General features: G+C 59.1%; 55 protein-coding genes and 2 pseudogenes (2 of these 57 only partly in view). 36 read left to right on the forward strand and 21 right to left on the reverse strand.

The annotated features are described in order from the left end of the window. The 3 genes from JFT63_RS11610 to JFT63_RS11620 all read left to right on the forward strand — a co-directional run. Positions 1-3036, forward strand: partial view of a YopT-type cysteine protease domain-containing protein gene (locus JFT63_RS11610; RefSeq protein WP_198843986.1) — the 3' portion only. 549 nt of this gene lie to the left of the window's left edge; the window shows 3036 of its 3585 coding nt (coding positions 550-3585); its start codon lies beyond the left edge, outside the window; its stop codon occupies positions 3034-3036. Positions 3037-3278: 242 nt separating this feature from the next. Next, positions 3279-3638 (forward strand): response regulator, encoded by a 360-nt coding sequence (locus JFT63_RS11615; protein WP_198843987.1) that lies wholly within the window; start codon positions 3279-3281, stop codon positions 3636-3638. Between the two features lie 137 nt (positions 3639-3775). After that, positions 3776-5176 carry a DUF1254 domain-containing protein gene (locus tag JFT63_RS11620; protein WP_186560008.1) on the forward strand — a complete coding sequence of 467 codons (1401 nt, stop codon included), beginning with the start codon at positions 3776-3778 and terminating at the stop codon, positions 5174-5176. A 20-nt stretch (positions 5177-5196) separates the two neighbouring features. Here the strand turns inward: JFT63_RS11620 and JFT63_RS11625 are convergent, their stop codons facing one another. The 3 genes from JFT63_RS11625 to JFT63_RS11635 form a co-directional block, all read right to left on the reverse strand. Next, complete coding sequence (locus JFT63_RS11625) at positions 5197-5868, reverse strand: DUF3313 domain-containing protein (protein WP_198843988.1); 672 nt, start codon at positions 5866-5868, stop codon at positions 5197-5199. 145 nt (positions 5869-6013) lie between these two features. Next, entirely contained in the window at positions 6014-7372 is a 1359-nt protein-coding gene (locus tag JFT63_RS11630) for a M10 family metallopeptidase C-terminal domain-containing protein (protein ID WP_198843989.1), read from the reverse strand. Positions 7373-7623: 251 nt separating this feature from the next. Then, positions 7624-8136: a GNAT family N-acetyltransferase gene (locus JFT63_RS11635; RefSeq protein WP_186560011.1), complete on the reverse strand. Its 513-nt coding sequence runs from the start codon at positions 8134-8136 to the stop codon at positions 7624-7626. Positions 8137-8362: 226 nt separating this feature from the next. On the opposite strand from JFT63_RS11635, the gene JFT63_RS11640 reads away from it, so the two are divergent. From JFT63_RS11640 to JFT63_RS11655, 4 genes are all read left to right on the forward strand, one after another. Beyond that, positions 8363-9334, forward strand: coding sequence for a helix-turn-helix transcriptional regulator (locus tag JFT63_RS11640; protein ID WP_057703069.1), 972 nt, complete (start codon positions 8363-8365; stop codon positions 9332-9334). A 99-nt stretch (positions 9335-9433) separates the two neighbouring features. Further along, the gene (locus tag JFT63_RS11645; protein WP_057703070.1) at positions 9434-10309 is read left to right on the forward strand and encodes a transporter; all 876 of its coding nucleotides are present in this window, start codon (positions 9434-9436) and stop codon (positions 10307-10309) included. Between the two features lie 22 nt (positions 10310-10331). After that, positions 10332-11486 carry an MFS transporter gene (locus tag JFT63_RS11650; RefSeq protein WP_198843990.1) on the forward strand — a complete coding sequence of 385 codons (1155 nt, stop codon included), beginning with the start codon at positions 10332-10334 and terminating at the stop codon, positions 11484-11486. Then, positions 11483-12595 carry a class II histone deacetylase gene (locus JFT63_RS11655; RefSeq protein WP_186560013.1) on the forward strand — a complete coding sequence of 371 codons (1113 nt, stop codon included), beginning with the start codon at positions 11483-11485 and terminating at the stop codon, positions 12593-12595. The genes JFT63_RS11650 and JFT63_RS11655 overlap by 4 nt, the downstream gene beginning before the upstream one ends. Here the strand turns inward: JFT63_RS11655 and JFT63_RS11660 are convergent. Continuing rightward, on the reverse strand, positions 12585-13724 hold the full coding sequence (locus JFT63_RS11660; RefSeq protein WP_057703073.1) for a glycerate kinase: 1140 nt from the start codon (positions 13722-13724) through the stop codon (positions 12585-12587). The genes JFT63_RS11655 and JFT63_RS11660 overlap by 11 nt on opposite strands. A gap of 219 nt (positions 13725-13943) precedes the next feature. Beyond that, on the reverse strand, positions 13944-15044 hold the full coding sequence (locus JFT63_RS11665) for a sugar diacid recognition domain-containing protein (protein WP_198707856.1): 1101 nt from the start codon (positions 15042-15044) through the stop codon (positions 13944-13946). A gap of 161 nt (positions 15045-15205) precedes the next feature. On the opposite strand from JFT63_RS11665, the gene JFT63_RS11670 reads away from it, so the two are divergent. The 4 genes from JFT63_RS11670 (at position 15206) to rarD (ending at position 20397) form a co-directional block, all read left to right on the forward strand. Continuing rightward, complete coding sequence (locus JFT63_RS11670) at positions 15206-16516, forward strand: MFS transporter (RefSeq protein WP_057703356.1); 1311 nt, start codon at positions 15206-15208, stop codon at positions 16514-16516. A 177-nt stretch (positions 16517-16693) separates the two neighbouring features. After that, positions 16694-17554: a hypothetical protein gene (locus tag JFT63_RS11675; RefSeq protein WP_198843991.1), complete on the forward strand. Its 861-nt coding sequence runs from the start codon at positions 16694-16696 to the stop codon at positions 17552-17554. A gap of 768 nt (positions 17555-18322) precedes the next feature. After that, positions 18323-19339 (forward strand): aldo/keto reductase, encoded by a 1017-nt coding sequence (locus JFT63_RS11680; protein WP_198707854.1) that lies wholly within the window; start codon positions 18323-18325, stop codon positions 19337-19339. Positions 19340-19515: 176 nt separating this feature from the next. Further along, a complete protein-coding gene (gene rarD / locus JFT63_RS11685) occupies positions 19516-20397 on the forward strand; it encodes an EamA family transporter RarD (protein WP_057703359.1) in 882 nt (293 codons plus the stop codon). Between the two features lie 51 nt (positions 20398-20448). Here rarD and JFT63_RS11690 read toward each other — a convergent pair whose 3' ends face one another. The 3 genes and pseudogenes from JFT63_RS11690 to JFT63_RS11700 all read right to left on the reverse strand — a co-directional run. Then, the gene (locus JFT63_RS11690; RefSeq protein ID WP_198843992.1) at positions 20449-21651 is read right to left on the reverse strand and encodes a dermonecrotic toxin domain-containing protein; all 1203 of its coding nucleotides are present in this window, start codon (positions 21649-21651) and stop codon (positions 20449-20451) included. A gap of 166 nt (positions 21652-21817) precedes the next feature. After that, on the reverse strand, positions 21818-22894 hold the full coding sequence (gene hppD / locus JFT63_RS11695; protein WP_057703361.1) for a 4-hydroxyphenylpyruvate dioxygenase: 1077 nt from the start codon (positions 22892-22894) through the stop codon (positions 21818-21820). A gap of 245 nt (positions 22895-23139) precedes the next feature. After that, positions 23140-23316: pseudogene (locus tag JFT63_RS11700) on the reverse strand (EamA family transporter); the annotation flags it as partial. A 71-nt stretch (positions 23317-23387) separates the two neighbouring features. Between JFT63_RS11700 and JFT63_RS11705 the strand changes: the two are divergent. Then, positions 23388-24929, forward strand: a complete 1542-nt coding sequence (locus JFT63_RS11705; RefSeq protein WP_198843993.1) for an EAL domain-containing protein — start codon at positions 23388-23390, stop codon at positions 24927-24929. A gap of 174 nt (positions 24930-25103) precedes the next feature. Then, a complete protein-coding gene (locus JFT63_RS11710) occupies positions 25104-25469 on the forward strand; it encodes a histone-like nucleoid-structuring protein, MvaT/MvaU family (RefSeq protein WP_032875443.1) in 366 nt (121 codons plus the stop codon). A gap of 113 nt (positions 25470-25582) precedes the next feature. Here the strand turns inward: JFT63_RS11710 and JFT63_RS11715 are convergent, their stop codons facing one another. Further along, on the reverse strand, positions 25583-26119 hold the full coding sequence (locus tag JFT63_RS11715; protein WP_057703621.1) for a DUF4946 domain-containing protein: 537 nt from the start codon (positions 26117-26119) through the stop codon (positions 25583-25585). 178 nt (positions 26120-26297) lie between these two features. Here JFT63_RS11715 and gloA point away from each other — a divergent pair, with 178 nt between their 5' ends. After that, positions 26298-26819, forward strand: a complete 522-nt coding sequence (gene gloA / locus JFT63_RS11720; protein ID WP_057703363.1) for a lactoylglutathione lyase — start codon at positions 26298-26300, stop codon at positions 26817-26819. A gap of 82 nt (positions 26820-26901) precedes the next feature. Here the strand turns inward: gloA and ahpF are convergent, their stop codons facing one another. From ahpF to JFT63_RS11735, 3 genes are all read right to left on the reverse strand, one after another. Beyond that, positions 26902-28467: an alkyl hydroperoxide reductase subunit F gene (gene ahpF / locus JFT63_RS11725; RefSeq protein ID WP_057703364.1), complete on the reverse strand. Its 1566-nt coding sequence runs from the start codon at positions 28465-28467 to the stop codon at positions 26902-26904. Between the two features lie 130 nt (positions 28468-28597). Beyond that, entirely contained in the window at positions 28598-29161 is a 564-nt protein-coding gene (ahpC, locus tag JFT63_RS11730) for an alkyl hydroperoxide reductase subunit C (protein ID WP_003191303.1), read from the reverse strand. A gap of 133 nt (positions 29162-29294) precedes the next feature. Beyond that, positions 29295-30227: a site-specific integrase gene (locus JFT63_RS11735; protein WP_198843994.1), complete on the reverse strand. Its 933-nt coding sequence runs from the start codon at positions 30225-30227 to the stop codon at positions 29295-29297. Positions 30228-30396: 169 nt separating this feature from the next. Here JFT63_RS11735 and JFT63_RS11740 point away from each other — a divergent pair, with 169 nt between their 5' ends. After that, entirely contained in the window at positions 30397-31404 is a 1008-nt protein-coding gene (locus tag JFT63_RS11740; protein WP_198843995.1) for a DNA-binding protein, read from the forward strand. Here JFT63_RS11740 and gorA read toward each other — a convergent pair whose 3' ends face one another. Continuing rightward, positions 31405-32763 (reverse strand): glutathione-disulfide reductase, encoded by a 1359-nt coding sequence (gorA, locus tag JFT63_RS11745; RefSeq protein ID WP_198843996.1) that lies wholly within the window; start codon positions 32761-32763, stop codon positions 31405-31407. Positions 32764-32868: 105 nt separating this feature from the next. Continuing rightward, the gene (galU, locus tag JFT63_RS11750; protein ID WP_003173830.1) at positions 32869-33708 is read right to left on the reverse strand and encodes a UTP--glucose-1-phosphate uridylyltransferase GalU; all 840 of its coding nucleotides are present in this window, start codon (positions 33706-33708) and stop codon (positions 32869-32871) included. Positions 33709-34017: 309 nt separating this feature from the next. Between galU and JFT63_RS11755 the strand changes: the two genes are divergently transcribed. From JFT63_RS11755 to JFT63_RS11760, 3 genes and pseudogenes are all read left to right on the forward strand, one after another. Beyond that, the gene (locus JFT63_RS11755) at positions 34018-34203 is read left to right on the forward strand and encodes a hypothetical protein (protein ID WP_057703368.1); all 186 of its coding nucleotides are present in this window, start codon (positions 34018-34020) and stop codon (positions 34201-34203) included. 161 nt (positions 34204-34364) lie between these two features. Then, a pseudogene (locus JFT63_RS30085) lies at positions 34365-34469 on the forward strand (fimbrial protein); the annotation flags it as partial. Positions 34470-34621: 152 nt separating this feature from the next. Further along, positions 34622-34903 carry a hypothetical protein gene (locus tag JFT63_RS11760; RefSeq protein WP_057703369.1) on the forward strand — a complete coding sequence of 94 codons (282 nt, stop codon included), beginning with the start codon at positions 34622-34624 and terminating at the stop codon, positions 34901-34903. Between the two features lie 8 nt (positions 34904-34911). Here the strand turns inward: JFT63_RS11760 and JFT63_RS11765 are convergent, their stop codons facing one another. Together JFT63_RS11765 and JFT63_RS11770 are read right to left on the reverse strand one after the other, a co-directional pair. Then, positions 34912-35142 (reverse strand): hypothetical protein, encoded by a 231-nt coding sequence (locus JFT63_RS11765; protein ID WP_057703370.1) that lies wholly within the window; start codon positions 35140-35142, stop codon positions 34912-34914. 200 nt (positions 35143-35342) lie between these two features. Further along, complete coding sequence (locus JFT63_RS11770) at positions 35343-35693, reverse strand: hypothetical protein (protein WP_005788197.1); 351 nt, start codon at positions 35691-35693, stop codon at positions 35343-35345. 212 nt (positions 35694-35905) lie between these two features. On the opposite strand from JFT63_RS11770, the gene JFT63_RS11775 reads away from it, so the two are divergent. The 11 genes from JFT63_RS11775 to JFT63_RS11825 all read left to right on the forward strand — a co-directional run bounded on the left by JFT63_RS11775 (position 35906) and on the right by JFT63_RS11825 (position 45642). Next, positions 35906-36208, forward strand: a complete 303-nt coding sequence (locus JFT63_RS11775) for a DUF1883 domain-containing protein (protein WP_003173824.1) — start codon at positions 35906-35908, stop codon at positions 36206-36208. 25 nt (positions 36209-36233) lie between these two features. Next, positions 36234-36401 carry a hypothetical protein gene (locus JFT63_RS11780; protein ID WP_198843997.1) on the forward strand — a complete coding sequence of 56 codons (168 nt, stop codon included), beginning with the start codon at positions 36234-36236 and terminating at the stop codon, positions 36399-36401. Between the two features lie 3 nt (positions 36402-36404). Next, on the forward strand, positions 36405-37070 hold the full coding sequence (gene alkB, locus JFT63_RS11785) for a DNA oxidative demethylase AlkB (RefSeq protein WP_198843998.1): 666 nt from the start codon (positions 36405-36407) through the stop codon (positions 37068-37070). A 75-nt stretch (positions 37071-37145) separates the two neighbouring features. Further along, positions 37146-38195 (forward strand): bifunctional DNA-binding transcriptional regulator/O6-methylguanine-DNA methyltransferase Ada, encoded by a 1050-nt coding sequence (ada, locus tag JFT63_RS11790; RefSeq protein WP_198843999.1) that lies wholly within the window; start codon positions 37146-37148, stop codon positions 38193-38195. Between the two features lie 96 nt (positions 38196-38291). Continuing rightward, positions 38292-39356: an NAD(P)H-dependent flavin oxidoreductase gene (locus JFT63_RS11795; RefSeq protein WP_198844000.1), complete on the forward strand. Its 1065-nt coding sequence runs from the start codon at positions 38292-38294 to the stop codon at positions 39354-39356. Between the two features lie 113 nt (positions 39357-39469). Beyond that, positions 39470-40219, forward strand: a complete 750-nt coding sequence (modA, locus tag JFT63_RS11800) for a molybdate ABC transporter substrate-binding protein (RefSeq protein WP_198844001.1) — start codon at positions 39470-39472, stop codon at positions 40217-40219. Further along, on the forward strand, positions 40220-40900 hold the full coding sequence (modB, locus tag JFT63_RS11805) for a molybdate ABC transporter permease subunit (RefSeq protein WP_198844002.1): 681 nt from the start codon (positions 40220-40222) through the stop codon (positions 40898-40900). Positions 40901-40905: 5 nt separating this feature from the next. Next, the gene (gene modC / locus JFT63_RS11810) at positions 40906-41985 is read left to right on the forward strand and encodes a molybdenum ABC transporter ATP-binding protein (protein ID WP_198844003.1); all 1080 of its coding nucleotides are present in this window, start codon (positions 40906-40908) and stop codon (positions 41983-41985) included. 74 nt (positions 41986-42059) lie between these two features. Beyond that, a complete protein-coding gene (locus tag JFT63_RS11815; protein ID WP_198844004.1) occupies positions 42060-43109 on the forward strand; it encodes a DNA topoisomerase IB in 1050 nt (349 codons plus the stop codon). A 124-nt stretch (positions 43110-43233) separates the two neighbouring features. Further along, complete coding sequence (locus tag JFT63_RS11820) at positions 43234-44868, forward strand: ABC-F family ATP-binding cassette domain-containing protein (protein ID WP_198844005.1); 1635 nt, start codon at positions 43234-43236, stop codon at positions 44866-44868. Between the two features lie 69 nt (positions 44869-44937). Continuing rightward, positions 44938-45642, forward strand: a complete 705-nt coding sequence (locus JFT63_RS11825) for a YoaK family protein (RefSeq protein ID WP_057703379.1) — start codon at positions 44938-44940, stop codon at positions 45640-45642. A gap of 148 nt (positions 45643-45790) precedes the next feature. Here the strand turns inward: JFT63_RS11825 and JFT63_RS11830 are convergent, their stop codons facing one another. The 4 genes from JFT63_RS11830 to JFT63_RS11845 form a co-directional block, all read right to left on the reverse strand. Further along, on the reverse strand, positions 45791-46144 hold the full coding sequence (locus JFT63_RS11830) for a hypothetical protein (RefSeq protein WP_057703380.1): 354 nt from the start codon (positions 46142-46144) through the stop codon (positions 45791-45793). Between the two features lie 172 nt (positions 46145-46316). Continuing rightward, a complete protein-coding gene (locus tag JFT63_RS11835; RefSeq protein WP_057703381.1) occupies positions 46317-46628 on the reverse strand; it encodes an AzlD domain-containing protein in 312 nt (103 codons plus the stop codon). After that, positions 46625-47320, reverse strand: coding sequence for an AzlC family ABC transporter permease (locus tag JFT63_RS11840; RefSeq protein WP_057703382.1), 696 nt, complete (start codon positions 47318-47320; stop codon positions 46625-46627). The genes JFT63_RS11835 and JFT63_RS11840 overlap by 4 nt, the downstream gene beginning before the upstream one ends. A 71-nt stretch (positions 47321-47391) precedes the next feature. Continuing rightward, entirely contained in the window at positions 47392-47607 is a 216-nt protein-coding gene (locus JFT63_RS11845) for a hypothetical protein (RefSeq protein ID WP_057703383.1), read from the reverse strand. A 222-nt stretch (positions 47608-47829) separates the two neighbouring features. On the opposite strand from JFT63_RS11845, the gene JFT63_RS11850 reads away from it, so the two are divergent. From JFT63_RS11850 to JFT63_RS11875, 6 genes are all read left to right on the forward strand, one after another. Then, a complete protein-coding gene (locus tag JFT63_RS11850) occupies positions 47830-49113 on the forward strand; it encodes an arsenic transporter (protein WP_057703384.1) in 1284 nt (427 codons plus the stop codon). A 204-nt stretch (positions 49114-49317) separates the two neighbouring features. Further along, positions 49318-49929, forward strand: coding sequence for a LysE family transporter (locus JFT63_RS11855; RefSeq protein WP_198844006.1), 612 nt, complete (start codon positions 49318-49320; stop codon positions 49927-49929). Between the two features lie 319 nt (positions 49930-50248). Beyond that, complete coding sequence (locus JFT63_RS11860) at positions 50249-50542, forward strand: hypothetical protein (RefSeq protein WP_198707837.1); 294 nt, start codon at positions 50249-50251, stop codon at positions 50540-50542. A 234-nt stretch (positions 50543-50776) separates the two neighbouring features. Then, the gene (gene mgtA / locus JFT63_RS11865) at positions 50777-53491 is read left to right on the forward strand and encodes a magnesium-translocating P-type ATPase (RefSeq protein WP_198844007.1); all 2715 of its coding nucleotides are present in this window, start codon (positions 50777-50779) and stop codon (positions 53489-53491) included. Between the two features lie 64 nt (positions 53492-53555). Continuing rightward, entirely contained in the window at positions 53556-53903 is a 348-nt protein-coding gene (locus tag JFT63_RS11870; RefSeq protein WP_005788155.1) for a DUF2493 domain-containing protein, read from the forward strand. A gap of 18 nt (positions 53904-53921) precedes the next feature. Next, positions 53922-54743, forward strand: coding sequence for a hypothetical protein (locus JFT63_RS11875; protein WP_198844008.1), 822 nt, complete (start codon positions 53922-53924; stop codon positions 54741-54743). Here JFT63_RS11875 and JFT63_RS11880 read toward each other — a convergent pair. Further along, positions 54740-55432 carry a tellurite resistance TerB family protein gene (locus JFT63_RS11880; RefSeq protein ID WP_057703622.1) on the reverse strand — a complete coding sequence of 231 codons (693 nt, stop codon included), beginning with the start codon at positions 55430-55432 and terminating at the stop codon, positions 54740-54742. The two genes, JFT63_RS11875 and JFT63_RS11880, sit on opposite strands and share 4 nt — an antisense overlap. A gap of 125 nt (positions 55433-55557) precedes the next feature. Here JFT63_RS11880 and JFT63_RS11885 point away from each other — a divergent pair, with 125 nt between their 5' ends. Then, a protein-coding gene (locus JFT63_RS11885; RefSeq protein ID WP_057703388.1) for a DinB family protein crosses the window boundary here: on the forward strand, positions 55558-56025 show its 5' portion. Its footprint extends 60 nt past the window's final position; the window shows 468 of its 528 coding nt (coding positions 1-468); the start codon lies at positions 55558-55560; its stop codon lies off the right edge, out of view.

The raw sequence follows: 56025 nt of genomic DNA on the forward strand, positions 1-56025 counted from the left end.
TTGGTGGCGCAAACCAAAGGCGGAGTACTGGAGTTCCTGCGCTATCAGCAATCCATTGCGACGGGGCCTCGGGATGAACCAGCCAAAATCCTGCAGGCATTGATCAGTACCCCGCAAGGACAGCTGATGGGTAAAGACCTGCAAGAGCGAATGCAAGGCATTTTGAGCGACACCAGCGGGACGGACTATCTGCTGGCGGGCATCGCATTGCAGCTGGATCCGGAGTCGATCACTGCCCCACACCGCAATCAAATCGCCGGCTTCGATTTGGCCAGTCGCGACCATTGGGGCAAACCCGCGTCCGTGGTCATAGATGGCCTGACCCAATGGTTGATCGATAAAGGCAAAACCACCGCGGAATTGGCCAAGGTGGGTGCCTACCTGCTATTGGCGGGCCGCGCCCCGGTGTACCTGATCAAAGACATCCCCGCCAGCATCAAATATGGCAGCCATGCCTGGGTCGACCTGGCGGTCGCTGCCGCAACCATCGAAGCCCGCACGCCAGGTAAAATCCTCAACATGACTTTTGCGCAGGTCATGCTTGAGGCAGAGAGCGCAAGCTTGATGGACCCGAACGTGACCCGAATCGCTCAGCGTGAAGCGTTGATCGATTGGGGCAAAGTCAATGGTCTACCCAGCGACAGCGCTCATCAAAAAGATGATCACCTGTATACCGCCGACGAATTGGCCACGTTGGTCACTGCCTTCAACGCGCGCAGAACCGAGATGGCTGTAGCGGCAGAGGCCTTCGAGATGGACATCCCGTCGCGCAAAGAAATGGCGCGGGCCGTACTTAAAGAGCGCTTCCCCGAGCTGGAAACACTATTTGAAGAGCGGCTGATTCACGTAAGCCGTAAAGAGACGGACTCGGTTGGGCGAGTTCGGTATTCCACCGTAGAAGTAGGCCCTCATTCTCTGTTGGACATCGCCATGATGGACCTCTGCGCTCCCAACCTGGTGTTTACCTCGGATGATCAGCGCATTCCGGTGACACAGTTGAACGCTAATCATCGCTTTGGCGTGCGCGATGCGTTCGAATCAGAATTCAAGACCATCATTGAGAAAAAAAAACAGGGAACCCAGATCTATATAAAACACCTGATCTCCCAATTGCCCGTAGAGGACCGAAAAAACTTCCAATTTGGCGCCATCACTTTTTATCAACAACACTCCAGCACGCTGGGTACCGGCTTCATCGGTTCGACAAATCACGGCAGAAATGAGTCGCTGCTCGTCAAGATTGAACGCGACGGCGTGACGAGCGCATATAAAATCGACTTCAACGCTGGGCTTATCCAAGCGGTTTCTGCAGGGAAAGCGGCACCTAGACATGACCGGCAAGCGAATCTCCTCCACGAAACCAAAGTGTTTCAACCGGCGGGCGCAGACACATTACTCGAACCTGAGCGGGCACCTGCTAGTGGAGCGCCTGGCGATACCTTCGCATCAAGCCGTGTTCAGCTCATCGCAGACGCATTCGTTGAACATATCAATTTCGAAGATAAGGCGCTCAAGCAACAGGCACTGGGCCAGACGACAGCGGACAAAAATCAAACCCGCGCCGATGCCGTGAACGAGTTCTTGCTGGACCTGATCCCGTTTCGTTCCGCGATCAACAATTTCCGTGCAGGTAATATTGGGGCCGGCGCTCTGGATCTTGGGCTGGACCTGTTCGGCTTTCTTACCGCCGGGGTGGGAACCGCAGGAAAGGTCTTCAAGATCGCAGGCACCACGGCATCCCGTTTGGTTAAAGGTGCGCGGGCGGCAAAAGCCATTGGCATGGCGACGATCAGCACACTCAATCCGTTGGGAGGGCTGGGTGACTTGTCGATAGGTACCTGGAACCTCGCAGTACGAGGAAAAAAAGCCGCAATCGCCGGCCTGAAGCGCCTGGGAGCCATAAAAGCGAGCCCCGATTTGGTCGAAGCGAGTAAACGATTCGACGCCACCTCGATAGGCACGTTTAAACATAACAACGTTGTTTTTGAAGACCAAGCGGTTCTCATCAGTGATAAATGGTATGCCTACAACCCCGCCACCCGCCAACCTTATGGCTCGCCTCTGGAGAACTTTGTACCCTCCGCGCACATGCATACGGACGATTTCGGCAAATGGGCGACAGCGAAGGACAACACCAAAAAAATTGACGACGCCACTATCAATAACTGGAAAGCAACCGTTGCCCGTCATCGGAAAGGCCCCGGAGCGCAGGCTTTTGCGGCAGGGTACGAACATGGAAATATCCAACGTATCAACGGACTTTCCAAATCTTCAAAAATTGAAGATTTGATGAAGCTGGCCAATGACAAGACCCTGACTGCGGAGCAGGTAGGCATTCTAACCAGGCGATATGATGACATTGCTTATGAAGTGGGGCGTGCAGGCAGTGCTCGTTTTATCGATACCATAGAACCACGCTTTGGTACTGTGACGCCGATGCCACAAGTCATTTACCTGACCATGACAAAGCAACTGTCTGATGGCCAATGCGCGGCACTGTCGCGCGTGATGGCAACCGCGGTAGAGCATGGAAAGGAACAGGAGCTGATTCGCAATATGTATAAGGCTGCTGCGTTTCCCAAGGACCCCGCTTCGATCGGATTCATGGAGAGGCTGAAAAAACTTCAGAACCAAGTGGGCAATCAAACTTCCTTCTATGCCGGCAAACCCCACCGTCAAGTCACCTATCAGACGATGGTGAAGGAATTGGGCGACGCCACCGCTTCAAAGTCATTGATGATTGATTCGCCAGGCCATGCCATGGCTGCTGGGGTCAAAGTAAACGGCGACGAAAAGGTGTTTTATTTTTATGATCCTAACTATGGGCATGCATCGTTCTCAAGCGCAGACGCGATGGAGAGTGGCCTGGCACGACTATTTAATGACAAAAAGCTGGGGCCTAAATATAAAACCCATGCCGTCGATCGCAACGCTCTGGAGTTCAAGGTCTTTGATCATGATAGCGAATGGCCGATCAAGAACAGTGTTCTACCCGCAGACGTCGAAGCACTATACAACGCCCCCATCTCGTCATAAGGGTCAAGGAAATACTCGTCGCCGGTAATCAGAAAACCACCCACGCCGCGCCGATGCTCATTGGCGCGTCTTTTTTTTCAGCGAGCGCCTTCCGCAATTTTGCTCGCACAAGAGACTTTACCTAGCACAATGATCACAATACTCACGCCTTGTGGGAACTTGCCAGGAAGCACAACACTCACTAGTAAGCAGTCAGTCAATCCCGCAGCCCCGTATGCTCTCTATTTTCAGGAATATCCCCTATGCTCGTACCCCCTACCTCCACCATCCTTGTAGTCGAAGACGACGCCATCGTGCGTATGCTGATCGTCGATGTACTCGAAGAGTTGGAGTTCGAGGTAATCGAGGCGGCTGACGCCGAACAGGCACTCACTCAGGTGCAGAACACCAGCCAGGTGATCGACCTGATGATGACCGATGTCGGCCTGCCGGACATGGATGGCAAGGCGCTGGCGACCAGGGTCCGCGAACTGCGCCCCACCCTGCCGATCCTGTTTGCCAGTGGCTATGCCGAAAATATAGACGTGCCGGAGGGTATGCAGGTGATCGGCAAGCCATTTTCCATCGACCAGCTACGTGACAAAGTCAAATCCATGTTGTGAGCCCGCTTGGTCCTCAGCAGTTATCTGTCGGCACCGGTGAGCGGTGAAGGGATTAACGTGACGTTCAGCAAATAAAGCTGGAAACTCTGCGCCTTCACTCCACGCTCTTAGACAGAACTCAGGAAGGACGCAACAACATGATTGGAAAACCGACGCGCCTGCTGTTGGCGAGCCTCTCGATACTTATGAGTACCGGCGCCTGGGCTGACTTCACCGCCAGCCCCAGTGAAGCCCGGGCGATCGCCAAGGAAGCGTACCTATACGGCTTCCCGGTGGTGCAAATGTACAAGACGCTCTACACCCAGGCCGTCGACAAGGGCGGCGCCCACTTCAAGGCGCCGTTCAACCATATCGCTCATACCGCGCAGGTATTGACTCCCAAGGACACCGCACTTCCTAGCCCGAACGCAGACACGCCCTACTCGTTCGTATGGATGGACCTGCGCAAAGAGCCCCTGATACTGACCCTGCCCCGGATAGAAGACGAGCGCTACTACTCGGTACAGTTGATCGACCTCTACGCCCAGAACATTGCTTACCTGGGCACCCGCAGCACGGGCAACAACGGTGGTCACTACATGATCGCCGGGCCTGACTGGAAAGGTCAGCAACCGGTGGACATCGACCGCGTGGTCTACAGCGAAAGCAACATTGCCTACGCCCTGTACCGCACGCAGCTGTTCGATGAAAAGGATTTGGGCAAGGTCAAGCAGATCCAGAGCGGCTACACAGTGCAGCCCCTGAGCAGCTATGTGAAGCAGCCTGCCCCGGCCAAGGTGCCGAAGATCGAATGGCCCAAGCCGACGGCGACCATGACCGAAGGTCCGCAGCTGTTTCGCTACCTGAACTTCATGCTGGCCTTCGCTGCGCCCCAGGACAGCGAAAAAGACCTGCTGGCGCGCTTCGCCAAAATCGGTATCGCCCCCGGTGCGCCGTTCAAGGTCAACCAATTGACAGTAGAGCAGCGCAAGGCCCTGGAAGAAGGCATTGCCGATGGCCGGGCCGAATTTGCCGCGTTCAAGAAGGACAAGCTCGATACTCATCAAGTTGCCCAGGGTGACCTGTTCGGTAGCCGCGACCGCCTGCAAAACAACTACCTGTATCGCTACGCCGGTGCCGCGCAGGGCATTTTCGGCCAGTCCAGTGACGAAGCGGCGCACTTGACCTACCTCGTCGACAGCGAGGGTAAGCCGGCCAACGGCGCACGCCACAGCTACGCCGTGCATTTTGCCAAGGACCAGTTGCCACCGGCCGATGCGTTCTGGTCGCTGACCCTGTACGACGCCAAGACCAAAATGCTGGTGCCCAACCACAAGAAGCGCTACCTGATCAACTCGCGGATGTTACCGGCCCTCCAGCGTGACGCCGACGGTGGCATTACCCTGGCGCTGCAACACCACGAGCCACCAAAGGCCGAGCAGAGCAATTGGCTGCCGGCTCCGCCCGGTCCGTTCTACGCGGTCCTGCGTATTTACCTGCCCAAGCCCGAAGTGGGTAACGGTCAATGGAAGTTGCCCCCGCTCACACCGCTGAAGTAGCACCACGGGCCTGCCGAGGCTCAGTGTTTTTTGAGCTTCATGTAGGATTGATGCAGGTCCGATGCCCAGCCATCAATCACGATTTTCACATCGTCGGCCTTGAGCACCTGTGAGTCATTGGCCAATGGCTTGCCGGTGCCTTTGCGCACCACCTGGGCCACCACTTTGTTCGTGCCTCCATCGAGGAACTGCGCCTCAGTGCCCAGCGTGGTCTCCTGGTCGCGGATACCCGTGCCGGTGCTGACTGCCGCGGCCACCAGCGCTACAGGGATAAACTCATAGGGTTTGAGGCCTTCCGTCTTGCTGCTCACGGCGGTAATCGCCGCACGAACCACGATCACCCCAGGGCCGGGCGCGTTGGCCAGGGGCAGTGACTTGGCCAGCTCACGCCTGAGGGCCTGATTGTAATACTCGTTGATGCCCCGCAGCGTGCTGTCAGGGATCCTGGTGGTGGCCTGGGGCTTGGGGTAGAACTGGGTTGGCTCGATGTACACCGTGGTGTAGCGGCTCAGGTCCAACTGTGGATCGACCCAACGCATCACCTCGGCTCCCGACGGTGACTTGGCTTCCTTGAGCTGGCTGTAGTTGGAAAGAAACCCTGAATACTCATCCGGTTGCGGTACCTTGCTGGCGCAACCAGCCATGCCGAGCGAGGCGACGCACAGCGCGCTGACCATTAGCCTTAGCTTCATCATTGAACTCCCTGGCGACCATTATCGTAAGAATGAGTTGTAGGTATAGCCAATACTTGGGCAGTGCACCTCATTTCGCTCGGCGCCAGCTAGCGTATGCGATGAATAAAGGGGCAAATAACGCATACGGATGGGGCGATCGAGGTCAAGCGCCGAAGTCGGAACGCGAGAACCGCCCACTTATGCTCATCATGAAATCTTCTTTTCCGTCGCCGTCGAAATCGAAACGCAACAAGGTGAGATTATGGCTGCGATGATATTCGCGGGTAACGGTGAGCCGGGGGTGGGCTGCGCGCAGGGCCGAGATATCCAACTTATCCTTGCCGCTGACAAAGTCCGTTATTGCTGTGTTTTGAAAGCTGGCGGATGAGTCGTTCGCACCGATAACGAAGGTATTTTTACCCGGCCCGCCTGTCAGCCGGTTAAAGCCCGAGTTCGCCTTGACATACAAAATGTCATCGCCCTCGCCGCCCTCCAGTTCGTTACCGACGTCATTGCCAATTAAAATGTCGTTGCCAGCACCGCCAATAGCCCGTTCGATGGTGACGCCATTGGCGATCGAAACGTTACCCAGGCCTCCCCCAACATTAGAGAAGCTACCCGATTTCAAGTTGATAACCTGATCTTGCTTGAAGGCGGAGAAATCGAAGGTGTCATTACCATCGGCGTCCCACACACAAAACACCGGCAAGTCGTCGCTCGACTCCAGTTTGAACACGTCACGATCGGCATTGGAGTTAAAGCCATACGTCGTATCTCCGGTACGCGTTTGGAGGTTCGCACCGAATTTATCTTGCGCGACTGCAATATCATCCATCATCGGTGCACTTGAATACTGAGTGTCCTCACCATGGGATTTACTGAAGCGATGGTCTGAGCGGTTTTCCAGATAAGGACTCCTTATCGTGTAAGCCTGCGTGTTTTCCGCGTAGTTGCTTCTTGATACTGCAGACGCTGGGTCAGGAAGACCTAATTTAAAGGCCACGGCCTTTGCAATGATGTGACGCGCAAAACTATTGGGTTTTTCCAGGTCATCGGCATGGCGCTGGTTCAGCGATACCTGCACCCTGCCCGGCTCGTCATCGGACACGGGCGTATACCAGGGGGCCTGCCACTTGAAGCTACTGCCATCAATCTTAAACTGCATATGATGGGATTGTGCCTTGACCGACTCTTTGAACCGAATATTTGCGGCATCGCTGAAATTATTCAGGGTCTCGCGGATCACGCCTTTTTGTGCTTCTGTGAACTGGCTGGCCGTGCCACCCGTCTCGGGATGATTGGCGAACTCATACGTCACCTCCGCAGGGTCCCCGGAACCCAGTGAACCGGCAAATCCGTCTGCCCCTTTTGACCCTTCTAATACTTGGTCAATGGACACTGAAACCTGGCGATATTTATTCTTATTGCCGCGCTCGTCTGCATGAGCAATTTCGACGACAGCCCTGTGTGCCTCGCTGGTGGCGTTTGCCCTTGCCAACGCAATGTTCGGATCAATATTCATGACGTAGTCCTATGGGAACTTGGAATTTGTCTACTCGCCTGACGGCAGACCAGTGACCTGCGTATCAGTGGTATTCCTACGCATAACAGTTCCCAAATCTGACCTGGCAATCAAGGCGCAGTCTCGCCCTCTGTAGGAGCGAGCTTGCTCGCGAAGAACGTCAACGATAACGTGTGTTTCCTGATTGAACGCGGCGCTTGTGAGTTTTTCGCGAGCAAGCTCGCTCCTACAACAGGACTTCCTCAATCCCGTTAAGCCGACTTGCGCAGGCGCGCCATGCTCAGGGTGTCGACAAATACGCCGTCACGCAGGGCGTAATCGCGCATCCGCCCCTCCACTTCGAAGCCGAACTTGCGATACAGATGTTGTGCGGCTTCGTTGTCGGCGTACACCGTGAGCTCCACGCGGCGCAGGTTCATCCAGTGGTCGGCGACGTCCAGCGCAGCCGTCAACAGCCGTGAACCGACGCCCTTGCCCTGCCAGGTGGTCGCCACGCCCATGCCGAACGAACCGACATGGCTCTGACGCACGCGCAGGTACTGTTCCAGGCCCAATTGGCCAATCACTTCGCCACCATGCACCGCCACCAGTTGCAAGCGCCGCTCGTTATCCATCACCAGACGCTTGCGCCAGGCTTCTACCGATTGGAAAGGCATTTGCAGCACCTGACGGCAGACAGCCGGTTCGTTGTAGAGCGCGGTGACGCCCTCAAGGTGGGCCTCGGTAAAGCGCTGAATCACGATATGGGGTTCAGGTGTGTGCATGGCGTTTCATCCTTTGAAAGACACGTGGCGGCTCAGTGTAGAGGTAAAGCCTTGCGCCTTACGAGCCTGGGTTTTTCCTATGCAGCAACCAGCGCCATCCTGCATCTGAACGATGGCGATCCAACCTGGCAACGCTGATACTCAACCCAGGCCCTGCCCCCTGACCCCAGGTCCGGCCTTCACCCTGTGACGAGAACAACAAAAAAAGTCCCACAGAGGAACACCCATGAGTCGCCTTGATTCCCATGGCCTGTTGCAGGCCTTCAGTACCCTGGTCCTGGACCTGCAGCGCCTGGCCCAGCATCAGGACATCGAACACTTCCAGCACCATGCCCTGGCGCGCCTGAGCCAATTGCTGGCATTCGACAGCGCATGGTGGGGTCGCGCCGCGGTGATTGACGGTTTGCCGGAGGAGCACAACAGCTACCTGTACCATTTGCCGCCGCACTACCTGGCGGACTGGCAGTCGATCCGCCATCTGGACGTGACCGTCGGCCGTGTCCATGCAACGCCCGGCCAGGCCGTGATCATCGATATGCTCGACCCGGCCAACGGCAGCGCCTTGAATTGGCTGGGGCAGCGCCACGGCCTGGGCCAATTGCTGTGCGTGATCCATATCGACCCGCAAACCCACCTCAGCGACCACCTGACGCTCTACCGCAAACCCGGTGCGGCCAGGTTCACCCCAAAGGATTGCTTACTGCTCAACAATCTGATGCTGCACCTGGTCGCGGCAGTGTCAGCGAACCAGATCCGCACCCTGGTGGCCATGCGTGAAACCCTGACCAGCCCACGCAACCTCGCCCTGGCCGTATGCGACCGGCGAGGGGTATTGCATTGCGCCGAGCGCGGCTTTATCGACCTGTTGCTCAGCGAATGGCCGCGCTGGAGCGGCCCGACCCTGCCGGTACCGCTGGATGAACGCGGCCATACCGGCAAGCACATCCATATCCAGGTTTCGGCAGTGGGCGACCAATTGCTGCTGGCGGCGCGCATCAACCGTGCCCTGCCCCAACTGAGCCCGCGTGAAAATGACGTGGCCCAAGGGTTTGGCGAGGGCAAGACCTATAAGGAAGTGGCCCGCGACCTTGGCCTTTCGCCCAACACGGTGCGTCACCACCTGCGGGCCATTTACACCAAGCTTGGGGTCAACGACAAGGCGCGTATAGCGCACTTGGTGCACGCCCCTCCCGACTGATCCTCGCCCTTTCAACCCAAGACGTTGTCACGCTCGTTTTCACGGTCGCGGGCGACTATTGCCCGTTTTCAGGCTGCCCCTCACAAGAGATGCCTTGCCATGATTCATTCACGTTTACGCAAGCTTGCCATGCTGCTCGCAGGCACGTTGCTCAGCCTCGACAGCCAGGCTGCCGACCTTAACGCCAGGGACTTTTTTGGCGCACCGCCAGGCACCAGCCTGGGGGTGGTGTATTTGCCCGCCACCCGTGCCGGCGATTTCCATGGGCCCGCCGACAGCAGCGGCAAGGCCGACCTCAAGGTTAACGCCCTGGCCTACCGTCAGGTGTATTTCACCGACGCCTGCGGCACGCTGTGTACGCCGCAGTTCATCCTGCCATTTGCCGACATTGCCGCGCGCTTGCCTGGTGCCGAACAGCGCACCCGCGAGCGCGGCCTGGGCGACCCACAAGTGGGTGGCACGCTGTTTTTCATCAACGACCCGGCATCGCGCACCTACAGCGGCCTGTTAAGCCTGATCACTGTGCCGGTGGGTGAGTACCACAGTCAAAACCCGGATGTGTCCCCCGGCGCCAATCGCTGGGGCGCCACCTTTGTTTACAACTACACCCAGGGCATTGGCGATAACTGGGTGCTGGAAGCCAACCTCGAAGCTCAGCTTTATGGCAAGAATGACGATTACTTTGGCGGCGAACTCAAGCAAGCCCCGCTATATCGCCTGCAAGCCTTCGCATCCTATGACTTCAGCGCTGCCACTTACGGCGCGCTACGCCTGATCCAGGCGGACGGCGGCGCCCTGCGCATCAACAATCGTCGTATCGACGACACCCACAAACGCTACACCCAATTGGGCCTGGAACTCGGGCATTGGCTCGACCGCCGGAACCAACTGATGGTCAGCCTCACGCAAAACGTCGCGACCTCCAACGGCTATGCCGGGACCGAGGCGTTGCTGCGCCTGGTTCATGTGTTTTGAACCCTTTTCCTGGAGCTTGAACATGCCCACACAACCCTCTGCGGCAAAAGCACAGCTGGCGGCAATCGTGCTGTTTGCCGCCATCACCCCCACCATCCTGATGACCGCGCCCGCCGTGGCCGCGCAATTGGCCAGCCAATGGCAACTGAGCCCGGCACGCATTGGCGATTTGTTTTCCGTGGAGCTGGGCGCGATGAGCCTGGCGACCCTGCCCGCCTGGTGGTGGCTCAAGCGCGTTGACTGGCGAACCGCGGCCCTGGTCGCAGCGCTTTTGTTTATCGCCGCCAATCTGTTGTCGATGCGCGCCGACACCTATGCAGCGTTACTGCTGCTGCGCGGTGCCAGCGCCCTGGCCGGCGGCTCATTGATGATCCTCTGCCTGGCCAGCGCCGCTACCACCGCCAATCCCAGCCGGGTCTACGGGTTATGGGTGATGGGCCAACTCGTCGTCGGCGCCCTTGGGCTGATCGTGCTGCCGGGCGTGTTCGAGCGGTTTGGACTGAACGCGTGCTACCTGATCCTGGCGGGTTTGATGACCTTGTTGCTGCCTCTGGCGCGAGCGTTTCCCGCTGGCAGCGCCAAGGCACAGGCAAGCCATGGCCCTTCGTTGCCTGGCTCACGCTGGAAAGCCGCGCTGGGGGTCGGCGCGGTGCTGGCCTTTTACATCAGCCTGGGCGGTGTCTGGACCTTTATCGGTGCCTTGGGCGCCCGTGTCGGGATTTCCCCGCAACACAGTGGCGAGGTGCTCGCCCTTGCAACCGTCATGGGCATTGCCGGCGCCGCGAGCGCGTCGCTGATCGGCGGGCGGCTGCCGCGAGCAATCCTGTTGCTCGCAGGCTATGCGCTGATGGCCGCAGCTGTACTGCTTTTGCTCGGCGAGCCCGCACTGTTGCGCTTTGCCCTGGCGGCGCTGCTGTTCAAGTTTACCTGGACCTTCATCCTGCCACTGGTGCTGGCCTGCCTGGCCGATCTTGATCACAGCGGCAAGCTTATGAACGCCTCCAACCTGGTGATCGGCGGTGGCCTGGCTATCGGCCCGGCGATTGCCGGTCGCCTGATCGAGGCCAGCGGCGGGTTCACCCTGCTGCTGCTGAGCGCAGCTCTTATTACCCTGCTGTCCCTGGTGATGATCCTCACCAGCCGCCCCTCTCACCCCACCGAACTGGAGCCGGTATGAACCGAACCACCGCATTTTTCTTCGATGAAATGAGCCTGTGGCACAGCGCAGGGGCTCACGCGCTGACATTACCCGTCGGCGGCTGGGTACAACCGCCGGCCGGCAGCGGTCATGCCGAATCCCCGGAGACCAAACGCCGCTTGAAAAGCCTGTTGGATGTGTCTGGACTCACTCGCCATCTGCACCTGCGCAGCGCAACACCGGCCAGTGACGCAGACTTGCTGAGGGTGCACAGCAGCGCTTACCTGCAACGTTTCAAGGCCCTGAGCGATGCCGGCGGTGGCGAACTTGGCCCGCAGGCACCGATTGGCCCTGGCAGCTATGAGATCGCCAAGCTTTCGGCTGGCTTGACTATCGCCGCCGTGGATGCGGTGCTTAAGGGTCAGGTACACAACGCCTATTCGCTGTCCCGGCCACCGGGGCATCATTGCCTGGCAGACAGCGCCATGGGTTTCTGCTTTCTCGCCAACATTGCCATCGCCATCGAAGCCGCCAAGGCCCACAACGGGCTCGGCAAAGTCGCCGTGATCGACTGGGACGTGCACCACGGTAACGGCACGCAATCGATCTTCGAGGAACGTGCCGATGTGTTGACGGTTTCACTGCATCAGGACGCTTGCTACCCGCCGGGCTACAGCGGCGGCCAGGATCGTGGCCGTGGTGCCGGCCTGGGCGCCAACATCAATATCCCGCTGCCGCCGGGCAGTGGTCACGCAACCTACGCGCATGCAATGGAACGCATCGTGGTGCCTGCCCTTGAGCGTTTCGAGCCAGAGCTGATCATTGTCGCCTGCGGCTATGACGCCAATGCCGTCGACCCACTGGCGCGCATGTTGCTGCACAGCGAATCGTTTCGGCTGATGACCCGCAGCCTGCGCCAGGCAGCCGAGCGTTTGTGCCAGGGCCGCCTGGTGCTGGTGCATGAAGGCGGATACAGCGAAGCCTACGTGCCGTTTTGCGGGTTGGCGACCCTGGAGGAATTAAGCGGCGTGCGCACAGCGGTGCAAGACCCGATGCTGGAGTTTGTACAGTTGCAGCAACCCGGCGCGGCGCTGCAAGCGTTTCAGGCGCAGTGGGTGGAGCGATTGGCGCAGGGGGTCAGCGACTAGCCGCAAGGCGCCACACCCGCGCAATATCCGCCGCGCGCTCGCGTAACAGGCGCGGCGCCTCGCTGCAGGCTTGCTCCAGGCTCATCGGCCCCGACGGCAAGGCAAAGGCCGCATCCACACCCTGGGCATACATTTGCTCGTAACCGTCGCCCAGGGTGCCGGCGATCACAATGACCGGCACGCCGTGCTGACTGGCGATGCGCGCCACCCCGAACGGGGTCTTGCCGCGCAGGGTCTGAGCGTCGAAGCGGCCTTCGCCGGTGATGACCAGGTCGGCGCCGCGTACGGCGTCTTCGAGGCCAACCAGTTCGGCGACCACCTCCACGCCAGGGCGAAATTGCGCACCGAGGAAGGCCTTGGCGGCAAAGCCCAGGCCACCGGCGGCACCGCTGCCGGGTTCGTCGCGTACATCCTTGGGCAGCACCTGGGCGCAGTGGTCGGCGAAATGGTCAAGGGCGGCGTCCAGTTGGGCCACTTGCTGGGGGCTCGCACCTTTTTGTGGGCCGAAAATGGCCGAGGCGCCGTGAGGACCACACAGGGGATTATTGACGTCAGCCGCGATCTCAAAGCGCACCTGCGCCAGGCGTGGGTCGAGCGATTCAAGGCTGATACGCGACAGGCATGACAAGGCCAGACCACCGGCAGGCAGCGGCTGACTCTGCGCATCAAACAGTTGCACCCCCAGGGCCTGCATCGCGCCGGCCCCGCCGTCGTTGGTAGCACTGCCGCCAATCGCCAGGATAATGCGCTGCGCCCCCGCCTCCAGGGCGGCGCGGATCAACTCACCGGTGCCATACGTGGTTGTCGAACACGCGTCACGCTGGCCTGGCGCGACCAGTTGCAAACCACTGGCCTCGGCCATCTCGATAATCGCCGTACGGCTGTCGGCCAACCAGCCCCAACGTGCCTCGACTTCATCTCCCAATGGGCCTCGCACTGTTTGTCGGCGCAACTGGCCATTGCACGCGGCAAGTACTGCATCCACGGTGCCCTCACCGCCATCGGCCATCGGACATTCAATCAACTGCGCATCCGGCCAGACCTGGGCCAACCCCTCGGCAATGGCCTGGGCCGTGCCGGCGGCACTGAGGCTGTCCTTGAACGAGTCGGGGGCGATGATGATCTTCATGATGGGCTTTCTCCGGTTTTTATAATGCCCATGCTGCCAGTTGGCCTGGGCAATAACGCCGGTCCGATGCACAAGTGCGGGTGGGGTTTGTTGGGCATTTCTACAAAGCCTGCTGCCTGGTCTTTGTAAGAGCGAGCTTGCTCGCGAAGATCGTCAACGATAACGCGCCCATCCTGGATATGCGCGGTGTCCTTGAGTTTTTCGCGAGCAAGCTCGCTCCTACAGGGGGTGAGGCAACAACTGCACTCCCAGGTACAAGGCAAGCATACCGTCGAGGGTCAGCGGATCGATGCCGCTGAGTTCGGCTATGCGCTCCATGCGGTAACGCAGGCTGTTACGGTGGATGCCCAAGGCATCGGCACACGCCTGGCTTTGCCCGTCGTGCTCGCACCAACTGCGCAGGGTGGCCAGCAGTTGCCCGTTGCCGTCCTTGGCCAGCACTTTGCGCAAAGGATTGAGCAGTTCGTCCAGGGCGTCGTCGTTACGATGGCGCCAGAGCATGACCGGCAGACGATAACGATTGAGGGTTAACAGGCGGGTGTGCGGCAGCAGATCGCGGCCATAGGCAAGCAGATCCCCCACCCGCCGGTAACAGCGGCGCAGCCCAGCCAGGCCATCCGCTTGCCCGCCGACGGCAACGCGCAGGATATTCCAGCCCAGGCCGTCGAGTTTTTCCAGCAAGCGCGGATTATCGACCTGCACAGCGGCAGGCCGGCACCACAGCAGGGAGAACTGCGCAGGGCTGACGCACCAACTGTCGGGATAGCGGCTGGTGAGCCAGGCGCTCAAAGCTTCTGCCGATTGGCCCGGGCCCATTTCGAACAGGTATGGCGTGCGCGCAAGGTTTGGCTTGAGGCCCAGCTGCCGGGCTTCATCCACCAGGCGGGGTGAGTCGCCATTGTCGGCCAGCAGCAAGGCCAGCAGATCATCGCAACGCTGGCGGCGCCATTGTTGTTCGGTTTGCTGGTGGCGATGGCTGACCAACATTTCAGCCGTCATGCGCACCAGTTCGGCATAGGTGCGCAGCCCATCCGGTTCGCCGGTAATGCCCAGCACGCCGATCAAACGCTGATCATGCATGAGCGGCAGGTTGATGCCAGGTTGCACACCCTTGAGATGCTTGGCGGTCTGCCCGTCGATTTCTACCACCCTGCCATTGGCCAGGACCAGTTGCGCGCCTTCGTGACGAGTATTGATACGTTCCGGCTCGCCGCTGCCGAGGATCAGGCCCTGGCTGTCCATGACGTTGACGTTATACGGCAGGATGGCCATGGTGCGATCGACAATCTCCTGCGCCAAGTCATGATCCAGCTCGAACATGGGGCTAATTTCCTAAAAAGACAGGTTGTTCACCGGCACAGCGCAAACGCGGCTTAGCTGTGCGTCGGCACAAAGACAGTCGCCCATGACGTCGCCGAGACTGTGGGGGCGGTCAACGTTACCCTCGCGCCGCGAAAAATCATAATAAAGAGAGAATCCCCATGCCACAGAGCGCCACTGCCGCACTGGCCAGCGATGACGATAAAAACGCCATCTACAAGCGCATCACCCTGCGCCTGATCCCCTTCATCTTCATCTGCTATCTGTTCAACTACCTCGACCGGGTCAACGTTGGCTTTGCCAAGTTGCAGATGCTCGATGCATTGAAGTTCAGCGAAACCGTGTACGGCCTGGGCGCCGGGATTTTCTTTATCGGCTATGTGCTGTGCGGCGTGCCGAGCAACCTGGCACTGACCCGGTTTGGACCACGGCGCTGGATTGCGCTGATGATGATCGTGTGGGGCACGCTGTCTACGTGTCTGCTGTTCGTGACCACCCCTACGCACTTTTACACCTTGCGCCTGTTTACCGGCGCCGCCGAGGCTGGCTTCTTCCCCGGTGTGGTGCTGTACCTCTCCCAGTGGTTCCCGACCTTCCGCCGTGGGCGGATCATGGCGCTGTTCATGTCGGCGATCCCGGTATCGGGCTTGCTCGGCAGCCCGTTTTCCGGCTGGATTCTCAACCACTTCGCCGCCGGCCAAGGGGGCTTGGCCGGCTGGCAGTGGATGTTCCTGCTGCAAGGCATCCCCACCGTAATCCTCGGCGCCCTCGCCTACTTCCTGCTCAGTGACAGTTTCGCCAACGCCAAGTGGCTCAAACCCCATGAGCGCGCCGTGTTGGAAGCCGACCAGGCCACTGACCTGGCGAACAAGCCCGTAACCACCAGCGACTCGCTGGCCGAAGTGTTCAAGAACCCGGCGATCTGGGCGTTCGGCCTGATCTACTTCTGCATCCAGAGCGGCGTGTACGCCATCAACTTCTGGTTGCCGTCAATTATCAAGAGCCTGGGTTTCAGCGATAACCTGGTGATTGGCTGGCTCAGTGCGATCCCCTATTTGCTCGCGGCGGTGTTCATGTTGCTGGTGGGCCGCTCCGCTGATTTGCGCAAGGAACGCCGCTGGCATTTGGTAGTGCCCATGCTGATGGGCGCAATCGGCCTGGTGATTGCGGTGAACTTCGCCACTACGCCTGCCATCGCCATTCTTGGCCTGACCATCGCCACCATGGGTGCTCTCACCGGACTGCCAATGTTCTGGCCGGTGCCCACTGCCATGCTTAGTGCAGGCGCGGCGGCGGGTGGTCTGGCGCTGATTAACTCCATGGGGCAGATGGCGGGCTTTCTCAGCCCCTATATCGTGGGGTTTGTGAAAGACGCTACCGGATCCACTGATGTGGCGCTGTACTTGCTGGCGGCGGTGATTGTGGGGGGGAGCGTGTTGGCGTTGCGCATGACCCGTACCCTCAAGGCATAACAGTAAGCGGCGTCAGGCTTCAAGGCGCTTGCGCCTGCTTGGCGCGTTAACCTAAAGCACGATCTGGAATTAAAAAGCCGTCACTTAAACCTGTCATACCTGACAGTATCCAGCACTTTCGAGGTTTCTTACGCTGTCGGTGTGGCGATTGCCCACCGACCGCAGAGGAGCGTTGACATGACTGGCAAAACAGCAAAAAACACTGAAGGGACGTTTGAAGTCACCGTCCGGGGTGACCTGCACATTGATTTCACCGGCGACGCCGGCGAGATGCGGCTGCACCGAGATCCCAGCGAAGAATGGCATTTGGCAGGGCTCCACCGTTTATCCGAGGCGCCCGAAGACTACCTGGCCTGTGATGTGTACCTGCCCGCCGATCTCCCCCTGGACGCAACTCCACATACTTATAATTTTGCAGATGGCAAAGCCAGGCTCCACTTTTGGACCCGCGAACACCAGGGCAACCAAACTTATGTCGCATTTGAAGGAACGGTGGTAGTGGCTTTCGATGGCACGCATATAACCGCGTCGTTCAACTGTACCGCAGCCTTTGGAAGCAGCCGGTTAACGCTCGACGGTAAGGCGGAACTGACCGGCCTTTCAACTGGCCTTACCGCACAGTACCCCGCAAAGGGCCACCTGAGCGCTACTTTCGTGGGGGGACCGCATCCAGGGCCCCATTTCGTCGCCAATGAACTGAGAATTGACAGCTCAAACTTTGATGGACATAGACCGGATCGTTGGATCTTTATAGGCGAGCACAAGGATGACGGGCTGCCGCAGGTTCGTAATATTATCGGGATCGTCATCGACAAAGCCGCGAGCGGTCTGAAGCACGACTTGGCGGGAAACAATCAGGTTCGGATTCAGTATCAACGGGTGCCCGGCTTGGCCTTTACTGCATACGCGGGCGAGCTGTTGCTGGATGAACTGGCTTCCGATGATAAAGCCTCAGGCACTTTTACCTGCTCGTTCCAGGCATACGACGGGCAAGAGTTCACGCTGGTCGATGGTAACTTTGCGCTGAACAGGGCTTGAGTTGGCTTTGCTTCCTGTCAAGGTTGGCTTGTCACCCACCGCACGGGTATCTACACAACTTTGGTGCGAAGCCGGACCTGTGGGAGGGGGCTTGCCCCCGATGGCGGCCTGGCAGCCGGTCAGGATGCTGGATCAGATCGAGTACATATCCGTTGTTTGGGTAACGGCCATTATTGGTTCCGCTTTTACAGCGGGTCACTTTTGAAAAGAGCCCAAAAGTAACCAAAAGGCTCTTGCCCCACCACTCGGCACCTCGCTTAGGCTCGGTGTGCCCGTAATCCGCCATGGATTTGGGGGGCCGCCGCCACGCGCCATCCATGGCGCGGGGCGGCTAAACCGGCATCCCTGCCGGTTTACCCCCCAAATCCCTGTCGAATTCCGGCCAGCGTGGTTTGACGGGGCGCCTAAGATCAAGAGCAGATCAAGAGCAAGAGCAAGAGCGGCCCGCTTCGCATCGTGGTTACTGTTGGCGACTGCAAAGTTGTGTAGATACTTATGCACCCCACCGGCAAGCCAACGCCTGTTTTACAACCGCCCACTGCCACTTCTTCCGTCCGCCCCCTGCGCCCAACAGACAATGCCCCGTTACATCAACTGATGTGCCCTCACCGCCTGCACGTGTCGGAGCGGGTGTAAGTGCTGCGTCGCTTTTTACAGGCACGCTGCCAGACATTGCTGCGCACATGAAGAAATACGCCCAGGGCTTGTTCCAGAGCCGTCGGGTCTGGTATTGCATGACTCACATTTGCCTGCCACAAGGAGCTTTGCATGATTTACCGCACATTGGGCCAGTCCGGGTTGAAGGTCAGCGCACTGACGCTCGGCACCATGATGTTTGGCGAACAGACCAGCACCGAAGACTCTCTGCGTATCATCGACAAGGCCTGGGACCAGGGCATCAATTTTATCGACACCGCCGATGTCTACACCGGCGGGCGCTCCGAAGAGATCGTCGGCGAAGCCATTGCGCGCAATCGCCAGGATTGGGTGCTGGCCACCAAAGTCGGTTTCGGCCCCGCCGATGGTTTGCCCAATCGCAGCGGGTTGAACCGCAAGCGCATCTTCAATGCGTTGGAAGCCAGCCTGACGCGCCTGGATACCGATTATCTGGACATTTACTACCTGCACCGTGAAGACCACGGCACGCCTCTGGAGGTGACTGTGTCGGCCATCGGAGACCTGATCCGCCAAGGCAAGATCCGCTACTGGGGCCTGTCCAATTACCGCGGGTGGCGCATCGCTGAAGTGATTCGCGTGGCCGAACGTCTGGGGGTGGATAAACCCATCATCAGTCAGCCGCTGTATAACATCGTCAACCGCCAGGCCGAGGTCGAGCAAATCACCGCGGCGGCAGCCTATGGTTTGGGTGTGGTGCCTTACAGCCCGCTGGCACGAGGAGTGCTCAGTGGCAAGTACGCGCCTGACGTTACACCCGAGCCAGGCAGCCGTGCCGCGCGCCAGGACAAGCGCATCCTGGAAACCGAATGGCGGGTTGAGTCGCTGCGCATCGCCCAGCTGATCCAGCAATACACCCAGGGACGTGGCGTGGGGATTGTAGAGTTCGCCATCGCCTGGGTGCTGAACAACGCGGCAGTGAGTTCGGCAATTGTCGGGCCGCGTACCGAGGCGCAGTGGGATGCCTACACTCGCGCGCTGGAGGTCAACGTCACAGCTGAGGATGAGGCATTCATTGATTCGCTGGTCACGCCAGGGCATTCCTCCACACCGGGGTTCAATGATGTGGGCCATTTCGTTTCCGGCCGAGTGGCGTTGCCAGCGGGCTGACATCTGCCTGATGCCTTGAGAAGAACCGGTAAAACTGAGGCGAGGGAGCAAGCTCGCTCGCCTCAGGTGATTGGATGTCTGCTCTAGTGCTTAACCGGCAGGCACATTCTATTTCTCGCAAAAACCGCCATACTCCGCCCTTGAACTGGATATGAATCGGCTTTCGCGAGGACAGCGTGTCTAAAGGTGTAGTGTTATCGGTCTTGGCCTCGGTGTTGTTTGCCGTGATGTATTACTTCACGTCACTGCTCACACCGTTGAGTGGCCTGGAGATTTTTGGCTGGCGCATGTTGCTCACCGTCCCATGCATGACGGTGTTCATGATCGTCAGCGGCGAATGGCGTCGGGTGTGGGAATTGCTGCGCATGCTGGCGGCCAGGCCGCGCCTGATCGGCGGCGTACTGGTGTCCTCTGCCTTGCTCGGTGTGCAATTGTGGCTGTTTATGTGGGCGCCGCTGAATGGGCGCAGCCTGGATGTGTCGGTGGGGTACTTTCTGCTGCCGCTGACCATGGTGCTCACCGGGCGCCTGGTCTACGGCGAGCGGTTGTCACGGTTGCAGCAGATCGCCGTGGTGTTTGCGGTGCTGGGCGTACTGAACGAGTTGTATCAGGCCGGTGGTTTTTCCTGGGCAACCCTGGTGGTGATCATCGGCTACCCGGTGTATTTCGTGGTGCGCAAATACCTGACCACCGACCATTTGGGTGGGCTGTGGCTGGATATGGCGCTCATGCTGCCGGTAGCCTGGTGGTTTGTGCAGAGCGGCGAACAGGGCTTTGCGGTGCTCGATGCACATCCCAAACTCTACGCGCTGATTCCGATGCTGGGTTTGATCAGCGCTTCGGCACTGGTGAGCTACATCATTGCCAGTCGCTTGCTGGCGTTCAGCCTGTTCGGGCTACTCAGCTATGTGGAGCCAGTGCTGCTGCTGGCTGTGGCGTTGCTGTTGGGCGAAGGGATCGAGGGCGGACAGTGGCTGACCTATATTCCGATCTGGCTGGCGGTGATGGTGCTGGTGTATGAAGGGTTCAAGCATTTGGTGCGTCAGCGCCGGGCCTGAATAGAGGGTGTGGGGGTATCCGTACCCCTCGTTATTACGGCGAGGATGGAATCAGGTCCTCACCTCTGGGGACGGTTCTTCGTACGTGCCGGCCTTTTCTTCGATGGTATCGGCCAGCTCATTTAACCTTTTTCTCCAGGTGCCATAACGGGGAATATTGCTCTGTATGGTGTGACCCACACTTTCCAAGCGGGCATCCATCGTTTCTTTATCGACACCAAACACCTTGCCGATCCGATTGTCATGGTTCAATTCAAGCAGCGTTCCCGCCACAGGGTTTTTCAGTATTTCCTCAATAGAGGTGGCAACGTCGTCAGGAACGCCTAGCTCTTTGAGTGCCGTCCCAATACTGTGCCCTGGGTTTCTGAGCTGCTTCACAAGTTCATCCAAAAGCCCGCGCAAGTCATTAGCCCCAGAGTTGTCCAGCGCGCTGCTGACGACTTTGTGCAGGAACTTTTTTTGCGTCATCGGTATGAGCGCTTTGTGTTCGTTCAGCCCGTTTTGAACAAAGAAATATTCGTTCTTCCCTCTGGCCCCTTGTAGGTTTCCGTAAGCGTCGAAAGAATAAAGCACCACCTGTCCATCTGGCTGACGCCCTTGATAAATGGGCGTGCCCTTGGGCCCGACACCCACGTATTTCCATTCGCAGAGCCCTTCAAACGGAACGACGTCCATGTTCAGGCGCTCAAAGACGTCGCCCTTCACGATCGCAAAACGCCCCACCACTACGTTGGTGTCGCCGGCTTCGAACTGAACCAGGCTCTGCTCCACCCGTCCCTGCTGCCCTGGTGATCTCGAATTGGCAAAGTGCCGTACAAATTGGGCCCGCGCAATCGGGTCTGTGGCTACAGCCTTAACCCAGTCAGTCATCTGTTCGACGGTATCGAACTCGTGAAACGACATGAATTCATCTTCCGGCATATACACAACAAAATTGGGGCCTTCGGTCGAGGGGGGGACCCGCTGGATCATTACCATATCCTGGGATTGAAACCCGTTGACGGCAAATGTCGAGACCTGCACACCAGGGGCTCCGGCTTTATCTGGGTACACAACCGCCTTCACCAACGCGTGCCCTCTGGCAGTTAAGTCACCACTGCGAAACTGTTCTTCACCCTCATCGCAAAAGCGCTTGCGCGCCATGTTGATGGGATCGACGTTATGGGTCGAGCGCACATTGCGGACGGGGTCTGCGTGCTGCGGTGAGATCGGAGCACCTGACGGCGGTTTTAGAGTAGGAGAATTCACATTCATAAGCGCACCTCTTCGGAATTGAAGCGCAGGTTTTTCTGCGCTCCTCGCCTCTATGTGATTTTTTAAGAAACATCTGTTCCTGTTTCACCGCCCACCAATTGCAACTCGGTATAACAGACACAAAAAAGCCCGGTAAAAACCGGGCCGTTTTGCTTTAACGAAGTACTCAGTCGGTAGTCAGCACACCACGCCGCACCTGGTCGCGCTCAATCGACTCGAACAGCGCCTTGAAATTGCCTTCGCCAAATCCATCGTCGCCCTTGCGCTGGATGAATTCGAAGAACACCGGCCCCATCAGGGTTTCCGAGAAGATCTGCAACAGCAGACGCTTATCGCCAGCAACCGACGAACCGTCCAGCAGGATGCCACGCGATTGCAACTGGTCCACCGGCTCACCATGGTTCGGCAGGCGGCCTTCAAGCATTTCGTAGTAGGTGTCTGGCGGTGCGGTCATAAAGCGCATGCCGATCTTCTTCAGCGCGTCCCAGGTTTTGACCAGGTCGTCGGTGAGGAATGCCACGTGTTGAATGCCTTCGCCATTGAACTGCATCAGGAACTCTTCGATCTGGCCGGCGCCCTTGGACGATTCTTCGTTCAGCGGGATGCGGATCTTGCCGTCCGGCGCGCTCATGGCCTTGGAGGTCAGGCCGGTGTACTCGCCCTTGATGTCGAAATAGCGCGCTTCGCGGAAGTTGAACAGTTTTTCGTAGAAGTTGGCCCAATAGATCATGCGCCCGCGATAGACGTTGTGGGTCAGGTGGTCGATAACCTTGAGGCCAGCGCCTACCGGGTTGCGGTCAACGCCTTCGAGATAGACGAAATCAATGTCATAGATCGAGTTGCCTTCGCCGAAGCGGTCGATCAGGTACAACGGTGAACCGCCGATGCCTTTGATCGCCGGCAGGTTCAGCTCCATCGGCCCGGTTTCAATATGGATCGGCTGAGCGCCCAGTTCCAGGGCCCGGTTGTAGGCTTTTTGCGAGTCCTTGACGCGGAACGCCATGCCGCACACCGAGGGGCCGTGTTCGGCCGCGAAATAAGCGGCAAGACTGCCCGGCTCGTTGTTGAGGATCAGGTTGATCTCGCCCTGGCGATACAGGTGCACATCTTTGGAACGGTGGGTCGCCACCTTGGTGAAGCCCATGATCTCGAAGATCGGCTCCAGCGTGCCGGGCGTCGGCGATGCGAATTCGATAAATTCAAAGCCCGTCAGGCCCATTGGGTTTTCATATTGGTCGGTCATTTCGATGCCTCATCATTCTTGTAAGTAGCAATTGATCAGTTGCGAGCAAGGATGAGGTTCGAGGGTGGCGCACAGGAAAGGCCCCGCACGCTGCGGGCGAGGAAGTCACCAAAGATGAGGGGGGAGCCGAGTAGCTTCATGGTGTCATCAGTCTCTGACGGCCGAGGCTTGCGTGAGCGCAAGTCCATATTCTTGTATGCGTAAACCGATTCTACACAGCGTAACCAGGTTTGTCCGTACTCTTATCAAATCCCCATTGCCCTGCTTCGTGCAAGGGGTTTGTTGCACAGATAGATACCCAGCAGAATCACCATGCCGCCCACCAGCATGGGCACGCTCAAGGCTTCGTCCAACAACAGTGCGCCGCAGATCACCGCCGTTAATGGGTTAAGGGCGATAAACACCCCCGAGCGCGTTGCGCTAGCAAGCGCACCTTCGTAATGCCATCTATCATCGGCACATCCCTTTCTTTTTGCGTAGATTGACTGCCCCTATGCCCCTGACCGCCAAAGGCCCGCGAGGGCGAGCCACACGTTATGTGATCAGCGCAACCTGTGGCCTGCTCCCGATTTTGCTGGGGGTGGTGATTCTTTATTGGCAAGCGGAACGCACGCTTGAACAAAGCACCACGCAAACGGCTCAGGAAGCGGTACGCCAATTCGACTTGATGCTCGACAATACTGCCCTCGCCGCTCGAGATTTGCTGCCATTGGCGGGTAAGCCCTGCGATAACGCGGCGAAACTGGCGCTGCGCGAACAGGTCACCCGCAGGCCGTTCGTACGCGCCACGACGTTGTCCTGGCAGGAAAACATTTACTGCACGTCACTGTTTGGCGGCGACAAACAATCGCAGGTCAACCCGGATGACTATGTGGGCGGCCGGTTGTGGCTAATGAATGGCAACCCTGTCACGCCGGATACGGCGTTGCTGGTTTATCGCCTGGTGGAGGGTGATCAAGGCGCGTTTGCCTCGATTGACAGCTACCACCTTACCAATGCCTTGCGCCTGATCAGCCGTTACGCCCACCTGGTGCTGCAAGTGGGACCCAACTGGCTGGATGCCGATGGCAAAGTGCACAACGATGCCGTGCCGGTATTTGCCGTGGCCCATCAGCATCTGGCGTCCGCGCGCTATCACTACAGCGTCGAGGCCGGTATGCCGGAAGGAGAAACCTGGCGTTATATGCAAGCCCGTTATCCCGCGTTATTCAGCCTGATGGTGTTCTTCGGTGTGCTGGCCGGCGTCCTCGCCCATTGGCTGCAAAAACGCTCGTCGGCACCCACCCAGGAACTGCAACGAGCATTAAGCGCCAACGAATTTATCCCGTATTTCCAACCCGTGGTGCGCGGTGATACACGTCAGTGGGCCGGTTGCGAAGTGCTGATGCGTTGGAAACATCCAAAAGAGGGTCTGGTGCGACCAGACCTGTTTATTCCCCTGGCCGAAGACTCCGGCCTCATCGTGCCGATGACTCGCGCCCTGCTGCGCCAGACCGCCGCGCAACTGGCGCCCCATGCCCAACGCTTCCACCCCGGCTTCCATATTGGCGTGAACATTACCGCGCGGCATTGCCAGGACCTTGAGCTGGTGACCGATTGCCAGGAATTCCTCGCCGCCTTCCCACCTGGCCGGGTCACCCTGGTACTGGAACTGACCGAACGCGAGCTGATCGAGCCCACCGAGACCACCCGCAGTCTGTTTGACGCCTTGCATCAGTTGGGGGTGATGATTGCGATCGATGACTTCGGCACCAGCCATTCCAGCCTCGGTTACTTGCGCAACTTCAATGTCGACTACTTGAAGATTGACCAGAGCTTCGTTGCCATGATCGGTGCGGATGCGCTGTCGCGGCATATACTGGACAGCATCATAGAACTGTCGGTCAAGCTTGACCTTGGCATTGTTGCCGAAGGTGTGGAAACAGCAGAACAGTGTGAATACCTCGTCGCCCAGGGTGTGGATTTCTTACAAGGTTACCTGTTCGGCAAGCCGTTACCCTGCGATGAATTCATTAAATCGTTAGGCCACCGCTGAAAGAGTGTTATTTGGACAGAAGACATGATTTACTCCAGAGAGATTAACTACTACAATTTTTCTGCCTGTGCAGAACTCGCAGAAGGGTCTTTTTCGTTGACGTCGTGTTAACGTTCCTGGCTTATAGCTTTGTCTGCAGTTGATATCAGCCACTACACTATTGGAGTACAGATTTTGTCCAGACTTGCCGAATTTCGCGCAGCAGAAAAAGCCCTTCAAGAGCAGCTGGCACAGCTGGAATCCTTGAAGAACGACGCAGGCTTGAAGAAAGAAATCGAATTCGAGGAAAAGCTCAAAAAGCTGATGGACAGCTACGGCAAAAGTCTGCGCGATGTCATCGCCATTCTTGATCCAGCCCCGCGCAAAGCGGGTGCAACCATCGCCGCAGCGCCCAAGCAGCGCCGTGCACGGGTCGTCAAGGTTTACCACAACCCGCATACCGGCGAGCTGATCGAGACCAAGGGCGGCAACCACCGCGGCCTGAAAGCGTGGAAAGAAGAGTACGGCGCCGCCACGGTAGATTCCTGGCTGCGCGGCTAATCACCCCGCACTAAAAAGAGCCCCGCACATGCGGGGCTTTTTTTGCGGTTGACGGTTCGAAAACGAACTTAACCAGCCGTTGATTTTGTTCAAAATCACTAAAATCGTTCGACTCAAAGTTTCAGGCTGTTACGTACCGAACTGACTTCGTCCTTGCTCGCCTCGTAGGCTTGCGCCTGGCCCGCGTAAGAAAATACATAGGCCTTATCTGTATCCACTGCGCCGACCAATGTTTGTGACAACACATGCCGCCCGTTTTCGGTTATCACGCAAGTAGTTTCCAACGCTTCAAGGCGACTCAATGTCGTAGGATGCATCTTGCTGCACACGCTTTGATAACCACCCTGGGCAAAATCCTTCTGAATCGATTTGCGCATTTCCAGTAACACGCCTGGAAGATTAACTTTATGTCCGGTTTCAATTGGCGTGCCGGTCAACTCCATGACCATCAGGGTTGCGCCGTTTTCATCATTCTTGATCGCGCGCTGGCGAGACACCTTCTGAGCCGTCACGGGGGCTTCGCCGTCGGGCAGGATTTCTTCGACCTGCCAGCCGCCGGGCCAATGAATTTCCGGGTCGGCCGCCAATACGAGCGGGCTCCCCAGCATCAGGCACAACGTACTCAACAGCGATTTACGAAACTCGATCATTGTGAAAAGCACCCAGGGTTCAAGCCGCAAAGTTTGCGGCCCCAGACCTGCCGCTCGCAAGGGCCGCGTGCGCTTTTTCATTTGGCGCGGCAGGCGCGCCTTGCGTATCATGAGCCGGCAGCACGGACGCTTGCCGCATGCCAAGGGACCGCTTTGCCCCATTTTTTCTGGAGGGCCCATGAGCCTGCACGAACTGAACACCTTCCCGGGCGTCACTGCCCAACCTGACACCGCCACTGCAAACTTCGTGTTCAACCACACCATGTTGCGGGTCAAAGACATCACCCAATCGCTGGACTTCTACACGCGCGTGCTGGGTTTCTCCCTGGTGGAAAAACGCGACTTCCCGGAAGCCGAATTCAGCCTGTATTTCCTGGCCCTGGTGGACAAGGCTCAAATCCCGGCCGACGCCGCCGAGCGCACCCAGTGGATGAAATCGATTCCGGGCATCCTTGAGCTGACCCATAACCACGGCACCGAAAACGACGCCGACTTTGCCTATCACAACGGCAATACCGACCCGCGCGGCTTCGGCCACATCTGCATTTCGGTGCCGGATATCGTCGCTGCGTGCGAGCGCTTCGAAGCGCTGGGTTGCGATTTCCAGAAGCGTCTGACGGATGGCCGCATGAAGAGCCTGGCCTTCATCAAGGACCCGGATGGTTACTGGGTCGAGATCATCCAGCCGGCGCCGATGTAACCCACGGCGCATCTGGCGCAGCACGCAGGAAACAAAAAGCCCCATGATCGCTCATGGGGCTTTTTGGTTTTACGCATGTCGCTTATGCCGGCGCTGATGTGCGAATCAGGTGGTCGAATGCACTCAGCGAAGCCTTGGCGCCCTCGCCTACCGCAATCACGATCTGCTTGTAGGGCACGGTAGTGACGTCACCGGCCGCAAACACACCAGGTAGCGAGGTCTCGCCACGGGCATCAACGATGATCTCGCCGCGAGGCGTCAGCTCCACAGTGCCTTTGAGCCAGTCGGTGTTGGGCAGCAAACCGATCTGTACGAAGATGCCTTCCAGGTCGATTGTCTTGAACTCACCACTGTCGCGGTCCTTGTAGGCAAGGCCGGTGACTTTCTGACCATCGCCTTTGACTTCGCTGGTGAGCGCACTGGTAATCACATCCACATTCGGCAAGCTGTAAAGCTTGCGTTGCAGCACGGCATCGGCGCGCAACTTGCTGTCAAACTCAAGCAGCGTGACGTGGCTGACGATCCCGGCCAGGTCAATAGCCGCTTCCACACCGGAGTTACCGCCGCCGATCACCGCAACACGCTTGCCCTTGAACAGCGGGCCATCGCAGTGCGGGCAAAAGCACACGCCCTTGGCTTTATATTCCTGCTCACCTGGCACACCCATCTCTCTCCAGCGGGCGCCAGTGGCCAGGATAACGGTCTTGGACTTGAGGGTCGCACCGCTTTCGAAGCGAATTTCGTGCAGCTCACCGGCGTTTTTCGCCGGCACCAGGCTGCTGGCGCGCTGCAGGTTCATGATGTCCACGTCGTACTGACGCACATGCGCTTCCAACGCACTGGCCAGTTTCGGCCCTTCGGTTTCCTGTACCGAGATAAAGTTCTCGATGGACATGGTGTCCAGCACCTGGCCACCAAAACGTTCAGCCGCCACGCCGGTACGGATACCTTTGCGAGCTGCGTAGATGGCCGCCGAGGAACCGGCAGGGCCGCCGCCGACCACTAATACATCGAACGCCTCTTTGGCACTGATTTTCTCGGCGGCTTTTTCGAGGCCGCTGGTGTCGAGTTTGGCGAGAATTTCTTCCAGGCCCATGCGACCCTGGCCGAAGTTCACCCCGTTCAAGTAGACACTGGGCACCGCCATGATCTGGCGCTCGTCGACTTCGGCCTGGAACAGCGCGCCGTCGATCGCTACGTGACGGATATTCGGATTCAGCACCGCCATCAGGTTCAGCGCCTGGACCACGTCCGGGCAGTTCTGGCACGACAGCGAAAAGTAAGTCTCGAAGCTGAACTCGCCTTTAAGCGCGCGGATCTGTTCAATCACTTCGACACTGGCCTTCGACGGGTGGCCACCGACTTGCAGCAGGGCCAGCACCAGCGAAGTAAATTCATGGCCCATGGGGATGCCGGCGAAACGCAGGCTGATATCGGCACCTGGGCGGTTGATGGAGAACGATGGCCTGCGCGCATCATCACCATCGGTTTTCAAGGTAATCAGTGTCGTCAGGCTGACGACGTCCTGCAAAAGAGCAAGCATTTCCTGGGATTTCGCGCCGTCGTCGAGGGAGGCGACGATCTCGATCGGCTGGGTGACCCGTTCCAGGTATGACTTCAACTGAGCTTTAAGATTGGCGTCCAACATACGGGCGATTTCCTGTTCATTCGGTTTATTGCAGACAAAAAAACGCCCGAGCGAATCTCGCCCGGGCGTTTTGAGGGCGGATGCAGCTTACTTAGGTGCGGATTCCCGCCCTTGATACGTCTTCACAGACTTAGATCTTGCCGACCAGGTCCAGGGACGGAGCCAAAGTGGCTTCGCCTTCTTTCCACTTGGCTGGGCACACTTCGCCTGGGTGAGCAGCAACGTATTGAGCAGCTTTGATTTTGCGCAGCAGCTCGGAAGCGTCACGGCCAACACCACCGTCATTCAGCTCAACGATCTTGATCTGACCTTCCGGGTTGATCACGAAAGTACCGCGGTCTGCCAGGCCAGCTTCTTCGATCAGCACGTCGAAGTTGCGGGAGATAGTCAGGGTCGGGTCGCCGATCATGGTGTACTGAATTTTGCCGATGGCTGGCGAAGTGTTGTGCCAGGCAGCGTGGGCAAAGTGGGTGTCGGTGGAAACGCTGTAGATTTCGACGCCCAGCTTCTGGAATTCGGCGTAGTTGTCAGCCAGGTCTTCCAGTTCGGTTGGGCAAACGAAGGTGAAGTCGGCTGGGTAGAAGAACACTACCGACCACTTGCCTTTCAGGTCAGCGTCGGTCACATCCACGAAGCTGCCGTTTTTGAAAGCGGTGGCTTTAAACGGTTTTACTTGGCTGTTGATGATAGGCATCGTTGACTCTCCGTCAGGGGTTAAGAAGTTGATGAGATGAATCCTACCGGCTCTGTCGGTCGATGGCTCATTGGCAAACCTGATGCTGACGATTGGCTTTCTCTATCGGATGACCGTATTAATAGAAGAAATTCTAAATCAGCGCTGGGTTCGCCAGGGTCATGCCCAGAAACGGCGTCGCTTCAACATAGCGCATGGCGGATTTCATGTCGTTCCACCCGACGTAATTCATCAGCGACTTCAAGTCCCAGCCACTGCGATGGGCCCAGGTAGCAAAGCCACGTCGCAAGGAGTGGCTGGTGTATTGCTCGGCGGGAATGCCTGCGCGCTCAAGCGCCTGACGCAATAACGGGATGACGCTATTGGGGTGCAGCCCCTCCTCGCCCAGGTTGCCCCAACGGTCGATGCCGCGAAACACCGGCCCGCGCACCAGTGCCGAGGCGCTGAGCCAGTCGCTGTAAGCCTGCACTGGGCACAAGCGCAGCAGCGCCGGTGTCTGGTAAGTCTTGCCGAGGTTGTCTCGATCACTTTTGCTGCGCGGCAGGTACAGGCTGATCCCGGCGCCGGGCACAGCCTGGACATGTTCAATACTCAATCGGCACAGCTCATCACTGCGAAACCCTCGCCAGAAGCCCAGCAAAATCAGCGCAGTGTCACGCTTGGCACGCAACAACCGAGGCTGATCCTGATTTTCGCCAGCCAGGGCTGCCTCAAGCGCCAGCGAAGTCACCACCTGCTCCAGGTGCTGTAACTGCAAAGGTTCAGCCTGCCGCTCGCGCGCCGGGTGCACGGCACGAATCCCCTTGAGCACCTTGCGCACCACCGGCGCTTTCGTCGGATCAGCAAAGCCCTGGCTGGTATGCCACTGCGCCAGTGCCGAGAGCCGCAGTTTCAAAGTGTTCACTGCCAGCACTCCGGCGTGCGCCACCAGATAACGCGCCACGCTGTCGCTGGTGGCAGGCAGGAACCCGCCCCAACTCACTTCAAAGTGCTCGATCGCCGCGCGGTAGCTGCGGCGCGTGTTGTCGCGGGTCGCAGCGTTGAGATATCGATCCAGGTCGCTCATGAGTGTCGTTTCGTACTGCCTTCAGCGGGAATGGCGGTTAAAACCGTTATGACACGGGATAATACGCCAATATCCCATCTGTTAAATCATGAATTTCAACGAGTTTTTATTCGTGTTAAAGTATGTATATACATACCATGTACCACAGTACTAAATCGACGGAGACTCCATGGCTCGCGGCGGCATAAACAAAGCAGTAGTTCAGACGGCACGCCTGGCAATCCTTGCCCGCGGTGAAAACCCCAGCATCGACGCGGTACGGATCGAGATGGGCAATACCGGCTCGAAAACCACTATTCATCGCTATTTAAAGGAGCTGGACGAAAGCGAAACCCGGCAGACCATCACCGAGGCGCCGATTGACGAGGAGCTTGGTGAGCTGGTTGCGCGCCTGGCCCAGCGCTTGAAAGACAAGGCTCAGGAGCCGATTGACCTGGCGCTGGCACAGTTCGAACAGCAGAAATCCGCCCTGCTCGCCCAGGTTGAAGCGCTTGAAGAGGCGCACACTCAGCTCAAGCAGCAATTTGATATCCAGGCTGCTGCCCTGGCGGAAGAAAGCGCTGCACTGCAAACCGCCGCCACCAGCCTGCAAACCGAGCAAACCCGTAACGCCGGGTTGAGCCAGGCGTGCAGCGATTACGAGTTAAGGCTCAACGACAAGGACGAGCAGATTCGCTCACTGGAAGAAAAACACCTGCACGCGCGCGATGCGCTTGAGCATTACCGCACTGCCATCAAGGAGCAGCGTGAGCAGGAACAGCGTCGCCATGAGGGCCAGTTGCAACAGGTACAGGCCGAACTGCGTCAGGCACAGCAAAGCGCACTGGTGCGTCAGGATGAAATCACCCAACTGCATCGCGATAACGAGCGCCTGCTGAGTGAGCAGCGAGTGACCGCCAAGGAATTGAATGCGCTGCAGGAGCAAGCACGCCAGGACCAGGCGCTGCAGCTGAAACTCAAGGAGCAACTCAGCCAGATCGACAGCGAACGCACCCTGCTCCAGGAACGCCTGCGGGTTGCCGTGCTGGACAGCCAAACGCGCCAAGCGGCCCTGCTTGAACACCAGCAGCACAACAAGGCGCTTGAGCTGGACCTGATCAAGGCCCAGGCAAGTATCGAAGCCCTGCGCCTGGCGACCGTCGTTGCAACGGCGCCAGAGACAGCAGAACCAACCTGATCAGTCCGCCACAGGCGTGCGCATGGTGACGAATTCTTCCGCCGCCGTAGGATGCACGCCGATGGTTTCATCGAAATGCTGCTTGGTCGCGCCCGCCTTGAGCGCGATCGCCAGCCCTTGCACGATTTCACCCGCATCCGGGCCGACCATGTGGCAACCCAACACTTTGTCGGTGTCGGCGTCGACCACCAGCTTCATCAAGGTCTTTTCCTGGCAATCGGTCAGGGTCAGCTTCATCGGCCGGAACCGGCTTTCAAAGATCTGCACGTTGTGACCATTTTTGCGCGCATCTTCTTCTGTCAGGCCGACTGTGCCGATATTCGGCAGGCTGAACACCGCCGTCGCGATGTTGGCGTAATCCACTGCGCGGTATTGCTCGGGCTTGAACAACCGCCGCGCCACGGCCATGCCTTCAGCCAGGGCCACCGGCGTCAGTTGCACCCGACCAATCACATCGCCAATCGCCAGGATCGAAGGCTCGGCGGTCTGGTAGAGATCATCCACCTCGACAAAACCGCGCTCGTCCAGCTTCACGCCGGTATTTTCCAGGCCCAGGTTATCCAGCATCGGACGGCGGCCAGTGGCATAGAACACGCAATCGGCTTCCAGCACGCGGCCATCCTTCAAAGTGGCTTTGAGGCTGCCGTCGGCCTGCTTGTCAATACGCTCGATATCGGCATTGAACTGCAAGTCCAGGCCGCGCTTGGTCAGCTCTTCCTTCAGATGGGTGCGCACCGAACCATCAAAGCCGCGCAGGAACAAGTCACCGCGATACAGCAATGAGGTCTGCGCGCCCAAGCCGTGGAAGATGCCGGCGAACTCAACGGCGATATAACCACCGCCCACCACCAGCACGCGCTTGGGCAGCTCTTTAAGGAAGAATGCCTCATTGGAGCCAATGGCGTGCTCGCGCCCTGGAATCTCAGGGATCTGCGGCCAGCCGCCGGTAGCAATCAGGATGTGCTTGGCAGTGAAGCGCTCACCGTTGATCTCTACCTGATGAGCATCGACCAGGCGTGCATGCCCTTCATGCAGGGTCACGCCACTGTTGACCAACAGGTTGCGATAGATACCGTTGAGGCGGTTGATCTCGCGATCCTTGTTGGCGATCAGGGTCGCCCAATCAAAGTTCGCCTCGCCCAGGGACCAGCCAAAGCCGCTGGCCTGTTCAAAATCTTCGGCAAAATGCGCGCCGTATACCAACAGCTTCTTTGGCACGCAGCCGACGTTCACACAGGTGCCGCCCAGATAGCGGCTTTCCGCCACGGCCACCTTGGCACCGAAGCCTGCGGCAAAGCGCGCCGCACGAACACCGCCGGAACCGGCGCCAATTACATACAAGTCAAAATCGTAGGCCATTTCACTCTCCTCGGCAGTACACCAGCATACCGACTTACATGGGGCTGAAAAACGAAAAAGCCACCCGAAGGTGGCTTTCTCTTAAAACAGTGCGGCAAGCGCGAATCAGTAAGCCTTGCCCGTCTTGTAGAAGTGCTCGTAGCAGAAGTTGGTTGCTTCGATGTAGCCTTCGGCGCCACCGCAGTCAAAACGCTGCCCTTTGAACTTGTAGGCGATCACGCAACCGTCTTTGGCTTGCTTCAACAGCGCATCGGTGATCTGGATTTCGCCGCCCTTGCCCGGCTCGGTTTCTTCGATCAGCTTGAAGATGTCCGGGGTAAGGATGTAACGACCGATGATCGCCAGGTTCGACGGAGCATCTTCCGGCGCCGGCTTTTCGACCATGTCACGCACACGGATCAAACCATCGCCAATATCGTCGCCGGCGATAACGCCGTACTTGTTGGTTTCGGTCGGGTTGACTTCCATGACCGCAACGATGGTGCAGCGGTATTTCTGGTAGAGCTTGACCATCTGGGTCAGCACACCATCACCTTCCAGGTTCACACACAGGTCATCCGCCAGCACCACGGCGAACGGTTCGTCGCCGATCAGCGGACGGCCGGTAAGGATGGCGTGGCCGAGGCCTTTCATCTGAGTCTGACGGGTGTAAGAGAACGAACACTCGTCGAGCAGTTTACGGATACCGACCAGGTATTTTTCCTTGTCGGTGCCTTTGATCTGGTTTTCCAGCTCATAGCTGATGTCGAAGTGGTCTTCCAGGGCGCGCTTACCGCGGCCGGTAACGATGGAGATTTCGTTCAGGCCGGCATCCAGGGCTTCTTCCACGCCGTACTGAATCAGTGGCTTGTTCACCACCGGCAGCATCTCTTTGGGCATGGCTTTGGTCGCTGGCAAGAAGCGAGTGCCGTAACCGGCTGCTGGGAACAAGCATTTCTTGATCATATGAGTCCTTACAAAGGGCTGTGCGTACGGAATTCGGCGCAGTCTAATCAGGCCGCAGTCACCTTACAATGGGTCCTGCTGGCGTTGCGATGTCATCATAGAGAAAAAATGTCGGCGTAAGTTCCGCTGATCCTGCAAAGGGCCTCACCAACGGTCAGTCAAAATACGCCCTGCCCCCCTTATTTAAAGGGCTGTAATGGTTTTAGCACGCTTTTGGCCGCCTGGCACTGACCTGCAACAACTTGCGCCCTCCTTCGGCATTTGGCGGTATCATGCAGGCCTTGAACCAGACCACGAGATTGCCAATAGATGTCAGAACCCAAAGGTGTAAACGGCTACCTGATCACCCAGCGCACAGACGGCTGGCACTTGATCAATTTTCACGGCGACAGCGTTGCCGGGACATTCTCGACCGAGAGCCAGGCGGTCACTGTAGCTGAAGTGTTTGTAGATGAAGCAGGCCACGCATCGAGCAAGCGCCCGAAAACAAAGTAAGCCGCTCACGCCCACAAAGAAGCCCCGTTAATTGGGGCTTTTTTGTGGGCGCCTGTTTCTGCTCACCTGCATACAATCGGCGCCGAACGCTTACTTAGTTGTTTCGCCTCATTAAACGCTAAGCGCGGACCGCACGAGGGTCATGATGGAAGGAGCAAGGCGTGGGCGGCGATGACGTGACCTTCACGCTGGTGCGGCGTGCCGGGTCACTGCCTACCGCAGGGGCCATCAGCGGAAGCGGTGTGCTGGTGATGGGGGTGCCATAAGTCAGTAAGGCTAAGCGCCAAGTCAGCCCGGGAGGTGTGCCGTTGCAGATCTTGTTTTCTGAGACTGCACGCCAGGTGGCAGTTCGCTATAATCCGCGCCAACGCCCCACGACAGTGTCAGCGCCCCCCACCTCTTCTCGACGATGACTTCTATGAAAAAAATCCTGGCACTGACCGCAGTACTGGCACTCGCCGGTTGCACCACCACGTCCGACACGCTGCTGAAAAATGGCGAGCAAGGCTTGACCATCGACTGCTCGGGCGAGGCCAACTCATGGGCCAGTTGCTACGAGAAAGCCGACGCCTCCTGTGCCGGCACCGGTTACCGCATTGTCGGCACCGACGGCACTCCAGCCCTCAAGGAAAGTGAAAAGACCCTGGGCCAGGACGTGGGCAACTTCAAGGGCCGCAGTGTGGTGGTGGTGTGCAAGTAAGCCGCCGGCTACAGATGCACCTCGGCGAACTTGATGCCCAGGCCGCGCAGGATTTCGATCAGGTCATCCAGGCGCGCAAATGATTCGACCTCGTCCTGATCGTCCACCAGGAAGTAACTGCGGCCGCCGCTTTTCTTGAAAAATACGATCCACTCGCCCAGGTCGGCGGGGTTCTGGATGACATGGGTCGCCGAAATCTGACCTTCGGCATGACGGGCTTTGACGTGTTCTCGTTTCATAACGGGCTTTCCAGAAAGAACAAATGCCGCTCGAACCCAGGGTTTGAGCGGCATCTTTGAAGTGAATGCGCCACAGTTTAACGGATGCCCTGCCCAATCAGCACGAACACACAGGCAAAAAAAAGCCCCAATCCTGCAGGATCGGGGCTTTTTATCGGGTTCAGTGCGTAGGGTGAGACGCCTTGACAGTCAAACCAGACTCAGCCGGAAATGCACTCTTCCCCGGCTTTCTTCACGTCGCCTGGCCGGATCGGCACATTGGACATGCTTTCATAAAGCTTGATGCTGCTACCGCTGGAGCGGTCTTCGATTTCGAAGATCGCGGAAGGGTCCGCCGAAAACTTCTGAGGCACGATGACCTGAATACCGTCTTTATGGGGTTCGATCTGTGGCGGGCGACGAGTCGCCTCCAGTTTGCGTACAACACACGCCGCATATTCCTGCGGTTTCTTCCCTGAGATGACCACCAACGTTGGCGGGGTCTGCTTGATATCTGCAACCGAAGCACACCCAGCAATTGCCAAGGCCAGCACCAACACACTCCACTTCATACTAAAACCTCCGATAAAGATCCTACGACAGCGGGGATGGTAAATTTCTCCCATCAACGTAGGATTTATCTCTCATTACACGGTAAATAACTGTTTTAAATTGTCGAAGTCGTCGACGACGGCCCGATAATAAACGCGCTGGGGCTGATAAACTCCATCTTAACCTACGTATCGTTCTGATTTTTCAGAAAAAGCCCTTCTGGAGACACCCCATGAAATTCATCCACCAGCGTGAGCATCTCAACGAGGGAGACATTGTCGTTATCGAATGCTCGCAGACCTGCAACATCCGCCTGATGAGCGACGCGAACTTTCGCAGCTTTAAAAATGGCGGCCGCCATACCTACCACGGCGGTGCATTTGATAAATTCCCGGCCAAGATCACCGCGCCCAGCACCGGGTTCTGGAACATCACCCTTGATGTGGTGACCCGTCGCGCCATTAGCGTGACCCGCAAGCCGGCGCTGTCCCACAAGATCCGCATCGTTCGTCGCACCAGCACCAAGCTGAGCTGAACCAGCAACCGACAGGAAACAAGCTGTGACCCCTACGACCAAATACGTCATCAAGTACAAGCTCAACGGCGAGCGCCGCTTCGAATTTGCCCAGCTGACCACCAACAGCCTCGAAGAAGCCAAGCAAGCCCTCGCAAAAATTCACGATGCCAGTGACGAAATTACTGACATTACTGTGAGCAAGGCGCTGTAAGTCATGTCGGGCCCTACTGCCGATTTGTTCGCCGATGATGCCCTGCAGCAACCTGCCGGGCGCGAGCAGATTGGCGAAGAGTCCTACGTTCTAAGGGGCTATGCCCTGCCCTGGATTGAGCGGTTGCTACCTGAATTGCGGCGCGTGCTGGCTCAGTCCCCCTTTCGGCAAATGGTCACGCCCGGTGGCTTCACCATGTCGGCGGCGCTGAGCAGTTGCGGCGAACTGGGCTGGACCACAGATCCCCGTGGCTATCGCTACAGCCCACTCGACCCGCGCAACCAGCAACCCTGGCCCGCCATGCCCGACGCGTTGCGCCAACTGGCCGAGGCAGCGGCAACCGAGGCCGGCTTCAGTGATTTTTTGCCCGACGCCTGCCTGATCAACCGTTACGTGCCGGGGGCGAAGATGTCCCTGCACCAGGACAAGAACGAGCGCAGCTACAGCGCGCCGGTGGTCTCGGTGTCCCTGGGCCTGCCGGCGATTTTTCTGTTCGGTGGCCATGAGCGCAGTCAAAAAACGCAAAAAGTCTCGCTGTTTCATGGCGATGTGGTGGTGTGGGGCGGGGTCGATCGCCTGCGCTTTCATGGGGTGATGCCGATCAAGGCCGGCGAGCATCCGGTCATGGGCGCGCAACGCATCAACCTGACCTTTCGCACCGCCGGCTGATTTGACCGCAAGCTTCGGAGTGTCGTGGGCGGACGGCACGCTTAATCTGCCCCTGAACCGTCAAGAGTGCAGGCCATGAACAACGAACTGGATCCGCGCTGGGCCGCCATCATTGCCCGCGATGCCAAGGCAGACGCCCTGTTTGTCTACGGCGTGAAAACCACGGGCGTGTATTGCCGCGCCAGCAGCGCTTCGCGCTTGCCGCGCCCCGAGAATATCGAGTTCTTCGACACCCCGGCTCAGGCTGAAGCCGCGGGGTATCGTGCCAGCAAGCGCGCTGCGGGCGATCAGACTCAACTGGCGGCTTACCATGCGCAGTTAGTCGCCGACGCCTGCCGGCTGATCGAACAGGCGCAAACGCCCCCGAGCCTGGAAGTACTGGCACGCCAGGCCGGGTTGAGCCCGTTCCACTTCCACCGTGTGTTCAAAACCGGCACCGGCTTGACCCCCAAGCGCTACGCCAGCGCCCTGCGCTCACGCAAGGTCCGCGATGGCCTCAAAGGGCAGCAGTCAGTGACGGACGCCCTCTATGACGCGGGCTTTAACGCCAACAGCCGTTTTTATGAAGCGGCTGACCAGTTGCTGGGCATGAAACCCAAGGACTACAAAGCCGGCGGTGCCAATAACACCATTCGCTTTGCCGTCGGCCAATGCGCGCTGGGGGCGATTCTGGTGGCGCAGAGTCAGCGTGGCGTGTGTGCGATTTTACTCGGCGACGACCCGGACAAACTGGTGCGCGACCTGCAAGATCAGTTTCCCAAGGCCGAGCTGGTGGGCGCGGATCAGGATTTTGAGCAGTTGGTCGCCCAAGTGGTGGGATTTGTCGAAGCCCCTGCCCTGGGCCTGGATTTGCCCTTGGACCTGCGCGGTACGGCCTTTCAGGAACGGGTATGGCAGGCATTGCGCGAAATCCCGGTAGGCAGTACCGCCAGCTATGCGCAGATAGCCGAGCGTATCGGCGCGCCCACGGCCTTTCGCGCCGTGGCCCAGGCCTGTGGTGCCAACCACCTGGCGGTGGCGATTCCCTGCCATCGCGTGGTGCGCAGCAATGGCGAGCTGTCTGGGTATCGTTGGGGGGTGGAGCGCAAACGTGAGCTGCTGGAGCGCGAAACACCCTCTTCATAAAACGCCGTTCTCGTCCAGTGAATAAAACAGAGTGGCCCGGCGCCGACGGCCCTGCTAAAACAGCGAAATGCCCTATTAACGCTGGAGACGCCCCCCATGAGCACCTGGCCAGACACCCGTATTCTCGACCTGCTGGGCATTGACGTGCCGATCATCCAGGCGCCCATGGCCGGCGCGACGACCACCGCCATGGTCATCGCGGCTCAACGGGCCGGTGCGCTGGGCTCCATGCCTGCTGCCGCGCTGAGTATCGAGCAACTGCGCGAAGCGGTGACGGTCATCCGCCTGGCCAGTACACGGCCGTTGAATCTGAACTTCTTCTGCCATCAGCCGCCCCCAGCCGACGAAGCGCGTGACCGCCGTTGGAAGGACACGCTGCAACCTTACTACCACGAACTCGGCGCCGATTTTGAAGCGCCCACCCCAGTGTCCAATCGCGCCCCGTTCAACGACGCGGCTTGCCAGCTGGTAGAAGATTTGCGCCCGCAAGTGGTGAGTTTTCACTTCGGCCTGCCGGAAAAGTCTTTGCTGGCGCGAGTAAAGGCGACGGGCGCCAAGGTGCTGTCATCGGCCACCACCGTTGAGGAAGCCGTGTGGCTCGAAGAACACGGCTGTGACGCGATTATCGCCATGGGCATGGAAGCTGGCGGGCACCGCGGCCTATTCCTCAGTGAAGATCTGAACAGCCAGATTGGTTTGATGGCACTGGTGCCGCAAGTGGTCGACGCGGTCAGCGTGCCAGTGATTGCCGCAGGCGGCATCGGTGATGCGCGTGGCATCGTCGCCGCGCTGGCCCTGGGCGCCTCGGCGGTGCAGATTGGCACGGCGTACCTGTTCACGCCCGAAGCCAGCATCACCGCCTCTCACCACCACGCGCTGCGCCATGCCCAGGCCAGCGAGACGGCACTGACCAACCTCTTCACCGGCCGACCGGCGCGGGGCATCGTCAACCGCGTGATGCGTGAACTCGGCCCGATCAACCCGAGCGCCCCGGCCTTCCCCCAAGCCGGTGGCGCGTTGATGCCGCTCAAGGCCAAGGATGAAGCGGGTTTCAGTAACCTGTGGGCGGGCCAGGCACTGCGCCTTGGCAAAGACCTGTCCACTTATGACCTGACTCGCCAATTGTCCGAGCAGGCGTTGGCCAGGCTCTCGCGCCACTGACATCAGCGGCAACTTTGCACTGTACCGGCAATGGCCAACCGCTATATATTCCCATACATAGCGGTAGAGCTTTCTACCTGAACGCCCTGTACAGCTCAAGGAGTCGCTTCACGATGATCCGCATCTCGCGCCTGGCCCCCCTGCTTGCCGTATTTGCCCTGGGTTCGGCCCATGCCAACGAAGTGCAGGTGGCCGTGGCCGCCAACTTCACCGCGCCGATCCAGGCAATCGCCGCCGACTTCGAAAAAGACACCGGTCACACACTCATCGCAGCCTACGGTGCTACAGGGCAGTTCTACACGCAGATCAAGAATGGCGCGCCGTTCGAGGTGTTCCTCAGCGCCGACGACACCACCCCGCAGAAACTCGAAAACGAGGGCGACACGCTCAAGGGGTCGCGCTTCACCTACGCGGTCGGCACCCTGGCATTGTGGTCGGCAAAAGAAGGCTATGTGGATGCCAGGGGCGAAGTGCTCAAGCACAATCAGTTCATGCACCTGGCCATTGCCAACCCGAAAGCCGCGCCCTATGGCCTGGCCGCCACCCAGGTACTGGCCCGGCAAGGGCTGACCGACACCGTCAAGGACAAGCTCGTCGAAGGCCAGAACATCACCCAGGCCTATCAGTTCGTGTCTACCGGCAACGCCGAGCTGGGCTTTGTTGCCTTGTCGCAGATCTTTAAAGACGGCAAAGTCACAAGCGGTTCAGCGTGGATCGTTCCGACATCGATGCATGACCCGATCAAACAGGACGCGGTGATCCTCAACAAGGGCAAAGACAGCGCCGCTGCCAAGGCACTGGTTGAGTACCTCAAAGGCCCGAAAGCCGCTGCCATCATCAAATCCTACGGTTACGAGCTGTAAATGCCCCTGTCGAGTGCTGATCTTTCCGCGATCTGGTTGACCATTAAACTGGCATCGTTGACCACCGTGATCCTGCTGGTCATCGGCACTCCGATTGCACTGTGGCTGTCGCGTACCACCTCATGGTGGCGCGGTCCCATCGGCGCGGTTGTCGCCTTGCCGCTGGTACTGCCGCCGACGGTTATCGGTTTCTATTTGCTGCTGACCATGGGACCCAACGGTTACTTCGGCCAGTTCACTCAATGGCTGGGCCTGGGCACGCTGACATTCAGTTTTGCCGGGCTGGTGATCGGCTCGGTGATCTATTCCATGCCGTTCGTGGTGCAGCCGTTGCAGAACGCTTTCTCTGCGATAGGCACACGCCCGCTGGAGGTGGCCGCAACCTTGCGCGCCAATCCGTGGGACACGTTTTTCACGGTGATCCTGCCTCTGGCACGCCCGGGGTTTATCACCGCATCGATCCTTGGCTTTGCCCATACCGTCGGCGAGTTCGGCGTGGTGTTGATGATCGGCGGCAACATTCCGGACAAGACCCGAGTGGTCTCGGTACAAATATACGATCACGTCGAAGCCATGGAATATGCCCAGGCTCATTGGCTGGCCGGCGCCATGGTGGTGTTCGCGTTCCTCGTATTGCTGGCGCTGTACTCCAGCCGCAGAACCCGGATGAGCTGGAGCTGATCGCGATGATTAATATACGTCTGAACCTGAAGTACTCCGCCTTTGCGCTGGACGTGGACTTGCAATTACCCGGGCGCGGGGTGACTGCGTTATACGGGCAGTCCGGCTCCGGCAAAACCACCTGCTTGCGTTGTATCGCCGGTTTGGAGCGTGCCGAGGAGGGCTTTGTGCAGATCAACGATCAGGTCTGGCAAGACAGCCGCAACGGGTTGTTCGTACCGCCGCATAAACGCGCCCTGGGTTATGTGTTCCAGGAAGCCAGCCTGTTTCCCCACCTGTCGGTGCGGGCCAATCTGGAGTTCGGCCTCAAGCGTATCCCACGCCTGCAACGGCGTGTGGATATGGCCCAGGCCACCGAATTACTGGGCATCGGTCACCTGCTTGAGCGTCACCCACAACACCTGTCCGGCGGCGAGCGCCAGCGTGTCGGCATTGCCAGAGCCTTGCTCACCAGCCCCAGGCTGTTGTTGATGGATGAACCGTTGGCCGCCCTGGACAGCAAGCGCAAGAACGAGATCCTGCCATACCTGGAGCGCCTGCACGACGAACTCGACATCCCGGTGCTGTACGTCAGCCACGCCCAGGACGAAGTCGCGCGGCTGGCTGATCATATCGTCCTGCTCCGCAACGGCAAGGCGCTGGCCAGCGGCCCCATCGGCGAAACCCTGGCGCGCCTCGATTTGCCCCTGGCCCTGGGCGACGATGCCGGCGTGGTGATCGCCGGCAGCGTCATTGCCTACGACGCGCACTATCAGTTGCTGACTCTGCAACTGCCTGACTGCCCATTGCAGATTCGCGTGGCCCATGCGCCGGTGGCGGTGGGCAAGCCGTTGCGGGTCAAGATCCAGGCACGGGATGTGAGCCTCAACCTGCACGCGGAGGAACACAGCAGCATCCTCAATCGTTTGCCCGTGACCGTCATCCAGGACATGGAGGCCGATAACAGCGCCCATGTGCTGGTGCGCCTGGATGCAGGCGGTACACCACTGTTGGCACGTATCACGCGTTTCTCCCGCGACCAGTTGCAACTGCACCCGGGCCAGGTGCTGTGGGCGCAAATCAAGGCGGTGGCGGTGCTGGCTTAAGCAATTGGCACGACCGCAAAGCGCTGCGGTCAATCAGTCATACCGGCCTGATTTGTTGCCAAGGAACCCGCCCCATGCCCGACTCTTCGTTGCCCACCGACCTGCCCCGCGACCTGCATTATGTAGATGACACCCAACCTGGAATCCGCCGTAAAAAGCTGCGGGGCAAATTCCAGTACCTGGACACAAAAGGCCAGCGCATTACCGATGCCGATGAAATCAAACGCCTGAACGCGCTGGCCGTGCCGCCCGCCTACACCGATGTATGGATCTGCGCCGACCCGCGCGGCCATCTGCAAGCCACCGGCCGTGATGCCCGTGGCCGCAAGCAATACCGTTACCACCCACGCTGGCGCGAAGTGCGTGACAGCGACAAGTATTCGCGGTTGCAGGCATTCGGCAGCGCCTTGCCCAAGTTGCGCAAACAGCTGGAAGCCCAAATCGCTGAACCCGGTTTTACCCGTGAAAAAGTGCTGGCCACGGTGGTGATGTTGCTGGACGCCACGCTGATCCGCGTCGGCAACACCCAGTATGCCCGCGAGAATAAATCCTACGGCCTGACTACGTTGCGCAATCGGCATGTGGACATCAAGGGCAGCGAAATCCAGTTTCAGTTTCGCGGCAAAAGCGGTGTCGAGCACCAAGTGAGCGTCAAGGACCGACGCCTGGCTCGCGTGGTCAAGCGGTGCATGGAGTTGCCCGGGCAGAACCTGTTCCAGTACCTGGACGAAGACGGGGAACGCCACACGGTCAGCTCCCATGACGTCAACGCTTACCTGCACGAACTCACCGGCGAAGACTTCACCGCCAAGGACTACCGCACCTGGGCGGGCACCGCGATGGCATTGGCCGTGTTGCGCGAGTTGGCGTGGCAGCCAGAGTCAGACGCCAAGCGGCATGTGGTGGGCATGGTCAAGGACGTGGCCAGGCAATTGGGCAACACGCCGGCCGTGTGCCGCAAGTGCTATATCCATCCGGCGGTGCTTGAACATTTCAGCCTTGGTGAATTATCGAAACTGCCCAAACCACGAGTGCGCAAGGGTCTGAAAGCCGAAGAAGTTGCCCTGGCGATGTTCCTGGAGAAGTTGGCCGAAGACTTGCCGCACAAAGCCAAGGTGGGTTAGCCTTCGCGTCCCTTCTGATTTACGGGACGACCGCCGACGTGAACAACTAAGCCTTCCAAAATGTATCCGCAACGAGCCGCCTGGCGCGCTTGTTGGCCTGTTCGACATTTTTTTGGAGGTGCTGATGACTGACGTCAACCGCCTGCCCGTTCTTGTTTCCCTGCAACACGTGTCTTTCCAGTTCGCCAATGGCGAAACCTTGCTGAAGGACGTGAGCCTGTCCATTGATCGCACCCGCACCGGCATCGTCGGGCGCAATGGACGTGGCAAGAGTATTCTGGCCAAGTTGATGGCCGGCGTCCTGCAACCCTCCTCAGGCGCCTTGAAAAGACCAGCGAGCCTGATCTACGTGCCCCAGGCGTTAACGATTCAAGCGGGAGAAACTGTCGCCCACATCACCGGCACCGCCCCTGCCCTGGCCGCCCTTGAGCGTATGGCACGCGGCGACGGTCGCCTGGGGGATCTGGAACTGATTGATGATCGCTGGGACCTGGCAGAGCGCCTGCGCCTGGCATTGGATACCGCAGGCTTGCCCACACTCACCGCCGCCACCCAGGCCGACCAACTCAGCGGCGGCCAACTGGCCAGGGTCGCGCTGATCGGGGCGCTGTTGGCGACGCCGCAGTTGTTGATTCTCGACGAACCCAGCAACCACCTCGACAGCGCCGGGCGTGAGTGGCTGTTGCAGGAACTGGCCGATTGGCGCGGCGGCCTGGTGGTGGTCAGCCATGACCGCCAACTGCTCAACACCATGGGGCGTATCATCGAATTATCACCCCTTGGCGTTCAGGTGTATGGCGGCAACTACGCTGCCTATCAACAGCAACGCGATGCCCAACAGCACGCCGCCATCGCAGCCTGGGAACACGCGCGCCAGGAACGTAGCCGTGAGCGTCGGCGCTTGCAAAAAGACCATGACAACCTCCAGCGCCATGCCGCGCGCTCACGCAAACAGGCCGAGACCGCCAACGTCGACCGTTTTACCAAGGCACGCTGGAAAAGCGCAGCCAAGGAGATCGTCAGTACGGTGCGCAGTGCCCACCACGAGCACAAACATCAACTCGACGCCCAGGTGCGCCAAGCCTACGAGCGCGTGGTGGATGAAACGCCGACCCTGCTCGCACTGCCAGGCTCGGCAGTACCCAACGGCCGGCAGGTCCTGATGCTGGAACATGCGCAATTGCCCTGGCTCGACCCCCAGGCCCTGGCCACCTACCTGACGATCAGCCTGGCGGGGGCCGCACGCGTCGCCGTGCGCGGGCCGAACGGTTGCGGTAAATCCACCCTGCTCAAATTGCTTGCCGGCCAGTGGCAGGCGGTCAGTGGCGAGTGTGCGGTTGCGGTGCCCAGCGCTTATATCGATCAACATCTGGCGTTGCTGGATGACCAGTGCAGCATTGTCGAGCAGCTCAACCTGCTCGACACACCGTTGGCCGAAGCCGAACTGCGCACGCGCCTGGCGCTGCTGCAACTGGACGCTTCACGGGTCACACGACCGACTGGGCAACTCAGCGGCGGCGAGCGCTTGAAAGCCGCCATGGCCGTTGCGTTGTGGCGTGATACACCAGCACAACTGTTGCTCTTGGATGAACCCACCAACCACCTGGACCTGGAGTCGGTGCTTGCCTTTGAACAGGCCTTAAAGGGTTTTACCGGCGCAATGCTGGCTGTGTCACACGATGATGCATTCTTACAGGCGATCGAGCCCACTCACCACCTGACTTGGCACCCCACAGGCTGGCAACTGGAGCGTGCCTGAGGCCATTGCGCGTAGAGGAAAAGCGGCCTACGGTAGTGGCCGAATAATCTCATCGAGGAACCCAGCCCCATGCTGCCTTCGTCCCGCAAGCCTTCCACCAACGCCACGCTTGCCCATCGCCAGCGCTGGCGTGGCCGGGTGGGCTTGATGCTGGTGGCCTGCCTGTCGGTGCTGGCGGGCATGACCGATGCCATCGGTTTTATGGCCAGCGGCGATTTCGTCTCGTTCATGAGCGGCAACACCACGCGCCTGGCGGTGGCCATCAGCGCCGGTGACTTGGGGCTCACCGGGCGTCTGGTGTTGCTGGTTGCCACCTTTGTGGTCGGTAATGCCTTGGGCGTGGTGGTCAGCCGCTTCAGCAAGCGCCACGCACTGCCGTTGTTACTGTGCATCGGTGCCTTGCTTTGCGGCGCGGCGCTGTGGCCGGCGACCGACACCCTGCCCGCGTTGCTCGCGGCGATTATCGCCATGGGTATGCTTAACGCGGCGGTCGAAGAAGTGAACGGGTTACCCGTGGGGCTCACTTACGTCACCGGGGCGCTTTCGCGTTTTGGTCGCGGGCTGGGGCGCTGGCTACTGGGCGAGCGCCGCAATGGTTGGCGCGTGCAATTGATTCCGTGGGCCGGGATGTTTGTCGGTGCCGTGATCGGCGCGCTGCTGGAGCAACAGATGGGGCTGCGCGCACTGTGGGTCAGTGGTGCATTGGCGGGGTTATTGGGGCTGGTGACACTGATGATTCCGCGACGCTGGCACTTGGGTTTTATGCCGCGTTGAGGCTAAACAAAGAGGTGCTCGCTCGACGTTTAAGCCTCGACATCCGTGTACCGGTAAAGAGCCATCACGTCGAGCGAGCGAGTGAATCATAAGGCAATGCCTGGCGGCTGTCCCGCCAGGCGTTTCGGAAATGGGCTAAGGCAAGGTATTACAGACAAGTGGCAAGCGCTGCCAGGCGTCGTTTGGCCGGCATGTTGTCTTCCACGGCATAGTATTTGACGGTAGAACCCGCTCCCGTGCTTTGTATGTCAACAAAGTAGTCGCCGGCCGTGGTGTAGACGGTGTAACCACCGGCCTCGGTGGCTTCCTTGAAACCGCCGGCATCAACGCCAAACACGCGCTCATCCTGCCAGCCGAACTGAATGCACTGGGCAACCACCAGGGTGGCCTTGTCCGATGCCAGGGTTTTGTAGGGGCTGCCTGCACGCGCCTCTTTCATCTTCGAGCCCGCGCAACCGGCCAGTGCGGCCAGTACCAATGCGCCGATTACCATCTTGAACATGCCTGTGCTTCCTTGGAAAAACCGTGACTCTACCACTGTGCCGCGGCCAACTGACGCGCCCATGAACTTTGTTTCACTGTGACGGGCCAACCTGCCGTCTATAGTTGGCAGGCTCATTTTTTGGAAGTCTCCCTTCTGCCCGCCCTCCCGCGGGCTTTTTTTTGCCTGGACGTCAGAACCACCAGCGAAACAGATAGAACAGCGCCATGCTCAACAGCACCGTGATCAACACACTGCGCGTCCAGAACATCAACGCCACGGCGCAGATACCGGCCAGCAGGTACGGGTTGCTCGGGCTCAGGTTGAGCTGATGATCGGCCAGGAAAATAATCGGCCCGCAGATCGCCGTGAGCATACCCGGCACGGCAAAACCGAGGAACTCACGGGCGCCGCGATTGAGCCGCACCGGCAAACGCGGCTCAAGAAACACGTAGCGGTTGAAAAACACCACCAGGCCCATGGCCACAATCATCAAGTAAATCATCGTTGCCCGACTCCCAATCGCTTGCAGGCAAAACCTGCGCTCATCCCCAGAACACCCGAGACCACCACCGCCGATTCCCAGTGCAAATAACTCAACCACACCGAACACAGCAGCGAAACCGCGACGCACACCACAGTCGGCACATCGCGTACCACCGGGGTGATCAGGGCGATGAAAGTCGCGGCAATAGAGAACTCCAGCCCCAACTGGTCAAGGCCCGGTATGCTTTTGCCCAGCACAATGCCGGCCAGGGTGAAGAGGTTCCAGATGATGTAAAACGTCAGGCCGACACCCAGGGCGTACCAGCGATTGAACGTCTGGCGGTCATAGTGGTTGACCAGGGCAAAGAACTCATCGGTCAGCAGAAAACCCAGGCTCATGCGCCACCGGGTGTTGAGCGACGACAATGTGGGCCGCATGTGCATGCCATACAGCAGGTGCTGAGAGGTCAGCAACAAGGTTGTCAGCACAATGGAAATCAGGCTGGCACCGCTCTTGACCATGCCAATGGCCACCAGCTGTGCCGCACCGGCAAACACGATGGCAGACAAACCTTGGGCTTGCAGCGGGGTAAATTGCGCATCGATGGCCATGGAGCCGGCGAGCAATCCCCACGGGGCACAGGCCAGGGACAAGGGAATAACGGCAATGGCGCCGCGGGTGAAGGCGTAATGAGGTAATGCAGTGGGCATGGAAACGGCTCATCGACGGACAGTCGACAAGCATGCCAGTGCAATCAGGGGCTTGTCTTGAACGATCTTGCTCAGGCGAGCCTTACCGAAACCTGCTCTACCGAATCCCGCGCTTCACGCAGTTCGTACGCGTCCTGGTTCAGCCGGTGGATGGTGTTGAGCAAACGCTGGCGCAGCACCTCATCGCCGAGTTTTTCCACGGCGCGCATCAGGTCGAACGCCGCGGTTTCGTTATTTTCCGCGACGGAATCCAGGATCTTGCGCAGGTTGCGAGTGGCACGGGTCACACAGTTCTTCCTTTCTCAGCAATGGGCAGGCACTTTAGGACCTTTGTGTTTCAGTTTAATTTCAAACAGTTGTGGCTGTTTTGCGGGTTTTTGATCCAGGTCAAATGAAACAAGGTTTGACCGGAAATATGAAAATACGTATAGACGCACTGCGTCTGACAGCAATGGGCGGCAGACCACAACAGGCCAGCATTGGGTGCTGAGCCATCGGAGCGTTTATTCATGCTTGTCGCAATTGCGATTTTCCTCGTCACCATCGTACTGGTCATCTGGCAACCCAAGGGACTTGGCGTGGGTTGGAGTGCCAGCCTGGGCGCGATTCTGGCACTGGGTTGCGGGGTAATCAGCCTGGCGGACATCCCGGTGGTGTGGCACATCATCTGGAACGCCACGGGCACCTTCGTCGCGCTGATCATCATCAGCCTGTTGCTCGACGAGGCCGGCTTCTTTGCCTGGACAGCCCTGCATGTGGCGCGTTGGGGCCGTGGCCGCGGCAGGCGGTTGTTTGCCTATATGGTGCTGCTGGGCGCACTGGTGTCGGCACTGTTTGCCAATGACGGCGCAGCGTTGATTCTCACGCCCATCGTGATGTCGATGCTGCTGGCCTTGCGCTTTTCACCGGCGGCGACCCTGGCATTCGTCATGGGTGCCGGCTTTATTGCCGATACGGCGAGCCTGCCATTGGTGGTGTCGAACCTGGTCAATATCGTCTCGGCTGACTATTTCAAGATCGGCTTTAACGAATATGCTGCCGTGATGGTGCCGGTGAACCTGGTCAGCGTCGCCGCGACCCTCGCAGTGCTGCTGTGGTTTTTCCGCCGGGACATCCCCCAAACCTATGACCCGGCCGACCTGGAAGACCCCACCAGTGCCATCCATGACCCAGCGACGTTCCGCGCCGGTTGGTGGGTATTGGGTATTTTGTTGATCGGCTGTTTCGCCCTTGAACCGCTGGGCATTCCCATCAGCGCGATTTCCGCAGTCTGCGCCGTGCTGCTGCTGGTGATTGCCGCCAAGGGCCACAAGATTTCCACGCGCAAAGTCCTCAAGGAAGCACCGTGGCAGATCGTGATTTTTTCCTTGGGGATGTACCTGGTGGTGTACGGCCTGCGTAACGCCGGGCTGACCGACTACCTGGCGACCTGGCTGGACACCTTCGCGACCTACGGAGTATGGGGCGCGGCGATGGGCACCGGCGTGCTGACGGCGCTGCTCTCATCGGCGATGAATAACCTGCCGACGGTGCTCATTGGTGCGCTGTCCATCGAGTCCAGCCATGCCGTGGGCGTGGTCAAGGACGCGATGATCTATGCCAACGTGATCGGCAGCGACCTGGGCCCCAAGATCACGCCCATTGGCAGCCTGGCCACGTTGCTGTGGCTGCATATTCTGGCACGCAAAGGCATCACCATTACCTGGGGTTACTACTTCAAGGTCGGCATCGTGCTGACGTTGCCGGTGCTCTTGATCACCCTCGCCGCCCTCGCCTTGCGCCTGAGCGTTTAAAGGAGCCTGCAACGAAAGTATTGCCTCAACGCCGCAGCTTCTGTCGGAGCGAGCTTGCTCGCGAAAAACTCACCGGCGCCGCATTCATTCAGGAAACTCGCGTTATCGTTGACGTTTTCGCGAGCAAGCTCGCTCCTACAGAGGACGTGGTATCGGCCTTCCAGACTGACGTATGCTCTGGCACTTTCTCGAAAGGAACTTGGCATGCTGTCGATCTTTGTCTATGCGCTGGTATTCGGTTTTGTATTTTGCCTCTCTCCCGGCGCCGTGCTGGCGGAGACCCTGCGCCGCGGCTTGCTCCATGGTTTCACACCGGCGCTGATGGTGCAGTTTGGTTCCCTGGTCGGTGATGCAGTCTGGGCGGTGATCGGACTTACCGGTATCGCGCTGCTGATCCAGCATGATGCGGTGCGCGTGCCACTGACGGTGATCTGTGCGCTGTACCTGGCCTGGCTGGGCATCCGTAGTTTGATTGACGCCTGGCAGCTACCAGCCGCCGACGACACCCCCGCCACCTCAGGCAAAAATGCGTTGGCCGTGGGCGCCGCGATCTCGCTGGCCAACCCGAAGAATATTGTCTATTGGGGCGCGCTGGGCAGCGCGCTTTCCGGCATCGTCGGCTCCACTCCGAGCCACGGGCAAACTCTGATGTTCTTTGCAGGCTTCATGCTGGCGTCAGTGCTTTCGTGCTTTCTGGTCGCCGCGCTGGTGAATCTGCTGCGCAAGAACGCCTCACCCACTTGGCAGCGCGTCAGTTATGCGGCTTGCGGTGTGGTATTGATCTATCTGGCGATACTCGCCGCTCAAGGCATATGAAGTTATATATCCAGCAACTTACTCATGCCTGTTGTCTGAATGAACTCTGAACACAGGCTAATTTAATTAAACATGCGTTGACATTCTGTTAGCGCCTGAGTAGATTGCCCCTGCCCGCAATTGGGGGCCTTTTTTAAACCTCACAAAAGAAGCCAATGGACACAGTATCTAGTCGCTGTCCGAGCACCGCATCAGCGGGCATCGGGCGCCAAATCCAGAATATGACAGGACTCGCCTTCCAGGTCCGGTAAGCTGCGCTAGAGCTTGATGCTCCACCGTAACTGCCTCACCGGTCGCCCGTCCGGTCCCGAGGTGTGTTATGACCTTCCAACTCATTGCTTTGCCTGATGTACGCACGCTTGCTGTCGCCCTGCGAGCCAAGCTGTGCCGTGCGCCCGCAGGCGTTTGCGCGTCCCGCTCGACCTTTGTTGCACCCTCCCCTCAAGCACGCCCGGCACCACCGCTGGCGCACTGGCGCATCTGCCCTGAAAGCGGCCAACTGGCGCAGCACTGGGATCACGCCGACCCTCAAGACCCACAGAGACCCAAGGTTTCCAGCCTGGCACAAGCCAGCTTGATGCTCGGTCTGCATGTGAGCGCTCGCGCCGCCTGACCCGGCTGGAAACACCCAATTTTTTATTAATACCCTGGAGTTCTTTATGAACATGTCCAGTAGTAGCCCGCTGCACGTTCGTTAACTAACGCGCTGTTAGCGGGCACTGTAAAAGTTATCTGAATACTTATTTAAACCGATCGCGAAGTCCGCGGCTCGGCATGCTTTCGCTCGCCTGTATGCAGGTAAGTAACGGGTATGTTTTGTCGAGAATTGGCGACAGGAGTACACACAATGAGCGCCGTAAAAAACACGCCTCTGCACAAGAAAAATGGCACCGCTGCCGACACCAAACTGTCGATGCGCGCCGCCCGCGAAGCCCAGAACGGCCTGGCGGCCACCCTCGCCAATGTGCGTGCCAGCCAGGACGGCCTGACCGAACTGGACGCCTCGGCGCGTCTGCACCGCGAAGGCTACAACGAAGTTGCCCACGACAAGCCGCCCCACGCCCTCGTCCAGTTCCTGCAGGCGCTGAACAACCCGTTCATCTACGTGCTGTTGACCCTGGGCGGCATCAGCTTCATCACTGACTGCTGGCTGCCCATGCAGGAAGGCGAAGACGCTGACCCGACCAAGGTCATCATCATCATGACCATGGTGCTGCTCAGCAGCCTGCTGCGCTTCTGGCAGGAACACCGCTCGGCCAAATCCGCCGAGGCCCTCAAAGCCATGGTGCGCACCACCGCCACCGTGCTGCGTCGCGAACAGGTCGGCGCCCAGCCCATCCTGCGTGAGGTGCCGATGCGCGAACTGGTGGCGGGCGATATCGTGCAGCTGTCGGCCGGCGACATGATCCCCGCCGACATCCGCCTGATCGAGTCCCGCGACCTGTTTATCAGCCAGGCCGTACTGACCGGCGAAGCCTTGCCGGTGGAGAAGTACGACACCCTGGGCGACGTCACGCAAAAATCCGCGTCCAGCCTGGCCGCCGACCAGGGCAACCTGCTGGACCTGCCGAACATCTGCTTCATGGGCACCAACGTAGTCAGTGGCCGCGCCAAAGCGGTAGTGGTGGCAACAGGGCCACGCACCTACTTTGGCTCCCTGGCCAAGGCGATTGTAGGCTCGCGGGTGCAGACCGCCTTCAACCGTGGGGTGAACAGTGTCAGCTGGCTGCTGATCCGTTTCATGCTGGTGATGGTGCCGATCGTGTTCTTCCTCAATGGCTTCTCCAAGGGCGATTGGGGCGATGCCTTTCTGTTTGCCCTGGCGGTGGCTGTCGGCCTGACCCCGGAAATGCTGCCGATGATCGTCAGCGCCAACCTGGCCAAGGGCGCCACGGCCATGGCCAAGCGCAAAGTGGTGGTCAAGCGCCTCAATGCGATCCAGAACTTCGGTTCGATGGATGTGCTGTGCACCGACAAGACCGGCACCCTGACCCAGGACAAGATCATCCTTGAGCATCACGTCAACGCCTTTGGCCGGCGCGATGACGCCGTGCTGTCCCTGGCCTGGCTCAACAGCTTCCACCAGAGCGGCATGAAGAACCTGATGGACCAGGCCGTGGTGCAGTTCGCGGAGCAAAATCCCAAGTTCCAGGTGCCATTTGCCTACAGCAAGGTCGATGAATTGCCCTTCGACTTTGTCCGCCGTCGCCTGTCTATTGTGGTCAAGGATGCCGCCGGTGATCAGTTGCTGGTATGCAAAGGCGCCGTGGAAGAGATGCTGAGCATTTCAACCCACGCCCTGGAAGACGGCGCCGCCGTGCCGCTGGACGATCGCCGCCGCGAGGCGCTGCTGGCGATTGCCAACGACTACAACGAAGACGGTTTCCGGGTGCTGGTGGTTGCGACCCGCCATATTCCCAAGGCAATGGCGCGTCAGCAATACACCACGGCCGATGAGCGTAACCTGGTGATCCAGGGGTTCCTGACCTTTCTCGACCCGCCAAAGGAAACCGCCGGCCCTGCGATTGCCGCGCTGCAGCAAATTGGTGTCGCGGTCAAAGTCCTCACCGGCGACAACGCGGTGGTTACCAGCAAGATCTGCCGTCAGGTCGGTCTTGAGCCAGGCGAGCCTCTGCTGGGCGTGGAAATCGAAGCGATGGACGACGCCACCCTGCTGCGCCGCGTCGAAGAACGCACGGTGTTCGCCAAGCTGACACCGCTGCAAAAATCCCGCGTGCTCAAGGCGCTGCAAGCCAACGGCCATACGGTGGGCTTTCTCGGCGATGGCATCAACGATGCGCCGGCGCTGCGGGATGCCGATGTGGGTATTTCGGTGGACAGCGGCACCGACATCGCCAAGGAGTCGGCCGACATCATCTTGCTGGAAAAGAGCCTGATGGTGCTGGAAGAAGGCGTGCTCAAGGGCCGCGAAACCTTCGGCAATATCATGAAGTACCTGAACATGACCGCCAGCTCCAACTTCGGCAACGTGTTCTCGGTACTGGTGGCCAGTGCGTTCATTCCGTTCATGCCGATGCTGGCGATCCACCTGCTGCTGCAGAATCTGATGTACGACATCTCCCAACTGGCCCTGCCTTGGGACAAGATGGACAAGGAATACCTGGCTAAACCGCGCAAGTGGGATGCCAAAAACATCGGCCGCTTCATGATCTGGATCGGGCCGACCTCGTCGATCTTCGACATCACCACCTTTGCGCTGATGTGGTACGTGTTCTCGGCCAACAGTGTGGAAATGCAGACGCTGTTCCAGTCCGGCTGGTTCATCGAGGGCCTGCTCTCGCAAACCCTGGTGGTGCATATGCTGCGCACCCGCAAGATCCCGTTCTTCCAGAGCACCGCCGCCTGGCCGGTGTTGATGATGACCTGCATCGTGATCGCCCTGGGCATCTATGTGCCGTTCTCACCGCTGGGCACCCTGGTGGGCCTGCAACCGCTGCCGATGGCGTACTTCCCATGGCTGGTAGGCACCCTGCTGGCTTACTGCTGCGTGGCCCAACTGATGAAGACCATCTACATCCGCCGCTTCAAGCAGTGGTACTGACCCTCCCCGCCGTTCGAACGCTGGCGGCCGCCCGGTCGCCAGCGTGCAATACAAGGATTTGCTCATGCGCGTGTTGATCTGTGCAGGTCGTCATTACGCCGACACCAAAAAGTCCCGCCACGTGCTGGACGCTTACCACCGCCTGCACCCGGTGCAGGTATTGATCCACGGCGGCAACCAGTTTCTCGGCAGCGAGATCGAGGAATGGGCGCGTGAAATCGGGATCGACGTCGTGCGCTACCCACCCAATTGGCAGCGCCACGGCAAACAGGCAGAACGCCAGCGCAACCACTTCATGCTGGCCGACAGCCGCCCCGACCTGATCATCGCCCTGCCCGGCGGTGACGATACCTCGGAGCTGGTCTGCCAGGCCAAAGCCAGCGGCATTTCGGTGCTGACCGTAGAAAGCTGAATTCAAACGAGGTGCATCATGCACAACCCACACAACCCGAAGCACACGGACGGGTTCGCCAAATATCGCGCGCGCCACTTGCGCAGGGCGCGTCCCACCCTGCTGCTCCTGCCACCGGCCAAGCGCCGCGCATTGCAGCGCAACCTGATCTTTATCGGCGTGACGCTGGGCACGCTGTTACTCCTCGCCCTGGTTTCCAAGGCAAATGCCGCCGGCGGCGCCTACGTGGTGGATGATGGCGCGATCAATGCGCCTGGCGAATGCAACGTCGATGCCTGGCACACCGCCAACCGGCACGCTGGCAGTACGCATAACGAAACCTTGTCCCCGGCCTGCACATTCAGTGGCCTGCCATGGGTGCAGTGGGGCGCGGCGTTATCGCGGGCCACTGACGCAGGAAAGGGCGAAACGCAAGTCAGCCCACAGGTGAAGGCTCAGCTGTTGTCACGAGAAGACCTCGGGCTGGAGCTGGCAATCGCCGCCGGTGCGCACATTGCCCTCGATCGCCGGCACGCATTCGACGGCGCTGACTTCAACCTGCCGTTAACGTGGCAGGCCATGGATGCCTTGCGCCTGAACCTGAACGCCGGCTGGAACCATGCCTATAACGATGGAGCACAACAGCACCGCCTGACCTGGGGCGCGGGTTTCGAATACCAGCTTGCGCAGATGTTGACGTTGGTTGGCGAACGCTATGGCCAGGAAGGCGGTGAGCAGGCGTGGCAAGCGGGCCCGAGATTCCACGTCGGCAAATTTGTCGACGTGGACCTGGTGGTCGGGCGCAGTTTGACTGGAGACCGTGCCCAGTGGCTGACCACTGGGGCGACCTTGAGGTTCTAGGCCTTGGCCTGTTGCTCCAGGTGTACTTGCAACTGCGGATCAATTTGCAGCTGCCCGGCCAGATCGTCCAGGTAGTTGCGCTCGGCGTCCTGCTGATCATTGACCAGCATGACGCTGGCCAGGTAAATCTCCGAAGCGAGTGCCGGGTCATGGGCATATTCAGCGAAATCTGCGGCATCCAGTGGCTTGGCGACTTCGGCATCGAGCCACTGCTGCAATTGTGGGTCGTCGGTGTGACGGCCTATCTCGGCAGAGATCATCTGTTGCTCTTGTTCATCAATCTTGCCGTCTGCCTTGGCCGCTGCGATCAACGCACGCAATACCCCGTGGCTATGCGCTTCGGCCTCGGCGCCGTCAAGCTGGTCGACGGTCTGGATAGCTTGCTGCGGCGCAGTCGCCTGCTGACGTTGCCACGCTTGATACGCCTGGAATGCGGCCATCCCCAGGGACGCCAGGGCTGCATAATTCATCCCGCCGCTGCGCGTCTGGGTGGTACCGCCGGCCGGTGCGCCGCCCAACAAGCCACCCAGGCCACCCAGCAAACCACCCAAGCCGCCACCGGCCGATGCATTGCCGGTACCGGCGCCTTTCAACAAGCCTCCAAGCAATCCGCCCAGGCCGCCGCCCGAAGCGCCGCCGCCTTGCTGCCCTGCTCGCAACAGTTGTTCCAGTAGATCGCTGGTATTCATGGTGTCGCCCTCCCGGGGCGCAATAGTGGCTTTCATCAAACATAGTTCGCCTGCGATGGAACACCATGACCGCCGGGCGGGCAAGCTTTATGATGGTGCCACCACGCCGACAAGGGAGAACCGCGGTGAATCGCATCGAGCATATTGCGTTGATGGCCCGCTACAATCAATGGATGAATCGCAAGGTTTATGACGCCGCCGGCACCTTGACCGATGCGGAGCTGAGGGTGGATCGCCAGGCGTTTTTCGGCTCGATCCTCGGCACCCTGAACCACCTGAAGCTGGGCGACACAGTCTGGCTCAAGCGCTTTGCCGAACACCCGGCGGACTTTCGCGCATTGGCACCGTTGAGTGACATCCCTACGCCAATGGATCTCAAACAGTTGGCCTTTGCCAACCTGCGTGAACTGTCAGCCCATCGCGCCTGGCTGGATCAATTGATCATCGATTGGGCCAATACGCTGCAGGAGTCTGATCTGGACCAGCGCCTGCGCTATCACAACATGCGCGGCGTGGCCGCCGAGAAACCCTTCTTCGGTCTGCTGGTGCACTTTTTCAACCACCAGACTCACCACCGCGGCCAGGTGACGACA

The sequence above is a fragment of the Pseudomonas sp. MF7453 genome, from assembly GCF_016405455.1.
GTDB lineage: Bacteria > Pseudomonadota > Gammaproteobacteria > Pseudomonadales > Pseudomonadaceae > Aquipseudomonas > Aquipseudomonas paralactis.

Bases quoted from the DNA above. Each gene is read 5' to 3' on its own strand.
- JFT63_RS11615 (WP_198843987.1), top strand. From the start codon at position 3,279: ATGCTCGTACCCCCTACCTCCACCATCCTTGTAGTCGAAGACGACGCC.
- JFT63_RS11620 (WP_186560008.1), top strand. From the start codon at position 3,776: ATGATTGGAAAACCGACGCGCCTGCTGTTGGCGAGCCTCTCGATACTT.
- JFT63_RS11625 (WP_198843988.1), bottom strand. From the start codon at position 5,868: ATGAAGCTAAGGCTAATGGTCAGCGCGCTGTGCGTCGCCTCGCTCGGC.
- JFT63_RS11630 (WP_198843989.1), bottom strand. From the start codon at position 7,372: ATGAATATTGATCCGAACATTGCGTTGGCAAGGGCAAACGCCACCAGC.
- JFT63_RS11635 (WP_186560011.1), bottom strand. From the start codon at position 8,136: ATGCACACACCTGAACCCCATATCGTGATTCAGCGCTTTACCGAGGCC.
- JFT63_RS11640 (WP_057703069.1), top strand. From the start codon at position 8,363: ATGAGTCGCCTTGATTCCCATGGCCTGTTGCAGGCCTTCAGTACCCTG.
- JFT63_RS11645 (WP_057703070.1), top strand. From the start codon at position 9,434: ATGATTCATTCACGTTTACGCAAGCTTGCCATGCTGCTCGCAGGCACG.
- JFT63_RS11650 (WP_198843990.1), top strand. From the start codon at position 10,332: ATGCCCACACAACCCTCTGCGGCAAAAGCACAGCTGGCGGCAATCGTG.
- JFT63_RS11655 (WP_186560013.1), top strand. From the start codon at position 11,483: ATGAACCGAACCACCGCATTTTTCTTCGATGAAATGAGCCTGTGGCAC.
- JFT63_RS11660 (WP_057703073.1), bottom strand. From the start codon at position 13,724: ATGAAGATCATCATCGCCCCCGACTCGTTCAAGGACAGCCTCAGTGCC.
- JFT63_RS11665 (WP_198707856.1), bottom strand. From the start codon at position 15,044: ATGTTCGAGCTGGATCATGACTTGGCGCAGGAGATTGTCGATCGCACC.
- JFT63_RS11670 (WP_057703356.1), top strand. From the start codon at position 15,206: ATGCCACAGAGCGCCACTGCCGCACTGGCCAGCGATGACGATAAAAAC.
- JFT63_RS11675 (WP_198843991.1), top strand. From the start codon at position 16,694: ATGACTGGCAAAACAGCAAAAAACACTGAAGGGACGTTTGAAGTCACC.
- JFT63_RS11680 (WP_198707854.1), top strand. From the start codon at position 18,323: ATGATTTACCGCACATTGGGCCAGTCCGGGTTGAAGGTCAGCGCACTG.
- JFT63_RS11690 (WP_198843992.1), bottom strand. From the start codon at position 21,651: ATGAATGTGAATTCTCCTACTCTAAAACCGCCGTCAGGTGCTCCGATC.
- hppD (WP_057703361.1), bottom strand. From the start codon at position 22,894: ATGACCGACCAATATGAAAACCCAATGGGCCTGACGGGCTTTGAATTT.
- JFT63_RS11705 (WP_198843993.1), top strand. From the start codon at position 23,388: ATGCCCCTGACCGCCAAAGGCCCGCGAGGGCGAGCCACACGTTATGTG.
- JFT63_RS11715 (WP_057703621.1), bottom strand. From the start codon at position 26,119: ATGATCGAGTTTCGTAAATCGCTGTTGAGTACGTTGTGCCTGATGCTG.
- gloA (WP_057703363.1), top strand. From the start codon at position 26,298: ATGAGCCTGCACGAACTGAACACCTTCCCGGGCGTCACTGCCCAACCT.
- ahpF (WP_057703364.1), bottom strand. From the start codon at position 28,467: ATGTTGGACGCCAATCTTAAAGCTCAGTTGAAGTCATACCTGGAACGG.
- ahpC (WP_003191303.1), bottom strand. From the start codon at position 29,161: ATGCCTATCATCAACAGCCAAGTAAAACCGTTTAAAGCCACCGCTTTC.
- JFT63_RS11735 (WP_198843994.1), bottom strand. From the start codon at position 30,227: ATGAGCGACCTGGATCGATATCTCAACGCTGCGACCCGCGACAACACG.
- JFT63_RS11740 (WP_198843995.1), top strand. From the start codon at position 30,397: ATGGCTCGCGGCGGCATAAACAAAGCAGTAGTTCAGACGGCACGCCTG.
- gorA (WP_198843996.1), bottom strand. From the start codon at position 32,763: ATGGCCTACGATTTTGACTTGTATGTAATTGGCGCCGGTTCCGGCGGT.
- galU (WP_003173830.1), bottom strand. From the start codon at position 33,708: ATGATCAAGAAATGCTTGTTCCCAGCAGCCGGTTACGGCACTCGCTTC.
- JFT63_RS11755 (WP_057703368.1), top strand. From the start codon at position 34,018: ATGTCAGAACCCAAAGGTGTAAACGGCTACCTGATCACCCAGCGCACA.
- JFT63_RS11760 (WP_057703369.1), top strand. From the start codon at position 34,622: ATGAAAAAAATCCTGGCACTGACCGCAGTACTGGCACTCGCCGGTTGC.
- JFT63_RS11765 (WP_057703370.1), bottom strand. From the start codon at position 35,142: ATGAAACGAGAACACGTCAAAGCCCGTCATGCCGAAGGTCAGATTTCG.
- JFT63_RS11770 (WP_005788197.1), bottom strand. From the start codon at position 35,693: ATGAAGTGGAGTGTGTTGGTGCTGGCCTTGGCAATTGCTGGGTGTGCT.
- JFT63_RS11775 (WP_003173824.1), top strand. From the start codon at position 35,906: ATGAAATTCATCCACCAGCGTGAGCATCTCAACGAGGGAGACATTGTC.
- alkB (WP_198843998.1), top strand. From the start codon at position 36,405: ATGTCGGGCCCTACTGCCGATTTGTTCGCCGATGATGCCCTGCAGCAA.
- ada (WP_198843999.1), top strand. From the start codon at position 37,146: ATGAACAACGAACTGGATCCGCGCTGGGCCGCCATCATTGCCCGCGAT.
- JFT63_RS11795 (WP_198844000.1), top strand. From the start codon at position 38,292: ATGAGCACCTGGCCAGACACCCGTATTCTCGACCTGCTGGGCATTGAC.
- modA (WP_198844001.1), top strand. From the start codon at position 39,470: ATGATCCGCATCTCGCGCCTGGCCCCCCTGCTTGCCGTATTTGCCCTG.
- modB (WP_198844002.1), top strand. From the start codon at position 40,220: ATGCCCCTGTCGAGTGCTGATCTTTCCGCGATCTGGTTGACCATTAAA.
- modC (WP_198844003.1), top strand. From the start codon at position 40,906: ATGATTAATATACGTCTGAACCTGAAGTACTCCGCCTTTGCGCTGGAC.
- JFT63_RS11815 (WP_198844004.1), top strand. From the start codon at position 42,060: ATGCCCGACTCTTCGTTGCCCACCGACCTGCCCCGCGACCTGCATTAT.
- JFT63_RS11820 (WP_198844005.1), top strand. From the start codon at position 43,234: ATGACTGACGTCAACCGCCTGCCCGTTCTTGTTTCCCTGCAACACGTG.
- JFT63_RS11825 (WP_057703379.1), top strand. From the start codon at position 44,938: ATGCTGCCTTCGTCCCGCAAGCCTTCCACCAACGCCACGCTTGCCCAT.
- JFT63_RS11830 (WP_057703380.1), bottom strand. From the start codon at position 46,144: ATGTTCAAGATGGTAATCGGCGCATTGGTACTGGCCGCACTGGCCGGT.
- JFT63_RS11835 (WP_057703381.1), bottom strand. From the start codon at position 46,628: ATGATTTACTTGATGATTGTGGCCATGGGCCTGGTGGTGTTTTTCAAC.
- JFT63_RS11840 (WP_057703382.1), bottom strand. From the start codon at position 47,320: ATGCCCACTGCATTACCTCATTACGCCTTCACCCGCGGCGCCATTGCC.
- JFT63_RS11850 (WP_057703384.1), top strand. From the start codon at position 47,830: ATGCTTGTCGCAATTGCGATTTTCCTCGTCACCATCGTACTGGTCATC.
- JFT63_RS11855 (WP_198844006.1), top strand. From the start codon at position 49,318: ATGCTGTCGATCTTTGTCTATGCGCTGGTATTCGGTTTTGTATTTTGC.
- JFT63_RS11860 (WP_198707837.1), top strand. From the start codon at position 50,249: ATGACCTTCCAACTCATTGCTTTGCCTGATGTACGCACGCTTGCTGTC.
- mgtA (WP_198844007.1), top strand. From the start codon at position 50,777: ATGAGCGCCGTAAAAAACACGCCTCTGCACAAGAAAAATGGCACCGCT.
- JFT63_RS11870 (WP_005788155.1), top strand. From the start codon at position 53,556: ATGCGCGTGTTGATCTGTGCAGGTCGTCATTACGCCGACACCAAAAAG.
- JFT63_RS11875 (WP_198844008.1), top strand. From the start codon at position 53,922: ATGCACAACCCACACAACCCGAAGCACACGGACGGGTTCGCCAAATAT.
- JFT63_RS11880 (WP_057703622.1), bottom strand. From the start codon at position 55,432: ATGAATACCAGCGATCTACTGGAACAACTGTTGCGAGCAGGGCAGCAA.